The sequence below is a fragment of the Streptomyces sp. NPDC059851 genome (assembly GCF_042732005.1).
GTDB lineage: Bacteria > Actinomycetota > Actinomycetes > Streptomycetales > Streptomycetaceae > Streptomyces.
Genome location: NZ_JBHWJJ010000040.1, coordinates 1 through 56,068 on the forward strand (window position 1 = coordinate 1; position 56,068 = coordinate 56,068).

The window sequence follows — 56,068 nt, forward strand, 5'->3', positions numbered from 1 at the left end:
GTGGTGCGGTGTCGGGGTCAGGCGGTCACGGCCAGGGCCGCGACCAAGGCCGGGGTCACCTGCTCGATCTGCCACGGACGGGCGCCGTAGCCGGCCAGGGCCTCCCCCACGGTGTCCTGGCCGATCCGCTTGGGCGGCTCCCAGCACAACCGCCGGACGGTGTCCGGGGTGATCAGGTTCTCCTGCGGCAGGGCCAGCTGCTCGGCGAGCGCGGACACCGCCGAGCGGGCCGCCGACAACCGGGCCGCGGCGGCCGGGTCCTTGTCGGCCCACGCGCGGGGCGGCGGCGGGCCCGCCGGGCTGGCCCCCGGCTGCGGCAGTGCGCCCTCGGGCAGGGCCTTCGCCCGGTCCACGGCGGCCATCCACTGCTCCAGCTGGCGCCGGCCCATCCGCTGCCCGTACCCGGGCAGTGCAGCCAGCGCGTGCACGTTCCCCGGCAGGGCGAGCGCGGCCTCGACGATCGCGGCGTCGCTCAGCACCTTGCCCGGCGAGACGTCGCGCCGCTGCGCGATGCGGTCGCGCGACTCCCACAGCTCGCGCACGACGGCCATCTGCCGGCGACGGCGCACCTTGTGCATGCCGGAGGTGCGGCGCCAGGGGTCCTTGCGGGGCGGGGCGGGCGGGGCGGCGGCGATGGCGTCGAACTCCTGCCGGGCCCACTCCAGCTTGCCCTGCCGGTCCAGTTCCTTCTCCAGCGCGTCGCGCAGGTCCCCCAGCAGCTCGACGTCGAGCGCCGCGTAGCGCAGCCACGGCTCGGGGAGCGGGCGGGTCGACCAGTCGACGGCGGAGTGCCCCTTCTCCAGGGCGTAGCCGAGGACGCTCTCGACCATCGCGCCCAGTCCCACGCGGGGGAAGCCGGCGAGCCGGCCGGCGAGCTCGGTGTCGAAGAGGGAGGTCGGGACCATGCCTATTTCGCGCAGGCACGGCAGGTCCTGGGTGGCGGCGTGCAGGATCCATTCGGTACCGGACAGGGCCTCGCCCAGTGCGGACAGATCGGGGCATCCCACGGGGTCGATCAGCGCGGATCCCGCGCCCTCGCGGCGCAGCTGCACCAGGTAGGCGCGCTGGCCGTAGCGGTATCCGGAGGCGCGCTCGGCGTCGACCGCCACGGGTCCGGTGCCCGCGGCGAAGGCCGCGACCACCCCGGCGAGTGCTTCCCCGTCGGCGATCACCGGGGGGATCCCCTCGCGGGGTGCGAGCAGGGGAATCGGCGCCTTGTCGACGTCGTCCGGGGGGCCGCCCCCGGTGGTGGTGCGCAGGTCTGCTGCGGTCTCTTGGGCGTCGGTCACCGCTCAAGGGTATCCGCGGATGGGACGCGCCCGTCGCCGGAACGTTCCGTCGACGGGCGCGGTGGGGAGGAGCGGAGGTTTCCCCGGGGTTCTCCCGGAGGAAACCCCGGTGCCGGCGGTTCGTGGGGAAGCGGTAGCCGGAGGTCCGCTCGGGGCTGTCGGCTGGACGGGCGGGTCGGGCGGCTGTGGGGGCCGGAAGCGGGGGAGGGCGGCTGGGCGGGCTGTACGGGCTGTGCGGGCGGGTCGGGTGGCTGCGGGCCGGACGGGCGGGTCGGGTGGCAGGGGGTCGGAAGGGTGCGTCAGTGGATGATGCCGGTCCGCAGGGCGACGGCGACCATTCCCGCCCGGTCACCGGTGCCCAGCTTGCGGGCGATGCGGGCGAGGTGGGACTTGACGGTCAGGGCGGACAGGCCCATCGAAACGCCGATGGCCTTGTTGGACTGGCCCTCGGCGACGAGGCGCAGGACCTCGACCTCGCGGCCGGAGAGCTCGCGGTAGCCGCCCGGGTGGCTCGGGGCACCCGGGGGGCGGCGGTGCATGCGGGCCGCGGCGCCGATGGGGGCGGCGCCCGGTCGGGTGGGGAGCCCGATGTTGGTGCGGGTGCCGGTGACGACGTAGCCCTTGACCCCGCCCGCGAGGGCGTTGCGCACGGCGCCGATGTCGTCGGCGGCGGACAGGGCCAGGCCGTTCGGCCAGCCCGCCGCGCGGGTCTCGGAGAGCAGGGTCAGACCGGAGCCGTCCGGCAGGTGCACGTCGGCCACGCAGATGTCGCGCGGGCTGCCGATCCGGGGGCGGGCCTCCGCGATGGACGACGCCTCGATGACATCACGTACTCCGAGGGCCCACAGATGGCGGGTCACGGTGGAACGGACGCGCGGGTCGGCCACGACGACCATGGCCGTCGGCTTGTTCGGGCGGTAGGCGACCAGGCTTGCGGGCTGCTCGAGAAGAACGGACACCTAGGCCTCCTGGGGGAGTGGCGGGACGGCCGGCTCGGGGAAGGGAAGCCGGTGCGAACCGTGCGGATGGTCACTGACTCCTCCTTCGGCACGTCACCCGCCCGGCTTTAGGGAATGATCACGATTTGGTGAGTAACAATTCGGGCAATTCGGACGCACGATCGATCATCCTGTGATCAGAAGCCCGCACCGTGCGCCGTGTTCCGGCACTCCCCCGCCGTCTTTCGATCAGTCGTTCCACGAACGGCCGCACCCGGGGGCGACCCGGCGCCGCCGTACGGGCCCACCGCTACGGGTGGTGCGGACCGCGCCTCTGTGGCAGCGAGACCACACCCGGCCCCGCCTCCCCCGGACCGAGCGGCGGCAGCCCCGCCACCTGGCAGAGCAGCTCGCACCAGGCCGCCAGGTGGCCGGACGTGTCCGGCACCCCGCCCACGCCCTCGCGCGGAGTCCACGAGGCCCTGATCTCGATCTGCGTGGCCGGCCGCCGCCCGGCGAGCCCGCCGAAGTAGTGCGAGCCCGCCATCGTGACGGTGCCGCTCGCTTCCTCGTACGACAGCCCCCGCGCCTCCAGGGCCCCGGTCAGCCAGGACCAGCACACCTCCGGCAGCAGCGGGTCCGCGGCCATCTCCGGCTCCAGCTCCGCCCGGACCAGCGTCACCAGGCGGAACGTTCCGCGCCAGGCCTCGTGCCCGGCCGGGTCGTGCAGCAGGATCAGCCGGCCGTCGGCCAGGTCCTCCTCGCCCTCCACGACCGCCGCCTCCAGGGCGTGGGCGTACGGGGCCAGCCGCTGCGGGGGTCTCGCGGGGTCGATCTCGATCCCCGCTCGCAGGCGCGCCTTCGCCAGCCCCTCGACCGCCCGCCGGAACGGGAGCGGGACGGAGCTCTCCTTCCCGCTGTCCATACCGTCGGCGCCATCTGAAAATCGTCCCTGAGCCGCAGCCATGCCCGGAAGACTAGGCGGAACGAGGGCCCGTGCGCCGCAGGGACACCCGCGCCGGGTGGGGCTCTTCGCCGTACGTGCGAAGATTTGCGGCGTGAGCGCCAACGACCGCCCGACGGGCCAGCCGAGTCAGACGTACGATTCCGCCTTCCTGAAGGCGTGCCGCCGTGAGCCGGTGCCGCACACCCCGGTGTGGTTCATGCGTCAGGCCGGCCGCTCCCTGCCGGAGTACCGCCAGGTGCGCGAGGGCACCGCGATGCTCGAATCGTGCATGCGCCCCGACCTGGTCACCGAGATCACCCTGCAGCCGGTGCGCCGCCACAAGGTCGACGCGGCGATCTTCTTCTCCGACATCGTCGTGCCCCTCAAGGCCATCGGCATCGACCTCGACATCAAGCCGGGCGTCGGCCCGGTCGTCGCCCAGCCGATCCGGCGCCGCGAGGACCTCGCACAGCTGCGCGACCTGACCCCCGAGGACGTCCCGTACGTCACCGAGGCGATCGGCATGCTCACGGGTGAACTGGGCTCCACGCCGTTGATCGGTTTCGCCGGCGCGCCTTTCACCCTCGCGAGCTACCTCGTCGAGGGCGGCCCGTCCCGCAACCACGAGCACACCAAGGCCCTCATGTACGGGGACCCGCAGCTGTGGGCGGACCTCCTCGACCGCCTGGCCGAGATCACGTCCGCCTTCCTGAAGGTCCAGATCGAGGCCGGCGCCTCGGCGGTCCAGCTCTTCGACTCCTGGGTGGGCGCCCTCGCGCCGGCGGACTACCGGCGCTCGGTGATGCCCGCCTCGGCGAAGGTCTTCGACTCCGTCGCTTCCTACGGCATCCCGCGGATCCACTTCGGCGTGGGCACCGGCGAACTGCTCGGCCTCATGGGCGAGGCCGGCGCGGACGTCGTCGGCGTCGACTGGCGGGTCCCGCTGGACGAGGCGGCCCGCCGCGTCGGCCCCGGCAAGGCGCTCCAGGGCAACCTCGACCCCGCCGTGCTCTTCTCCACCACCGAGGCCGTCGAGGCCAAGACGGACGAGGTCCTGGCGGCCGCCGCCGGGCTGGAGGGCCACGTGTTCAACCTGGGCCACGGCGTCCTGCCGACCACCGACCCGGAGGCCCTGACGCGCCTGGTGGACTACGTCCACACCAGGACGCAGCGCTAGCCGCGGGCCGGGCCGGGGGACGGGGGAGGCCGCCCGCTCGGCTCACGCCCCCGCCGCGCGGACCGCGGAGACCGCCTTGCGGGCGGCCACCAGGACGGGGTCCCACACCGGGGAGAACGGCGGGGCGTAGCCCAGGTCCAGGGCGACGACCTGTTCCACCGTCATGCCGGCGGTGAGGGCGACGGCCGCGATGTCCACCCGCTTCGCGGACCCGGCCCCGCCGACGATCTGCACGCCCAGCAGCCGGCCCGTGCGGCGCTCGGCCAGCATCTTGACCGTCATGTCGGCGGCCGTCGGGTAGTAGCCCGCCGTGGTGGTGGATTTGATCGTCGCCGTCACGAAGCGCAGGCCGGCGTCGAGCGCGTCCCGCTCCCGCAGCCCCGTGCGGGCGATCTCCAGGTCGCAGACCTTGCTCACGGCCGTGCCGACCACGCCGGGGAACGTGGCGTAGCCGCCGCCGACGCCGGAGCCGATCACCTGCCCGTGCTTGTTGGCGTGCGTGCCGAGGGGGACGTGCCGGTGGCGGCCGGCCACCAGGTCCAGGACCTCCACGCAATCGCCGCCGGCCCAGACGTCGTCGTGGCCGCGGACCCGCATCGACAGGTCCGTCAGCAGGCCGCCCGAGGTGCCGAGCGGCAGTCCGGCCGCCCGGGCCAGGGCCGTGCGGGGCTCGACGCCGATGCCGAGGACCACCACGTCCGCCGGGTACTCGTCGCCGGCCGCCGTGGCCACCGCCCGGGCCCGCCCCTCCTCGTCGGTGAGGACCTCCACCACCTCGGCGCCCGCGACCGTGGTGATGCCCATGCGGTTCATGGCGCTGTGCACCAGGCCCCCCATGTCCGGGTCCAGGGTGGCCATGGGTTGGGCGCCGCGGTGCAGGACCGTGACCTCGTAGCCCCGGTGGACCAGGGCCTCCGCCATCTCCACGCCGATGTAGCCCGCACCGACGACGACCGCCCGACGGCCCGGTGTGCGTTGCAGGGTGTCCAGCAGCCGCTGTCCGTCGTCCAGGGTCTGTACGCCGTGCACGCCGTGCGCCCCGATCCCGGGCAGCCGGGGCCGGACCGGGCGGGCGCCCGTGGCCAGGACGAGCTTGTCGTAGCCCGTCCAGGACTCGGCCCCCGAGTCGAGGTCGCGGGCCCGGACCCGGCGCCCGGCCAGGTCGAGCTCGACGACCTCCGTCCGGGTGCGCAGGTCGATGTCCCGGGCGCGGTGCTCCTCGGGCGTCCGGGCGATCAGGTGGTCCCGCTCGGGGACCCGGCCGCCGATCCAGTACGGGATCCCGCACGCGGAGTACGAGGTGAAGTGCCCGCGCTCGAAGGCGACGATCTCCAGCTCCGCCGGGCCCTTCAGCCGCCGCGCCTGGGACGCGGCGGACATGCCCGCCGCGTCACCGCCGACCACCACGAGTCGTTCCGCTGCCATCATCCGCACCGTCCTCCACTACCGTTCCTGGGGAACACGCTACGGGCGTACGGGCTTTCAGTCCGGAACCGGGGGCCGTTCCGTCGGGTCCGGGACCGTGCGCGCCAGCGGGCGCCGGGGCAACCGACTCGACGCCCTGAGCGTCGTCGGGGCGGCAGCCCACGGCCCCGGACGGCGTCCTCAGCCCCGGTCCTGGTCCGGGCTCGGGGCCGGGGCCGGGTCCGGGTGCGGGTGCGGGGCCGGGTCCGGGTGCGGGGCGGGGTCCGACGGTCGCGGGGGCGCCGGGACCGTGCGGGCGGGCCTCGGCGGGAGCTCCGTCTTCGGCTTCGACGGGCGGAGCCGCCGGTACAGCCGGAACGCCAGCGCCCCCAGCGCCGCCGTCACCGCGAACGGCAGCACCACGGCCACCGCCAGCACCACGTACCGCAGGACCGTCGTGAAGGCGTTCCAACCGCCCGCCAGGGCGCCCATGACGGACGGCGGTGCATCCTTCTTCTCGCGCTCCGACCCGTCGGCCGCCGGCTCCGCGACCTCCACCGTGATCGTGCCCATCGAGGTCTGGTCCCGCAGCGCGGTCTGCTGGGCCAGCAGCGACTCCAGGTCCGACTGGCGCTTGCTGAGCTCGCCCTCCAGCATGACCACGTCGCCGAGCGCGGTGGCCTTCTCCATCATCTCCCGCACCCGCGCGACGCTCGCCTGCTGCGACTTGACCCGGCTGTCGACGTCGGCGACCTTCTCGGTGACGTCCTGCGCCTCCACCTTCCGGTGGAGCAGCTTGCCGCTGCCCTCCAGGGCACCGATCACGGAGTCGAACCGGTCCGCGGGCACCCGCAGGGTCAGCGTCGACTCGATCCGGCCGCTCCCGCCGCGCCGGGTCGACTCGTTGCCCACGTATCCGCCCGCGCCCTCCGCCGCCGTACGGGCCGCCGCCAGCACCTTCCGGGCGTCCGGCGTCTCGATGCCGAGGTTCGCGGTCCGGATGACGTGCGGGCGGACCGCCGCCGGCGCCTTCTGGCTCCCGGCCGCGCCGTCCGCCGGTGCGGGAGCGGCCGCTCCGGCCCCGGCCTTGCCGTCCCGGGCGGGGGCCTGCGGGGCCCCCGCCGCCTTCTCCGCCGAGGCCGCGCCCGCGCCCTCGCTCTCGGCGCCGCATCCGGTGAGCGCGAGCGCGCACGCCAGGCCGAGGCCGGCCAACGCCGCGGCGCCGCGCCGCCCGCGCGAACGACCTCCGGTGCGAAGGCTGTCGGGGTGGCCGGGGTTGTCGGGGTTGCCGGGGTTGCCGGGGTTGTTCCGAGTCTGCACTGCTGTCCCCCCAAGGGTCGGCTGATCGGCTGACGCCGTGCCGTTTCGACGTCCACCGTCGCCCCGTCGGTTTCGCTCCCGCGGTCCCGGGACGGTCCCGATGCGGTCACGGTCAGGCCTCGGTGATCGCCCGGTGATCGGTCTGAGACGATGTGTCCATGCACGGAGCGGACATGCGTACGGACGCGGCGCACGGAACGGACCGGACGGAGCCGGCGACCCCCCGGACCCGCCACGCCGTCGTCATCGGCGGCGGCATCGCCGGCCTCGCGGCGGCCCACCGGCTGCTCGGGGCGGGCGTCCGCGTCACGCTGCTGGAGGCGGGGCCCCGCCTCGGCGGCAAGCTGTACGCCGGCGAGCTCGCCGGCGCCCGCGTCGACCTGGGCGCGGAGTCCGTCCTGGCCCGCCGCCCCGAGGCCGTGGAGCTGGCCCGGGCCGTCGGCCTCGGCGGGGCGCTGCAGCCGCCGGCCACCACCACCGCCCACCTGTGGACCCGCGGGGCGCTGCGGCCCATGCCGCGCGGACACGTCATGGGCGTCCCCGGGGACCTGGCGCCGCTGGCCGCTTCCGGGGTGCTCTCCCCCGAGGGCCTGGCCCGGATCGAGGCCGAACGCGACCTGCCGCCCGCCGAGGTCGGCGAGGACGTCGCCGTCGGCGCGTTCGTCGCCGCCCGCTTCGGCCGCGAGGTCGTCGACCGCCTCGTCGAGCCCCTCCTCGGCGGGGTCTACGCCGGTGACGCCTACCGCCTGTCCCTGCGCGCCGCCGTGCCCCAGCTGTTCGAGGCCGCCCGGTCGCACGCCTCGCTCGGCGAGGCCGTACGCGACCTCCAGCGCCGGGCCGCGGAGCAACCGCAGCAGGCCGGCCCCGTGTTCTCCGGCATCGAAGGCGGCGTCGGGCGGCTCCCGCAGGCCGTCGCCGACGCCTGCCGGGCCGCGGGCGCCCGGATCAGCACCGACACCCCCGTGCGCGGGCTCCGGCGTTCCCCCGGGGGCTGGCAGGCCGTCACCGACACCGGAACCGTGGCCGCCGACGCCGTCGTGCTGGCCGTCCCGGCGGAACCCGCCGCCCGGCTCCTCGCCGACCTCGCCCCGGCCGCGGCGGCCGAGCTGCGCACCGTCGAGTACGCGTCGATGGCCCTGGTCACCATGGCGTTCCGGCGCTCCGACCTGCCCGCTGCGATCACCGACGGCCGCGCCAGCGGTTTCCTCGTACCGCCCGTCGACGGCCGGACCATCAAGGCGTCCACCTTCTCCAGCAGCAAGTGGTCCTGGGCCGGCGCCGACCCCGACCTCTTCCTGCTGCGCACCTCCGTCGGCCGCTACGCCGACGAGGCCGACCTGGGCCGCGAGGACTCCGAGCTGGTCGACGTCTCGCTGCGTGACCTCGGCGAGGCGGTCGGCCTCGCCGCCCGCCCGGTGGCCTCCACCGTCACCCGCTGGGACGGCGGCCTGCCCCAGTACCCGGTCGGCCACCTCGCCCGGGTGGACCGGATCCGCACCGCCGTCGCCGCCCTGCCGGGCCTCGCCGTGTGCGGCGCCCTGTACGAGGGCGTCGGCATCCCGGCGTGCATCGCGAGTGCCGGGAAGGCCGCCGACGTGGTCATCGCCACGTTGGGGACCCCTGGCGCCGACCACTGATCAGCGCACGGGACAATGGACACATGACTGCACCAGAGAAGATTCCCAACGCGGGGAAGAAGGCGAAGGACCTCAACGAGGTCATCCGCTACACCCTGTGGTCCGTCTTCAAGCTGAAGGACGTGCTCCCCGAGGACCGGTCCGGCTTCGCCGACGAGGTCCAGGAGCTCTTCGACCAGCTCGCCGCCAAGGACATCACCGTGCGCGGCACCTATGACGTCTCCGGTCTGCGCGCGGACGCGGACGTCATGATCTGGTGGCACGCGGAGACGGCCGACGAGCTGCAGACCGCGTACAACCTGTTCCGCCGCACCAAGCTGGGCCGTGCGCTGGAGCCGGTGTGGTCGAACATGGCCCTGCACCGCCCGGCCGAGTTCAACAAGTCGCACATCCCGGCCTTCCTGGCCGACGAGGTCGCCCGCGACTACGTCAGCGTCTACCCCTTCGTGCGCAGCTACGACTGGTACCTGCTGCCCGACGAGGACCGCCGCCGCATGCTCGCCGACCACGGCAAGATGGCCCGCGGCTTCCCGGACGTCCGCGCCAACACGGTCGCCTCCTTCTCGCTGGGCGACTACGAGTGGCTGCTGGCCTTCGAGGCCGACGAGCTGTACCGCATCGTGGACCTCATGCGCCACCTGCGCGCCTCCGAGGCCCGTATGCACGTCCGGGAAGAGGTTCCCTTCTTCACCGGGCGCCGCAAGTCCGTCGCCGATCTGGTGGCCGGGCTCGCCTGAAACCTCCCCAGGGGGGAACGGCCGGGGGACTGACCTCCTCCGGCGGATCGGGAGGCCCTGCCCCCGAAACGACGCAGCCGGAGATCCCGCCCCGGAAGTTCAGACGGCCGGTGGCAGCAGAGCCCTGGGTACCTTCCCGGATCCTGCTGCCCCGTCGTCCAGCGACACCGGTGCGGGCTCCGGATGCGGCGCACACGTGACGCGCCACCCCGGAGTGGCGCCCGTCAGCAGGTACCGCTCCACGTGCCCGTCCACGCACGCATTGCGCCCGCCGACCACCCCGTGGGTGCCGGCCCCCGCCTCCGTGACCAGCGAGGACCGTCGGCCGAGCCGCCGCTGGAGCTCCAGCGCCCCCGGGTACGGGGTCGCCCCGTCGCGCTCCGCCGCGACCACCAGCGTGCCGGGGAGTGCGGCTCCCTGCTCGCCCACCGCCACCGGCTGCTGCCGCTCGCGGACCGGCCAGTACGCGCACGGCAGGTTCAGGAAGGCGTTCGCCCACGTTTCGAACGGTGCCCGGCGCGCCAGTTCCGTGTTGTCGCGGTCCCAGACCGCCCAGTTGGCCGGCCAGGGCGCGTCGTTGCACAACACCGCCGTGTAGACGGCCCGGGAGTTCTCCCGGTCGGCCGCCGCCCCCGGGGACGGGTCCGGCCGGGCCTGCTCGGTCAGTGGCGCGGGATTGCCGGCCAGGAAGGCCGACAGCGCCGCGGCCCGCTCCGGCCACACCTCGTCGTAGTACGCGGCCTGGAGGAACGCCGACTGCAGCTCCCCGGTGCCGACGACCCCGCCCGCCGGGGCGCGTTCGACCGCGCCCCGCACCTTCTCGTAGCTCGCCCGCACGGCCTCCGGGGTGCTGCCGAGCCCGTACACCGTGTGGTGGCGGGCCGTCCAGGCCCGGAAGTCGTGCCAGCGGCGCTCGAAGCCGGCCGCCTGGTCGAGGTTGTTGAGGTACCAGATGCGGCGCGGGTCGGGGTTCACGGCGGAGTCGAGGACCATCCGGCGGACGTGCCCCGGGTGTCGGGTGGCGTACACGGCGCCCAGGTAGGTGCCGTACGAGGCCCCCATGAAGGTCAGCTTCGACTCGCCGAGCGCGGCCCGCAGCACGTGCAGGTCGCGCGCGTTGTCCAGGGTCGAGTAGTACGGCAGCGCGGCCCCGGCCCGCTCCGCGCAGCCGCGGGCGTAGGCACGGGCGGCGGAGGTACGGGCGTGTTTGTCCGCGGCGGAGGGGGCGGCCGGGAGCCGGGTGGGGCCCGCCAGTGCCGGGGCCGCCGGATCCTCGCAGGACAGCGGGGCCGGGCCGCCGACGCCGCGCGGGGCGTAGCCGACGAGGTCGTAGGCGGCGCCGATGCGCTCCCACTCGGGTAGGCCCGCGACGAGGGGGAAGAACAGCCCGGAAGCGCCGGGTCCGCCGGGGTTGTAGACGAGTGCGCCCTGGCGGGCGACGCCGCCGCGGCCGGTGGCCGGGACCCGGCTGACGGTGAGCCGGATCCGCGGGCCGTCGGGGCGGGCGTAGTCGAGGGGAACGGTGAGGGCCGCGCACCGGACGGGGGAGGGCAGCTCCTCGTCCGCCGGGCAGGGCCCGAAGGCCAGCCCGCCGCCGTCCCGCGACCGCCCGGCCAGCCGGCGGGCCACCAGCTCGGCCCCGGCGTCCGCGGCTGCGGCCCGTCGGGCGGCGTTCCCGGCGGCGGGCGACGCGCCGGCGGGGACGGCGGCGGCGGGGACGGCGGCGGGGACGGCGCCGGCCGTCGTGGTCGGGGCACAGGGGGCGAGGCAGCAGAGCAGGGCCGCCGCGGCGGCCCTGCGGCGGTCGAGCAGGGTCCTCATGACAGGCCGCCCTTCATCTCCTCGGATGATCCGATGAGATGTGCCGGGCGGGGAGTTGTACAGGACCCCCGCCGGGCGTCGGCCGACTGTCGCCCGCTTGAGGGAGCGTCAGGAGCTGCTGCTACTACTGCAACTGGACCCGGAGGAACTGCTACAGCTGGAACCGCTGGAACCACTGGAGCAACTCGACCCGCTGCTGCCGGAGCTGGACCCACTGCCACCGGCGCAACTGGACCCGCTGCTGCCGCAGCCCGAACCGGATCCGGCCCCGCCGGTGTCGCTGGCCGCGCACCACACGACGACCGGCACTGCGTCCAGGACGGAGAACCCGCCCGCGTCCTGCGCGTCGGAGCGGCGGGGGTTGCCGGAGGCGCCGGAGCCGGCGAGCCGGGACCGGTGCTGGGCCGCGGCCAGCCGGGTGTCCCGGGCCGCAGGGACCAGCAGGGACCGCAGGTACGGGTCCTGCAGGCCGAGCAGCCCGAACAGGGCGGTCCGCACCTGCGGGCCGCCGTCGCCCCCGTACAGGGCGCGCATCCCGCGCAGGGCCTGCCGCCCGTCCGGGGTGACGCGCCGTTTGGCCCGCGACGCGCACACGGCGCCCACGACGAAGCCGCCGATCAGGACCGGGTACACACCGAGGAAGGCCGACACCTCGGAGCGGGAGCTCACCGAGGCCAGCAAGGCGACCATCGGCAGTGACAGGACCAGCAGGACCGCGCACACCGTCGCCTGGACGGCGCCCCAGCGCCGCCACGTGCGCCCCCAGCCGGGCGGGGCGAGCAGCCCCCGGTGGGCGAGCCCGTCCCCGATCTCCTGGACCGAGGGATCGATCATGGCGGCGTACCGCACCTGGTACAGCCAGCCGGAAGGAGCCTGCGCGTACGCCTGGAGGACGGCGCGCTCGGCCGGGTCGGCGGCCCGGGCCCCGGGTCGGACCTGGACGATGCCGGGCCCGCCGGCGGCCATCCGGCCGTCGGAGAGGAGCGAGACGAGCGCGGTGTCCACGACCCCGCCCGGCCCGCCCGTGAGGAACGCGGCCTCGGACAGGTCGTGCAACTGCGGAGCCGGGTGCCCCGTACGGGGCCGGGCGCGCCGCAGCCCGACCCCGAGCAGCAGCGAGGAGACGACGACGCCGATCCAGAGGTCGAGGACGAAGAAGTTCATGCCGCCCTCCCCAGGGAAGTGCGGGCCAGCGGGGTGCGGGCCAGCAGGGCGTGGGCCCAGCGCACGAGGCGCCCCGGCGGCCTCGCCCCGGCCCGGTCCATCCACCAGGCGGTGAGCCGGCGCCGGGCGGCGGGGTCGGCGGGCAGGTCCCGGATCAGCAGGTCCTCGGCGAAGTCGAGGGCGTCGCGGCGGTATCCGCCGGTCATGGGGCGGGAGCGGGCGTACGCGAGGAAGGCCTCGAGGAACGGCGCCCGCCCGCCCAGGATCCCGGGCAGCTCGGGGGCGATCTTCGCGACGACGTCGGCCCGCTTCGCGGCCAGGGCGCGCGCCTGGACCCGTACGCGCTGCCGGTCGAAGCCCTCGGGCACGGGCGTGCCGGCGACGAGAGCGGACAACAGCGCGGCCTGCTCCAGCCCGACCCGGGTCCGCGCCGCCGCGACCCCGTCCGCCGCGGGGGCGCCCACGGCGGTGACGGGCAGGGACGGCTGCGGCGCCGCGGTCCCCACCGCCGCACGAACGGCGTCCAACTCCCCGGCCAGCTCCTCCTCCGCCGGGAAGTCGTCGTCGCGCTCCAGCAGCACCCCGGCCGGGGCCGTCCGCCGGCCCAGCTCCGCCAGGATCTCCAGCACGGCGGGAGGCACCGGGTGCGCGTGCGTGTCGTGCCACACCCCGTCCCGCTCCACGCCCCCGGCGACGTGCACGTACGCCAGCGCCTCCAGCGGGATCCCGTCCAACACCGCGGCCGGGTCCTCGCCGCGGTTGATCCGGTTGGTGTGCAGGTTCGCGACGTCGATCAGCAGCCGGACCCCGGTCCGCTCCACCAGCTCCGTCAGGAACTGTGCCTCCGTCAGCTCCTCGCCGGGCCACCGGATCAGCGCGGCGATGTTCTCCAGCGCGAGTGGCACCGGCAGGGCGTCCTGCGCGATCCGGACGTTCTCGCACAGCACGTCGAGGGCCTCCCGGGTCCGCTGCACCGGCAGCAGATGGCCGGCCTCCAGCACCGGCGAGGAGGTCCGTACGAACGCGATGTGCTCGGTGACCAGAGGCGCCCCCAGGGCCACCGCCCGCTCGGCGAGCGCGGCCAGCTTCTGCGGGTCGGGCCGGTCGGCCCCGCCCAGCCCCAGCGAAACCCCGTGCGGCACGACGCGCACGCCGCGGTCGAGCAGCCGCCGCAGCGGGTCGGGCAGATGGCCGGGGCAGATGTTCTCGGCCACCACCTCGACCCAGTCCAGGCCCGGCAGCCGCTCGATCACCTCGGCGATCTCCGGCCGCCAGCCGATGCCGACCCCCAGTCGTTCCATGGGCTTCATGTCCCCTTGCCCCCTCTCAGCGGTCCGCGTACGGGCCCGTGTGCCGATGTCATGACCCCGCTGGACCAGGGCCAATCCGGGGGAGGGGACGTTCAGAGCAACATTTGAGGTTCCACACGGCCGGCGCCGGGAGGTCGCGCCCGTAGGGCGGAAGGAGCTCGCCCCCTCCGCCCGTCACCGTGGTGGGGCCCGGGCCGATGCCCGTGACCCCGGGGAAACCCCGTGCACCGGCAGGTACGAGATCCGGGGGACGACCAGCCCATACGGGCCCGGCGGGCCCGCTCGGTCACCGGGCACCCGCCCTGATCGGGCGGCACGCCGGGTCGCCGCGGCGGTGGGCGTGCTGGTCCGGACGGGCGCCGCTCGCCGAGTCGACGGTGATCGTCGCGAAGTGCGCGGCCGCGATTCGGCCGCTGGCAGCGGGCGCAGATCCGGACCGCGGTCACCGGTCGGCTCCAGGCGGCGGGCCCGCCCACCCGTTGACGGTCATGGGATACGGGCCCGTCCTGGCCCGCGACCAGGCCGGCGAACACGGCGTCGTCGCCCAACCGCCCGCCGCAGGCGACGCAGTCCCGGCCGCGGGCCCGGTCGGCGGTGAGCTGCTCGTACGACGGCAGCGGCGCCCCACCACAGGCCACGCTCTGCGCCATCACGGCGCCAACCGCATCTGCGCGGCGGGGACGACGCACTCACGAGCGTCTGCGCCGCGAACGTACGCGGCGTCGTAGCGGCGGCCGAACCGGTCCTCTTCGACGCAGACGTCCCTCAGGGTTCCGACCCTGCCGCTGAGCAAGTCCCGCACGCCCAGCCCGAGCCAGGCATGCGGTACCGAGGACCCCACGGGCCCAGGAGAACGCGATCACGCCGCCCTCGCCGGACGACATCCGCCGGTGGTGCGCGGCATGCGGCGTGCCGGAGCAGGCGGCCGACATCGTGGCCCCGTCACGGACGGCCGAGTCGCTCTCCGTCGAGTGGCGACGCCGCGTTCCCACCGGCCTGCGCCAGCTGCAGCAGAGCTACGTACCCCTGTTCCGGTCGACGCGGCTCTTCCGCGTCCACTCGGCGACCCTCCTGCCCGGGCTCCTGCGAGCCGAGGGCTACGCCACGGGGCTCCTCCGTGCCATCTCCGCATTCCGCGAGATTCCCGACGACGTGGCGGACGCCGTCGCCGCGCGCATGGAGCGGAACCTGATCACGCGGGAGCCGGGCCGCCGGTTCGTCATGGTCATCGAGGGTTCCGCCCTCCGGTACCAGCTCGCCGACCCCGAGGCCATGGCCGCCCAACCCGGCACGTCCTGGCGGCGTCCGCCCTGCCGGCCGTCTCGGTCGGCGTCATCCCCGTGGCGAGGCGGGAACGGCTGCAGTGGCCGCTGGAGACCTTCCACATGTACGACGACACGCTCGTGTCCGTGGAACTGCTGGCCGCCCGCGTCACGGTGACCCACTCCAGCGACATCGCCTTGTACGAGCGGGCGTTCTCAGCGCTGCAGCGGATGGCCGTGTACGGACCGGAAGCGCGCGCCCTGATCGTCGCGGCCATCGACGTCCTCCACGAGCAGGCCGTGCGCAAGGAGCGTCCTCGCCGCCCGTCAGCGGTGCGTGAGGCGGGACCGCAGGGCGGGGTGGTCGGCGATGACCGTGGCCGAGCCGGAGGGGATCTCCGTGAAGCCCGCGTCGCGGACCAGGGGGAGGCCGCTGGTGGTCAGGGTCGGCCAGGTGGTGCGGTCGGCCGTGCGGACCTGGAGGGGGAAGCCCGACTGCTGCCAGGCCGTGCGTTCTGCGGCGGTCAGTTCCCACCAGGCGAGCTGGGCCGCGTGACCGGCCTGGGCCATCGCCTTGCCGGCGGACATGTCCAGGTCCGGGTTGAGCCAGAGGACGGGGACCTCGGGGGTGGGCGGGGCGAGCGGGGCCGGGTCGTCCAGGTCCGTGCCCGACACCTGGAGCTTGGCCAGCTCCTTGGGCCAGCCGTCCAGCGGGATCGGCGGGAAGACCCGGACCTCCGCCGCTTCGCCGTGCACCGTGATGCCGGGGAGGGTGTCGGTCTTGCGCCATTCCGCGCCGCGCGCCCGCCGGACCACCTTGCGGATCCGCGCGTCCTGCCAGTCGCGCACCGCCTGCGCCCACTCGCCCTCGCCGTGCGCGCGCTCGTCCGACAGCAGGACCAGGACGGCGCGGGCGGCCGTCTCCAACGCGTCCGTACGGGCGGGCGGTTCGGCCTTCTCGATCCGTACGACCAGGGGCAGCACGAACTGCGGGGCGTCGTCGCGGGCGATGCGCCCCTGCCGGAACGGGCTGTCGGCCCCCACGGCGGGTACGTCTGAAGTGTGGTGCGTGTCCTGGCTGCTCATCCTGCCAAGGATGCCAGGCTCCGCCTCCAGGAGGATGCCGCGGGGGTGCCGGCCGGGTGAGGATCAGGCTCATGAAGAGCGACCTTTTCTCGTCCGAGAACCTTGCCCAGCCGGCTGCCGCCCCCGGCATGTCCCTGCAGAACGCCAAGTCGGTGAAGTACGCCGTCAACGGTGAGATGCTCGCCCGGCAGGGCTCGATGGTCGCCTTCCGCGGCAACCTGCAGTTCGAGCGCAAGGGCCAGGGCATAGGCGGCATGCTCAAGCGCGCCGTCACCGGCGAGGGGCTGCCGCTGATGGCCGTCCGCGGTCAGGGCGAGGCCTGGTTCGCCCACCAGGCCGGCAACTGCTTCATCGTCGACTTCGAGCCGGGCGACGCCCTGAGCGTCAACGGGCGCAACGTGCTCTGCTTCGACTCCACCCTCGCGTACGAGATCAAGATGGTGAAGGGTGCCGGCATGACGGGCGGCGGCCTCTTCAACAGCGTCTTCACCGGCACCGGCAAGCTCGCCGTGGTCTGCGACGGCAACCCGATCGTCATACCCGTCACCCCGCAGTCCCCGGTGTACGTGGACACGGACGCGGTGGTCGGCTGGAGCGCGCGGCTGGAGACGCACCTGCACCGCTCCCAGTCCGTCGGCTCCATGCTGCGCGGCGGCTCCGGCGAGGCCGTCCAGCTGAAGCTGTCCGGCGACGGCTTCGTCATCGTCCGGCCCAGCGAGGTCACCGAGGCGACGGCGGCCGCCCACTGAAGCTGACCGGTGTCGGACGCCGCCACGGGCCCCGGCGGCCCTGGGTGCTGCGGGGCGTCTCCCTGGAGCTGGCGCCGGGGACGCTCGTGCGCATCGAGGGCCGCAACGGCGGCGGCAAGTCGACGCTGATGCGGATCATCGCCGGGATCGACGCCCCGACGGAGGGGCGCGTGAGGGGGCGCCCGCGTCGCACCGCCTTCGTGCCCGAACGCTTCCCGGCGGCCCTTCCTCTCACCGCGGCGGCCTACCTCAGCCACATGGGCCGGGTGCACGGGCTGCCGCGGGCCGAGGCCGAGCGTCGGGCGGCGTACTGGCTGGAGCGGTTCGGGGCCGGCGCTCACGCCCGCACCCCGCTCGCCGAACTGTCCAAGGGCAGCAGCCAGAAGGTCGCCGTCGCCCAGGCCCTGCTCGCCGAGCCCGGCCTGCTCGTCCTCGACGAGGCCTGGACGGGTCTCGACGCGTCGGCCCGTGCCGAACTGGACGGGGCCGTCGCCGAACGGACGGCCGCCGGCGGGGCGGTGGTCTTCGTCGACCACGACCCGGCGCGGCTCGCGGACGCGGCCGACGCCCGCCACCGGGTGGAGGGGACCGGTCTCGTGCCCGTCCCCGAGCCGGAGGGTGGGCGAACAGGGCCCTGGGTACGGATCCGGGCGGCCGGACCGGCAGGTGCGGTGCCGCCGCTCGGCCTGGACACCGCCCCGCTCGCTCCCGACGGCGGCCTGCTGGTCACGGTGCCCGCTGCCCGGTCCGACGCCGTGCTGCGCGCCCTGCTCACGGCGACGCCTCCCTGGCACGTCCGAGGTGTGGAGGAGCTGCCGTGACCGGATTCACCGGGCTGGCCCCGCTCGCCGCGCTGGTGCGCTATCAGAGCGCGCTGCTGCTGCGTTCGCAGCGGTGGATCGGCCCGCTGCTGCTGTACGCCGCCTTCCTGGCCGCCGGGATCCGGCCCGGTGAGCCGGTGCTCGACTCGCTGGGGTGGGCGGCGGCCGGGCTGGTGCCCGTCGCCGCCTGGCTCGTCCGGGTCTGCGTCACCAACGAGCCCGCCGCCGCGCGCGATTGCGCCGCCGCCGCAGCAGGCCCCGTACGCGTGCACGCGGCGGCCCTGCTGACCGCGCTGGGCGGGGCGCTGCTCGCCGGGGCGGTGGCCGCCGCGGTGGTGCTGCTGGTGGGCGGGCGTGCCGTGGTGACGGCCGGGGCGGCTGCGGCAGCGGCGGCACTGGCGGTGCCGGCCTGCGCGCTGGCCGGTGCGGCGGTCGGGGCGGTGTGCAGCCGGCCACTGGTGCGTCCTACGGGTTTCGCGGTCCTGGCCGGCGGCCTCGGCTCCCTGGCGGCCCTGGGCCTGTCCGGGTCCCCGGCCCGCGGTGCGGTGACCGCGCTGGTCGTGGGGTCCCGTACGGGCACGGTGGCGTCGGCCGGGCTGGCGGCAGCCGCCGTGTCGGCGCTGGTGCTGGCCTGCGGGGCGGGGGCGGTGGCCTGCCTGGCTGCCCGTCGGCGCGGCTGAGCGGGCGCCGCTTCCCGTCCGGGGTCTCGGCCGGCCGGGCCGGTCGGGCGCCCGGTCGTTCGGCCTCCCGTCGTTCGGTCGCCCGTCGTTCGGCCTCCCGTCGTTCGGTCGGCCACCCGCCGTCCCGCCCCGCCGTCGGTCGGTCGCCCGTCAGTCGGTCGGGCACCAGCCGTCCCGCCCCGCCGTCCCGCCCCGCCCGGCATGCGCGGGCTGCGGGGGTCGGGCCCGGAGCCGGCCCGGGGCGGCCGCGCCTACTTTCCGATGAGCTCGGACACCTTCACGAACCGGTAGCCGCGGTTGCGGAGCTCCGGGACGATCTTGCGGATGGCCTCCTCGGTGACGGGGGCGGCGCTGCGCGTGCAGTGCATCACCACCACCGAGCCCGGCTTCACCCCGGCGATCACCTGCTGGGCCACCGCGTTCGGGTCCTTGGCGAAGGCGTCCCCGCTGACCACGTCCCACTGCACCGCGGTGACCTTGGCCGTGGACAGGGCCCGCAGCGCCTGGTCGTCGTAGCAGCCGCCGGGGAAGCGGAAGTAGGGGACGGTGTTGACGGCGCCGGCCGTGCGGAACGCGGCGAAGGCCCGGTCCACGTCGGCCCGGGCGGCCGCGGCGTCGAGGGCGGGGAGCCCGTAGCAGGGGGACTTGAAGGCGTGGTGGCTGTAGGAGTGGTTCGCGATCTCGAAGTTCGGGTCGGTGCCGATCGCCTTCACCTGGTCGGGGTACTCCTCGGCCCAGCGGCCCGTCATGAAGATCGTGGACGGCACCTTGAGGGACCGCAGCGTGGAGATCAGCTGGGGGTTGTCGAAGTGCTCCCCGCCGGCGGCGCGCGGCCCCTGGTCCGAGGTCATGTCGGCGTCGAAGGTCAGGGCGACGGTCTTCTCGGTCTGCTGCTTCGCCCGTTCGAAGACCGGGGTCAGGCCGTTCGGGCCGGGCGGCAGGGTCGGGACCTTGCCGGGTCCGGGGGCGGCGGCCGGGGCGGACGGGGGGGCGTGGGGGGAGGACGCCGCCGGCGCGGGGGCGGCGGGGGTGCCCAGACGGGCCTGCCCGCCCGCACCGGAGGAGGCGGGGGTACTGCCGCCTCCGCATCCGGCGAGGGCGGTGCAGAGCGCGGCACCGAGGGCGGCCGTGGCCACCGCATTGCGCACAGAAAGGGTCACGCACGCAAAATATATGACGATCTGATTGACCGATGTTCACGGCGCGGGGGTGGGTGCGCCAATCCCCCGTCCGCGCGCCGGGGACGCAGGAGCCGGCTCAGTGCCAGGGGCCGGTCACGGCGAAGGTGGTGCCGGGCGCGTAGGCGTTGACGTACAGGGTCCGCCCGTCCGGAGAGAAGGTCACCCCGGCGAACTCGCCGAACTCGGGGGCTCCGGGCGTGCCGATGTCGTCGGCGTTGCGGGCCACCGGATAGACCTCACCGGCCGGCGTGACCCCGAAGACGTACTGGGCGCCGCCGCCGTCCTCGCACACCATCAGGCCGCCGTCGGGGGCGAGGCAGATGTTGTCGGGGGCGTCTCCCGGCAGCTGGACGTCGGTGGCCGGCCCGAAGACCACGTCCAGCCGGACCGTGCGCCGCGCCGGGTCGTGGAACCACACTTGGCCGTGGTGGTCGGCTGCGGCCCCCTCGGCGCTGCGGGCGTAGCTGGAGACGAAGTGGACGCCGCCGTTGCCGCCCCAGTAGCAGCCTTCCAGCTTCTGGGCGTGGGTGATGCCGCCCGGCCCGAAGTCCTGGAACCGGATCGGGGTGCCGGCCGCCGAGGGGTCGGGTACGGGCACCCACTCGGCCGGGAACTCGGCACCGGGCTCGGTGACGACGGACAGGTCCGGCACCCCCGGCACGCGCAGCGCCTCAAGGCGCCCGCCGGCCCGCAGCGAGCCGGTGCCGCCGAGCGGCCGCGCGGGCAGGAAGCGGAAGAAGAGCCCGAAGGGTTCGACGAAGGCGTCCTCGGTCTCGTAGACGGTGCCGCGGTCCGGGTCCACGGCGACGGCCTCGTGGGCGAAGCGGCCCAGGGCGGTCAGCGGGACGGCACCGGAGCGGTGCGGGTCGGCGGGGTCGACCTCGAACACGTAGCCGTGGTCGCGGGTGTAGCCGGAGGTGCCCGCCCGGTCCTCGGTCTCTTCGCAGCTCAGCCACGTGTTCCAGGGGGTGCGGCCGCCCGCGCAGTTGACGGCGGTGCCGGCGAGGGCGACGCGCTCGGAGGTGACCCGGCCCATCGGGTCGAGGTCGAGGAGGGTGCAACCGCCGAGGGCGGCGGGGTCGTACGTCAGGCCGTCGACGGCCGGGACGCGGACGGTCGCCGTGGTCCGGTTCTCGTGGTTGCGGACGAGCCGGACCCCGCCGTCGGCGCCGGCCGCGAAGGCGGCCATGCCGTCGCAGTTGGCGGGTACGGTGCCCTCGCCGGAGCGCAGCGGGTCGCCGGCCCGGGACAGCACGCGGTAGGTGAACCCGGCGGGCAGGTCGAGCAGCCCGTCCGGGTCGGGCAGGAGGGGCCCGTACCCGGCCCGGGCCCGGGCGGCGGCCCGCGGGTCGGCGGCGTGGAGTGCGCCGAGGCTCCCGACGAGGGTGATGCCGGCGGCGAGCAGACTGCGGCGGGAGAGGGACATGGCGGTTCCCCGGGGCGAGGGCGGCAGTTGACCGGCCCGTGGTACCACGTCCGCCGTCGCGCCCCCGGACACCCCGCCCGCTCCCTCACCCCACCGGCCGCCCGGAACGCCCCGGCCGATCCGGGCGGGCCGGGGCGTCTGCGGTGGTGCCGGCCCCGGGGCGGCGGCGCGGGCGCCCCGGCTCCCGGGGCGGATCCGCGGGACGGGGCCCGTCAGGGCGTCAGGCGAGCGTGGCGCTGAGGGTGATGGTGGTGCCCGTCAGGGCCTGGCTGACCGGGCAGTTCTTCTTGGCGTCCTCGGCCGCGGCCTGGAAGCCCGCCTCGTCCAGCCCGGGGACCGTGCCCTCCACGGTCAGGTGGATGCCGGTGATGCCCTCGCCCGGCTGGAAGGTGACGTCCGCCTTGGTCTCCAGGCGGGTCGGCGGGGTGCCCTTGCCGGTCAGGCCGTGGGACAGGGCCATCGAGAAGCAGCTGGAGTGCGCGGCCGCGATCAGCTCCTCCGGGCTGGTCTTGCCGTTCGCGGCCTCCGCACGGGAGGGCCAGGAGACGTCGTACGAACCGATGCCCGAGGAATCGAGGGTGACGACACCCTTGCCCTCCAGCAGGTTGCCTTCCCAGACGGTGTGTGCGTGACGGGTGGTGGCCATGGTCGCTGGTATCCCTTCGCAGGAAAGTGGAGAACGGCCGGTCCGCCCGAAAAGCGGCCCGGCGCCCCCAAACCTACTGGGACACCAGGGGTTTCGCGTCGCGCGCCAGGGCCGTGAGCCGGGATATGGCGCGGAAGTACTTCTTGCGGTAGCCGCCGTTCAGCATGTCGTCGCTGAACAGCCTGTCGAACGGGACACCCGAGGCGAGCACCGGTATCTCGCGGTCGTACAGCCGGTCCGCGAGCACGACGAGCCGCAGCGCGGTCGACTGGTCCGGCACCGGGACCACGTCGGTGAGGCAGACCGCGGACACGCCCTCGGTGAGGGCGCCGTACCGGCTGGGGTGCACCTTGGCCAGGTGGTCGAGGAGGCCGGGGAAGTCGTCCAGGCTCGCGCCCCCGGTCGCGTACGCGGCCTTCGTCACCTGCTCGTCCGAGAACGGTGCCGGTGCCTCCGGCAACCCGCGGTGGCGGTAGTCCTGGCCGTCGATGCGCAGCGGCCGGAAGTGCGCGGAGAGCCCCTGGATCTCGCGCAGGAAGTCCACTGCGGCGAACCTGCCCTCGCCGAGCTTGCCGGGCAGCGTGTTGGAGGTGGCGGCCAGCGCCACGCCCCGCTCGACCAGCCGGCTGAGCAGGGAGGACACGAGCACGGTGTCGCCCGGGTCGTCGAGCTCGAACTCGTCGATGCACAGCAGCCGGTGCCCGCCCAGGGTCTCCACCGTCTGCTGGAAGCCGAGGGCGCCGACCAGGTTGGTCAGCTCCACGAAGGTGCCGAAGGCCTTCAGTGCGGGCTCGGCCGGGGTCGCGTGCCACAGGGAGGCCAGCAGGTGGGTCTTGCCGACGCCGTAGCCGCCGTCGAGGTACACCCCGCGCGGGGCGGCGGGGGCCGCGGCCTTCGGGGCGCGGGAGAACCAGCGCCGCTTGCCGGAGCCGCTGGCGTGCGCGCCGCCCAGCCCGGCGGCGAAGCCGCTGAGGGTGGAGACGGCCTCGGCCTGGCTGGGCTGGGTGGGGTCCGGCACGTACGTGTCGAAGCGCACCGAGTCGAACCGCGGCGGGGGCACCATCTCGGCCACCAGCCGCTCGGCGGGCACCCGGGGCTCGCGGGCGCAGAGGGACTGCGGGCCCGCGTCGGCTATCGGGGATCGCCCGTGGGTGGAACCGGAGGCGGAGAGTGATGTTGGCACAGCTCCTCACTGTACGCGGCGTGGCACACTGCACCGATGCGACGCCTGTTCCCTGTGACCGATCAGACACCCCGCCCCGAGGGCCCCCGTCCCGAGGGCGGCTCCCGTCCCCGGGGCGGTGGTCCCGCGGACCGGCCCGGTGGGCACCCCGCGGCCTTCGAGGACCGCGAGTGGTCGCTGGACGAGCTGGCCGAGGCCTACGCGTACCCCGAGATCGGGCCGGACGGCCACTGGCTGCGGGCGAACATGGTGTCGACCCTGGACGGCGCCGCCCAGCACGAGGGTCGCTCGCAGCCGATCTCCAGTGACACCGACATGCGGGTCTTCGGCACCCTGCGGGCGCTGGCCGATGTGGTCATCGCCGGCGCGGAAACGGTTCGCCAGGAGGGGTACCGCCCGGCCCGGGCGCGGGAGGCCTTCGCGGCCCGCCGCGCGGCCGCCGGGCAGGGGCCCGCGCCCGCCATCGCGGTGGTCACGGCCGGGGCGGACCTGGACTACTCGCTGCCCCTGTTCACCTCCCCCCTGGTGCCGACGCTCCTCGTCACCGGCGCCGGCGCCCCGGCCGACAAGGTGGCCGAGGCGTCCCGGGCCGGGGCCGAGATCGTGGTGGCCGGGGACGGGGCCGCCGTGGACCCGGTCCGCGCGGTACGGGAGCTCGCCGCCCGCGGGCTGCGCCGTCAGCTGACCGAGGGCGGGCCCCGGTTGCTGGGCCAGTTCGTGGCCGCCGACGTGCTCGACGAGCTGTGCCTGACGATCTCCCCGATGCTCACGGCCGGTGACGCCCAGCGCATCGCCGGAGGGCCCGCGGTGGCCGTGCCGCACCGGCTCGCACCGGCCTCCGTGCTGGAGGAGGCCGGGTTCCTCTTCACGAGCTACCGTCGGATCTGACAAAAGCGGAATTCCTCGTTCCGCTTGGCTTCCGCTGGGCACATATATCTGCGCACGCCCCGTGCGAGAGCGGGGCAGGATGGTTTCCGCAGGGCTGCGGCCGCCTGACCGCGGCCAATGGAGGAGAGGGCGTCCGTGTTCACGAGCGTTTTGATGATCGAGCAGCCGCTGACCGCCGTCGACGCGGACTTCGTGACCAGCCTGCACGGGGACGACCCGGTCTCCTTCATCGTGCTCATGCAGCCCCGGGGCGACCAGGACCGGCTGCTGCGCGCCATCGACGACGTCGCCCTCGGCGAGCTGCCCGAGGCCCTGCACGAGGCCGACATCCCCGAGGGCGAGGCCGCGCTCGGCCCCGCCGAGCAGGCCCTCGCCCACTCCCTGGAGGCCCTGCGCAGGAGAGGCGCCCAGGCCGTGGGGGAGATCGTCCAGCACCATCCGCTCGACAAACTGCGCGAGGTCGTCGAGGCCTCGAAGGCCGACGAGGTGATCGTTCTGACCGCCCCGCACTTCGTCGAGGAGTTCTTCCACCGGGACTGGGCCTCCCGCGCCCGCCACAAGGTCGGGGTTCCGGTGCTCAAGCTCTTCGCCCACAACGAATAGGCTGGCGTCCGACACACCCGTCGAGCCGACCGGCCGACACCCGTCGAGCCCACCGGGCCGGCCCGCACGGCGGGCCGACCGGCGGACCCGCTCGGCACGCACCGCCGTACCGCCCGAACCGCCCGACCCGCACCTTGGGGAGCCCCGATATGACGCCGCCGCCCGGCCTGCCGAACGCCATGGAACGCCCGCACTTCATCGGCATCGGCGGCGCCGGAATGTCCGGCATCGCGAAGATCCTCGCCCAGCGCGGCGCCCGGGTCGCCGGCAGTGACGCCCGCGACTCCGACACCGCCCAGGCGCTGCGCGCCCACGGCGCCACCGTCCACATCGGGCACGCCGCCGGGCACCTCGCCGACGACGCCACCTGCGTGGTCGTCTCCAGCGCGATCCGCGCCGACAACCCCGAGCTCGCCCGCGCCGCCGAGCTCGGCATCCCCGTCGTGCACCGCTCCGACGCCCTCGCCGCCCTGATGGACGGCCTGCGGCCGATCGCCGTCGCCGGCACCCACGGCAAGACCACCACCACCTCGATGCTGGCGGTCTCCCTGTCGGCGCTCGGCCTGGACCCCTCGTACGCCATCGGCGGCGACCTCGACGCCCCGGGCTCCAACGCCCACCACGGGACCGGCGACATCTTCGTGGCCGAGGCGGACGAGAGCGACCGCAGCTTCCACAAGTACACCCCGCAGGTCGCGATCATCCTGAACGCGGAGCTCGACCACCACGCGAACTACGCGTCGATGGACGAGATCTACGAGTCCTTCGAGACCTTCGTCGGCAAGATCGTGCCCGGCGGCACCCTGGTCGTCGCCCACGGCCAGGCCGGCGCGGCCGAGATCGCCGCCCGCGTCAGCGGCAACCCCCAGCTGATGATCACCACGTACGGTGAGGACCAGGCCGCCGACGTCTGGATCCGGAAGATCACCCCCCGCGGCCTGACCAGCGAGGTCTCCGTCGTGATCGACGGCTGCGAGATCGTCTTCACCGTCTCCGTGCCCGGCCGCCACTACGCGCACAACGCCGTCGCCGCCCTCGCCGCCGGCGTGGCCCTCGGCATCCCCGCCGACGACCTGGCCTCCGCCCTCGGCAAGTACACCGGCGTCAAGCGCCGCCTCCAGCTCAAGGGCGAGGCCGCCGGCGTACAGGTCATCGACTCCTACGCCCACCACCCCACCGAGATGACCGCCGACCTGGAGGCCATCCGCGGGGCGGCCGGGGACTCCCGGATCCTGGTCGTCTTCCAGCCGCACCTGTTCTCGCGCACCCAGGAGCTGGGCAAGGAGATGGGCCAGTCCCTCGCCCTCGCCGACTCCGCCGTGGTCCTGGACATCTACCCGGCCCGCGAGGACCCGATCCCGGGGGTCACCAGCGAGATCATCATCGCGGCCGCGCGTGCGGCCGGCGCCGACGTCACCGCCGAGCACGACAAGGCCGCCGTCGCCGACGTCATCGCGGGAATGGCGAAGCCGGGTGATCTCGTTCTGACGATGGGCGCGGGAGACGTCACGGACCTCGGTCCGGCGATCCTGGCCCGCCTGTCCGGCTGACCTACGGGTCGACGGGCCGGACGAGAAGACACAGGGAGAGGGAGCGGAAGAGCCATGGCGTACGAGGTCGAGAAGACGGACGAGCAGTGGCAGGCGGAGCTGACGCCGTCCGAGTACCAGGTACTGCGGCTGGCGGGCACCGAGCCGGCGTTCCGAGGCGAGTACACGGACACCAAGACGCCCGGCATCTACAGCTGCCGCGGCTGCGGCGCCGAGCTCTTCCGCTCCACCGAGAAGTTCGAGTCGCACTGCGGCTGGCCGTCCTTCTACGACCCGAAGGACTCGGACGCGGTCGAACTGCGGGCCGACACCTCGCACGGCATGGTCCGCACCGAGGTCCTCTGCGCCCGCTGCGGCTCCCACCTGGGCCACGTCTTCGAGGGCGAGGGCTACCCGACCCCCACGGACCAGCGCTACTGCATCAACTCGATCTCCCTCCGCCTGGCTCCGGACGAGGGCTGAGACCAACTGACCCGGCCCCTGCCCTCCCGGCGCGGTCGGGTCAGGCCGTGTCGGGCGGCGCAGGCGGCGTCGCCTCCGTCGGCGAACCGGGACGAGGCGCTCCGGTCGAGGAACCGCCGTCCCGCCCCGGCCAAGGGGCCGGCGGGGAAAGGCGGTTCGTCACGGAGGCGAAGGCTTTGGCCATGGCCGGCTCGTAGACTGGCCGGCGCCGGGGCGCACGGGTCCCGGGCCGTGCGGCACCCGGGCGCGCGCTGTGCGGCGGCATGACGCGCCACGAGGTGAACGAGCCATCCTGTACTTGATCATTGCCTGCGACTTACTCTTCTGGGTCCTCCTCGCGGCCGGACTCGCCGCCCGCTACGCGAAGGGATGGAGACGCCTCGGCGGCGCGCTCCTGCTGTGCGTCCCCCTCCTCGACGTCGTGCTGCTGGCGGCCACCGTCCTCAGTCTGCGGGACGGGGCCGAGCCGAGCATCTGGCACGGGCTCTCCGCGGCCTACCTCGGCTTCACCGCGGCCTTCGGGCACGACACCCTGCGCTGGGCCGACGCCAAGTTCGCCCGCCGCTTCGGCGCCGCCACCGAGCAGCCGCGGCCCGTCCCGTACGGCCGGGCCCGCATCCGCCAGGAGTGGCGCTCCTGGTTCCGCTTCCTGCTGGCGTACGCCGTCAGCTGCGCGCTGCTGCTCGGCATGGTGTGGCTCGTCGGCGGCCCGGAGCGCGGATCCCTCCTCCTCGTCTGGCTGAACCCGCTCACCAAGATCCTGCTGTACAGCCTCGTCTGGCCGGTCATCGTGACGTTCAGGCCCGGCCGCGCCCCGGCCTGACCCCGTCCGCCGGCTCCACCAGAACCGCCACTTCGCCGCCGGGGCCACCGGTGCCCGGCGGGGCCAGGGTCGCCAGGTAGGCGTCCAGGGTGTGGTGCGGGGTCCAGCCCTGGGAGTGGGCGCGGGTCAGGTCCAGGACCACGGAGTGGGCCAGCTGGTCCACCGCGTACCGGCTCAGGAGCGGTTCGCCGCCGCGCGCCAGGGCTTCCGCGGCGCGGGCGGCCGTACGGGCCAGGGCCGGCGGGAGGTGGCGGACGCGGGCCGTGATGCCGTGGGCGTGCAGCACCCGGCGTACGGTCTCGTCCCGCGGGTACGGCTGGGCGTCGGCCACGTTGTACGCACCAGGCGCCCATCTGGCCGCCGCGAGCGCCGCGTCGGCCAGGTTCTCCACCGCCGTCAGGCTGAGCAGGACGTCCGGGCCCGGGAGGAACAGCGTCCCCGCCCGCACCCGGGACACGATGCGGGGCAGCAAGGTCGTGTCCCCCGGCCCGTAGACGGCCCGCGGCCGGAGCACCACCGCCCCCGCGGCGAGGGCGAGCGCCTCGCCCTCCGCCTTGGTCCGCCCGTACGCGTTCAGCTGGCCGGCGCGCGGATGGTCCTCGCCGACCAGGCTGCGGTCCGGGCGCGGGTCGTACACGCTCGCACTGCTCACCCACACCACCGGCCTGCCGCCCGCGGCCCGCAGCAGCCGGTCGGTGCCGCCGACGTTGACCGCGTGCATCTCCGCCTCGGCCGGCGAACCGGGCGCCGGATCGCCGACCGCCGCCGCGCAGTGCACGACGAGGTCCACCCCCGCCAGGTCCGGAAGGTCACGGGCCGCGTCCCAGAACCGGTGCTGCCCGACGGGACCGGGCCTGCGGCCCACGCACACCACCTCCGCCCCGCGGGCGGCGGCCGCCCGGGCCACGTGCCCCCCGCAGAAGCCGCTCGCCCCCGTCACCGCGATCCGACGGCTCATGCGCCAGCCGCCTTCACCGTGAGGACCCGCCAGCCGGGCAGGGCCGCCCGCCGGTCCACGCGGGCGCGGACGACCTGTGGCCGGTACGGGGCCAGCGCCGCCAGGACGTCGGCCAGCTGGGCCCGGGCCAGCCGGGCACCGGGGCAGGCGTGCGGGCCTGCGCCGAACACCAAGTGGGCGTCGGCCGGCGCGGCCGGATCCAGGGCGTCGGGGTCGCGCCGGTGCGCCGCGGCGGCGTGCCGGGCGACCAGCAACAGCCGGTCGCCGCCCCGCACCGGGCAGCCGCCGACGCTCCCCTCCGCGGCCGCGACCCGCGGAAGCACCGGCGAAGCCGCGGTCACCCGCAGCAACTCGTCGGCCAGCCGGGGCAGCAGCGCCGGGTCGGCGGCCTGCTCCCACAGCCCTGCATCGGCACACCAGGCCACGGCACGCGGCAGCGCAGCCACGCTGGTGTTGACGGCGGCCACCGCCACCATCGCCCCCAACGCCCCCTCCACCGCACGCGCCTCCGAGACCGTGCCCGTGCCCGTGCCCTTGACCGTGGCGCTGCCGTTCGGCTCCGGGCGAGCGTCCGGGCCCGGGCCGGAGTTCGCGGCGGTGGCGCGGGGTGCGTTCCACGCGGCGGTGGTGGACGCGTGTCCGCCACCGGCCGTCGCCGCAGTCCCGGTCAGCAGGGACTGCAGGGTGCGGGCCGTCCGGGCGGCAGCGGACGCCGCGCCGGGACGGGGGAGGCCCGGCAGGTGGTCGCGGACCGAGGCGGCCGCCGCGTCGGCGGCCGCGCGGGCCACCGCCAGCGGTTCCGCGTCCGTGCCGAGGAGATCGCAGACCACCGATCCGGACAGCTCCCGGGTCAGGGCCACCAGGTCCACCTCGCCTCCCGCGGCGAGCGGCGCGAGCCGCTGCTCCAGCAACGGCCGCCACCGCTCCCGCAGTTGCTCCACCCCGGCCGCGCCGAGCCCGTCGGCGAGCGAGCGCCGGTCCGACCGGTGCCCGCTGCCCTCCTGGTCGAACAGCACGCCACCGCCGGGGGATCCCGCCCCCGCCAGCGCCTCGCGCGCCGCGGCCCCCGTGGTGCCGGCGGCCGTACGGTCGAGCGGGAGCCGGGTCAGCGCCTCCCGGTAGGCGGCCGCGTCGTGGACCAGCAGGGTCCGCCCGAGCCGGCGCACACCGCGCCCGCCCCGCGTCGCGGCGAGCAGCGCGAACAGCAGCGGGTGGCTCCGCAGGTACACCCGCCGGTCCCGGCGGCGGGCCCGCCGGGCAGCCCTTGCGTCCCTTGCCGTCGTCGTACCGGGCCGCGCCGGCGCCGGGCCGGCCTCCGGCCTCTCGGGCACCGCGCCCGTGCCGCCCGTCACCGGGCAGGCCGCGGCCACGGCTGCGCCTGCCGGCCCGGGCCCGGTCCCGTCGGCGGGAGCCGGGGTCGGGGTCGGAGCTGCGGTGGGCCGGGCCGCGTCGGGCCGTCCTTGCGCGGCGGGTGCCGGCCGTGCGGCCGTCCCGACCCGCGGTGTCACGGGCTCGGCCGGGGCCGGGGCGGCCGTGGTCCGACGGGCTGCTGTGGGCCGTCCTTGCGCGGCGGGTGCCGGCCGTGCGGCCGTCCCGACCCGCGGTGTCACGGGCTCGGCCGGGGCCACCGGGGCGGCCGTGGTCCGACGGGCTGCCGCGGGCCGTCCTTCCGCGGCGGGTGCCGGCCGTGCGGCCCCGGCCGGGCCCGGTGCTGCGGGCCGGCCCGGGGCGGTTGTCGCGGGAGCTGTCGCCGCGGGGGTTGCCGGCCGCGGGGCGGTCGTTCCGGCGGGCGGTGTTGCACGACGACCCGTGCCCCCGGCGGCCGTCGTGGCCCCGGCCGCAGTGGTCTGCGCCGTCGCTGCCCCCACGGTCGGTCGCAGGGTCGTTCCGTCGGTCGGGCGGGTCGTGGGGGCGGTCATCGGGCGCCCCCGAGGCGGGAGGCCGCCAGGGCCGCGGCTGCCGTGCGGTCCGGTTTGCGGGACCGCCCGGACAGCGGGACGTCCGCGAACAGCACCGCGTCGGGCCGGGCGGAGCCCATCCGCCGCAGCGGATCCGCGAGCGCGGCCCGCAGCTCCGGCGCGGCGACCCCGCGCCGCGGCTGTACGACGGCCACCAGCCGCTCGTCGCCCGCCGTCTCCGCGGTCCCGCCGGCCGGGACGCCGACGAGCACGGCCAGCTCCACCCCCGGCACGTGCAGGGAGGGCTCGTACAGCCCCGGGTAGATGTTCTCGGCGCGGCGCAGCACCATGTCCTTCGTCCTTCCCTCCAGCACGATCCGGCCCGTCCCGTCCAGTCGGGCGCGGTCCCCCGTCCGCACCCACGGGTCGGGCTCCTCGCCCAGGTAGCGGTGCCGGGCCGCCGGCCCGGCCAGCAGCAGATGCCCGTCCTCGTCCGTCTTCGCCGTCACCCCCGGCAGCGGGGCGCCCACCAGGTCGCCGGGGCCGTCGTACGCGGCCTTCTCCGCCGCTTCCACGGCGGCGGCCGGGAAGAGCTCGGTCAGCGCGTACACCCCCCAGGCCCGTTCCGCGCCCGCCTCCCGTACGCGGCCCAGCAGTTCGGCGCCCGCCGGGGCGGAGCCCGTCCACACGCGCCCGTGGAACCTGGCGCCCGCGCCCAGCGCGTCACGAAGTTGAGGGGGCGTCATGTACGTGTCCACCGGCTGCAGGCGGTGCAGCTGACGGGCCAGGACCCGCGGGGAGCGGGCGGGGAGGGCGACCGGGGCGCCGCGGGTGAGGGCCGGTACGAGCACGAAGAACGTGCCCCCGAGCACAGGTCGGTCGTCGTGACGGAGGTTCCCGGACTCCTCGGCCCCCGCGAACAGGGCGCTCACCGTTTCCATCCCGGCGGCCAGGCTCGCCCGCGTGTGCACCACGGCCCGCGGCTTCGAGGTGGTCCCCGAGGTGAAGACGATCACCGCGTCGGCGTCTGCCGGAACGGAGGCTCCGCGGCCCGCCGCCCCGGTCGGGCGCGGCGCCCGCAGGTCCAGCGCCGGCGCGCACCCCGGAAGCCGCGGCCCGGCGGTGGCCACGGGCGCGCCGAGCCCGGCCAGGTCCGGCAGTGCCAGCCGGGCCCTGCGGGCCAGCGGCCGTGCCCACCCGGCGACGGCCTGCGCGGCCGCGTCGGCCACCACCAGCGAGGGCCGGGCCAGCGCGAGCCGGGCGCGCAGCACGTCGGGTCCTGCGCCGGGGTCGAGGACGGCCCCGCGCAGCCCGAGCCGCCACAGGGCCAGCAGCAGGGCGAGGGCCCGCGGCCCGGGCCGGACGGCGACGCCGACGGTGTCCCCGGCGCGCAGCCCCCGCGCGTGCAGGGCGGCGGCGTACGCGTCGGCCAGGTCGGCGAGTTCGCCGCAGCGGGCGCGCACCCGGGGCGCGCCCGTACGGGAGGCGGTCAGGACGGCCGGCCGCTCGGGGCGGCTGCGCAGCGCGTGGTCGAGTCGGTCGAGCATCAGCGGGGGTCGTCCGTTCCGTGCGGGCCGCTGCCCTGGTCGAGGTACCAGCGGGCGGTGCCGAGGATCCCGTACGCCCGCAGCCGACGCGTGGAGTTCTCCACGACCATGGACCGGCAGCGGCTGATGCGGTCGGTGTGCCGGCGTACGGCGTTCAGGAAGAGCCGGTCGGTGGGCGACGGGCGCCGCGGCATGCCGCCGACCGCCAGGTACAGCTCGGCGGTGATGGCCATGTTGTTCCCGGCGTGCATCCGGTACGGGGCCCGGAACTCGCCCCGCCGTACGTGCTGCGGCCGCAGCCGCCCGAACAGCGCCGCGAGGGAGACCAGGGCGGCGAACCCGGCCCGGCCGACCGGCCCGTGCTCGTCCCGCCGGGCGGTGATCCGCCCGCACACCAGGCCCGGCCGGGCCGTCAGCGCCGCCCGCGCGGCCCCCGCCCAGCCGGGGCGGGGGATGCAGTCGCCGTCCGTGCGGGCCAGCAGGGTCGCCCCCTGCCCGATCGCGTACCGGAAGCCGGTGTCCACGGCGGAGCCGACCCCCTTCTCCGGCTCCTCCAGGACCCGCACGGGGAACGGCGCGGTCTTCGCGAACTCCCGGGCGATGTCCCCGGTCCGGTCCGTGGAGGCGTTGTCGACGACCAGCAACGTGAAGTCCCGGTCCCGCTGCGCGGCGAGTGCGGCGAGCGTGCCGGGCAGCCGGGCCTCCTCCTGGTGGGCGGGCACCACCACCCACAACGCGTGCCCGCCGCTCACGACTTCTCCCAGACCATCGTCATGATGCTGATGCCGCCGCCCAACCCCACGCACAGCACCCGTTCGCCCGGGGCGAGTTCGGCGAACACCCGGTCCAGCTGGACCCCGATGCTCGCGCTCGCGACGTTCCCGAGTTCGGGCACCGTCACCACCAGTTTGCCGGCCGGCACCCCGGTCAGCTCGGCGAACCGCTCCAGGTACGGCACGGTCACCTGGTGCACCAGCACCTTCGCGACACCGTCCCAGTCCAGGCCCGTACGGTGCAGCGTCCGGTCGATGACCGCCGTACCCACCTTCTCGAACACGCCCCGCAGTTCGTGCCCGTCACCGCGGAAATACGTGTACGCGTCCCCGCGCGGGTGCCGGGAGCCGCCGCCCGGGATGCCCCCGACCTCCCAGTGCTCCGAGCGCGTCTCGGTGTCCACGTCGAGGATCCCGCCGCGTTCCACCGCCTCCACGACCACGGCCGCGCCCGCGTCACCGAAGGTGTACCCGGCGAAGCCGTCGCGCAGCTCCGCGAAGCTGCCCGGCTCGTACTGCACGGCCCGGCTCGGGGTCTCCCCGGTGACGACCAGTGCCCGCCGGGCACGCCCGGCCAGGATCATCGCCCGGGCGAGGTCGATGCCGTTGATGAAGCTGTTGCAGGCGTTGGTGACGTCCACGGCGTGGGCCCGCGTCCCGAGCTCGGCCTGCACGATGTGCGCGGTGGCCGGTTCGACCATGTCGCGGGACGCGGACGCGAAGAGCAGCAGGTCGACGTCGGGCGCGGTGAGCCCGGCCGCCGCCAGCGCCCGGCGGGCCGCGCCCGCGGCGAGCGTCGACGCGTACACGCCGGGGCCGGCGATCCGGCGGGTGCGGATCCCGGTGGCCTGCGTCAGCAGCCTCGGGGGCAGCGCGAGACCGCTGCGCCGCGCCACCTCCTGCTGGAGGGAGTCCGAGGACAGGACCTCCTCGGGCAGCACGCTGCCGACGGCGGTGATGCCGGCGGCGCGGGGCTGCGGTTCGTACGACTGAAGGAACATGCCCTCACGATGGCAAGGCGGCCGTGACCCGGGCCTGAGTACGGATGCTCAGATCGCACGCGCGTGCGCACGTTCCCACCTGAGTACCCGGGCCCGCTGATCACGCCCAACGGGGGGACAGGCACGGCCGGTTTTCGTAGGGTGAGGTGCAGACCACGGGAGGGCCGCATGGTGCAGACGGCAATACGCCAGTTACCGGAACTGGCGCAGTACCGGACCGACGCGGTGACGCGCCACCTGTGCGCGGGCGCCCACCTCGACGAGGGCTTCGCCCGCGAGGTCGACATCGAGCTCACCGAGGACCGGCTGGGCGCCATCGGCCTCACCCTCGGCATCGACCTGATCGCCCTCGCCCGCCACGCCCGCGCCGCGGTCCGCCGGATCGACGTCCGGGACCGGTTCCTGAGCTGGATCTGCGTCGTCTGCGTCTGGGTGGCCGTACCGGCCCTGCTGTACGCGGCCGTCGCCGGCCCTGCGGGGCTCGGCTACACGGCCGTCGCGGCGATCGTCCTCGGGTCCGGGAGCGCCTGGTGGCTCGTCCACCGCGCCGAGAGCGAGGCCCGCAGGGCGGCGCTCACCGTGGAGCACGGCTCCGAGCGGCCCGCGGACCTGGCCCCGGCGGTCGAACCGGAGGCGGAGCAGCGGCTCCGCGACCAGAGGAAGGCCAACGTCGTCCCGTACACGGCGAGCGCCGAGCGCACCAACCCCTTCGTCGGCAGCGGCTCGAAGCTCAAGGAGATGGTGTGGCAGCCCATCGACGTGAGCCGGCCCGCCGACGACCCCGCGGGCGGCGGCAAGCTCACCATCAAGCCGTTCGACGCGATCGACCTGCACACCTTCGTCGCCCGTGAGATGGAGAACATCGCCGGCCTCAAGGGCCTGCGCGCCCGCAACCGGCTGTACGTGATCGGCAACCACGTCCCGTACGTCAACGAACTCCTCCCGGACCGGCTGCGCATGCCCCGCTCCCAGATCCCCAAGCAGCTCGTCCAGGCGGGCCTGGTCCAGTCGGGCGCCGGCATGCGCACCTACCTCAGCCTGGAGCGGGCCGGTGAGGGCGGCCGCGCCATCGTCTCCATGCACCTGCGGGCCCGCCTCCAGCACCCGAGCCTCACCTGGGAGGTGTCGGCATACGGGATCCCCCCGCTGCAGGCCCGCTTCGACCGGGTGAACCAGCTGCCGGTGGACGGGTTCGAGCGCTGGTGGAGCCTGGTCTCGTACGCGACCGGCGCCACCCCGTCCCTGCTGCTCGGCGCTCCCCGCCGGGTTTCGCGCCTAGCCTCGGAGCGGCGCCGGCGGGCCCGCACCCTGGAGAAGTGGCGCCGCGAGATCGACAAGCGGCACCTGCTGTACGACTACGGGGCCGCCGACAGCATCCGCGAACGGGTCTCCGACTGGAAGCAGCTGGGCTTCTCCGAGCGCACCGACTCCCAGGACTTCCTCCAGCGCCTGCAGCAGGGCGTGCTGATAGCGACCGAGCGGTTCCTGAAGGACCACAACGTCGACACCAGCTCCTACGACCAGGCGCAGCAGGTCATCAACACCCACACCTACAACTTCCAGGGCGACATCCACGGCCCGGGCAACTACGGCCCCGGCGGCACCATCAACGGCCACGGGGCGGGCCCGGGCACGCCCCCGCCGGGCGGCGGCCAGGGCCCGTCGCACCCCTGAGCCCCCACATCCGCAGCGCGAGGAGGAACGACGCATGGGCGGCAACTACACCTTCAACGGCAACATCAACGGCCCCGCCAACTTCGGGGACAACGGCGTCATCAACGTCGGGCGGCAGGACACCGCCGCCCAGACCCTGCAGCTGGCCACGCAGCTCGCCCAGTGGCTCCGCGACCAGGGCGCCGCCCCGGCCCGCATCGAGGCGGCGGAGGTCCTGCGCGGCGAACTGGACCGCGCCGTCCAGGAGCGCCGCCCCGCCGAACCGGGCCTGATCCGCCGCTCCCTGGAGACCATCACCCTCGGCCTGGGTGCGGGCAGCAGCGGTTTCACCCTCGCACAGGAGATCGGCCGCCTCGTCAACGGCGGCTGACCCCGCCCCGGCCCGTCCGATTCCGCACCTTGACGGCGACGCCCTCGCCGGGACGATCGACGGACGGGATCCGGGCCATGAAACACGCACTGAAGACGCTCCAGCAGGAGCCGTGGCAGGTGTGGCCGTGCCGGCTGGACGGGGAGGCCAGCGCGGACAACCGGGCCATGGTCGGGGCGAAGGTCCTGCTGCTGGCACCCGACCGCACCCCGGTCGCCGCGTTCCGCGGGGCGATGTCCTCCGATCACTGGCTGTCGGTGCGGGACGGGCGCGGAGTGGTCTGGTTCTGCGGCGACCTGCGGGGCGGCGGCTGGATCGCGCTGCCCACCCGTCCGGCCGCATCCCTGTTCCGGGCCGTCCCGGCGCCGGACCTCCTCGGTACCCGGACGCCGACGACCGGTGCACTGGCCGGACTGGAGGAGGCCGCCGTCGAGGTGGCCACCAGCGAGACCGTGTGGACGTGGATCAGCGAGCAGTAGCAGCCCGGAGGGCCGGGGCCCAGGCCCCGGTGACGCCCGGCTACTTGGTGCGGACGACGGCGCGGGCTCCGCCGAAGTCGAGTTCCAGGCCCGAGCGGAGCGGGACCGTCTGGCCCGGGTCGATGCGCTGGGTGGTGCCGTCCGCCCGGGTGCCCGTCCACGCCGTGGCCGAACGGTTCGCGAGGCCGAACCGACCCGGCTTCTGCGGGTGTTCGGTCAGCTGCGCGACCAGCGTGGTGTCGCCGTAGTCGTGCCGGGCCGGCTCGGGGGCCAGGTGGTGCGCCTGCACCCGCGAGGACCGGTGCAGCAGGATGTGGTGCTCGGTGCGCGGCGGGGGAGTGGTCAGCACCAGCCGGGGCGGCAGCACCAGCACGTTCCCGCAGCCCCAGCAGGTCCCCGGGGCGGCGGACCGCGGCTCGGTCATGTTCTGCCGACCGCAGTGCGCGCACTCCACCACCGCGTCGTACACGGCCCGCAGGGTGTCCCGCCACTGGCCCTCCCGGACCCGGGCGGCCGGGGCGTGCAGGCCCGTGGTGAAGTTCTTCGTGAACAGGTCCCGCAGCGAGCCCGGGGCCGCCGCCCAGGTGGCCAGCACCGTCTGCTGCTCGGCCGGGTCGGGGGCGTTGGACCGGTCCTGCGGATCGAAGACGAACAGCGGCTGCCTCCCGTACAGCTTGCGCTCGGCGGCCTCGTCCAGGCAGTGGATCGCCAGCTCCCGCCGCCCCTTGAGGGGGTGGTGGTTCATCAGCAGCATGAACAGCAGCACCGACAGGGAGTGCAGGTCGCTCTGCGTGCCGGGAGTGGCCCCCGGGTCGCCCCGCACCAGTTCGGGCGCCATGAACTCCATGGTCCCCGAGATGCCGGTGCTGTCGCCCTCCACCACCGCGTTGTCGTTGTCGCAGACCAGCACGTCCCCGGTGGCCGGGTCGAAGAAGATGTTCCCCCAGGAGATGTCCCGGTACGCGATCCCGCGCGAGTGCAGCGCCTGGTAGGCCTCGACCGTGTACAGGCAGGCCTTCAACAGGGCCCGCGTCGAGGTGCGCAGCTGCCGTCGGAACAGCAGGGGCAGCCCCTTGAACCGGTCCGGCCGGATGTCCATCAGGTACCCGAAGCCCCCGCGCCCGTCGGCCACGAAGTCCAGGGGCCACAGGAAGCGGTCGTCGTCGAAGCCGCGGCCCACCAGCTGGCGCACGATGGCCTCCTGCGCGGGTGTCGCGCACGCCGGGTAGTACCACTTGAGGGCCTGGTCCCCGGCCGGGGTCCGGACCCGGTAGACCTCCCCCTGGCCACCGGCGCCGAGCAGGTTGAAGACGTCCACGGCCATGCCGCTGTCGGTCGTCAGCCGGGTACCGCTGTCGAGCATGCCGCTCATGATCCACTCCTGTGCGGGTCTTCTGTCGTCGTGTCGGTGCCGGCGTCCGGGGGGCCGGCGTCCGCGGTGCCGGCGTCCGCCACTCCTCCGGCGGCCCCCTCCGAGGCGCCGGCGGCCGGCCCGAGGGCCGGCGGCACCGGTTCCGGCGCGCCGGCCGACGCCGAAGCCGCCGTGTTCCAGGCGGCGACCAGCGTGGTGTCGTCGCCCGAGTGCTGCGAGGCCTTGCCCAGCCAGCCGGGTAGCACGGCGCGGACGGTGGCCGCGCCCTCCGCCGACAGCCGGTCGTCCAGCCCGGCCATGAACTGCAGGAACCCCCGGTCCGAGGCGAAGCTCTTGGACAGCCCGTCGGTGGAGACCGAGACCAGCCGGGGCGTCCGCGAGGGGGCCGTGACCGGCGCCCAGTGGGTCCGTACGCGCAGCCACGCCTCCGGGGTGCACAGCGACTCCGTCTCGTCGCCCAGGTCGGCCTCCGCGGGGGCCAGCGGCATGCTCACCCGCCCGTCGTCCCCCACCACGGTCAGCTCGCCGTCGCCCAGTTGCCAGGCCGCGAAGACGCGGGGCGTGAGCACGGCGCCGACGAGGGTGCTGCCGTACAGCAGCAGCTTGTCCTCGTCGGTCATGCCCGGCTCCTCGTGGGAGCTGGTCCGCGCCCAGTTGCCGAGGACCCGTTCCCGCCAGGCGCTGACCAGCTGACGCGGGAAGGTGTGCTCGGCGTAGTGCATCAGCCAGGCCAGGCTCGGCGGCCGCTCGTCGCCCCGCGGCCGGGCGAGCGCCGCGAACTGCCGTGCCTCCTCCACGAACAGGTCCACCGCGAACCGGGATCCCAGGTGGCTGCGGGCGTGCACCGCCGAGCCGTGGCCGTCGGCCACGGCCAGGATCAGCGGCTCTTCGTCGGTCCCGAGTCCCACGGCCTCGCAGTAGTCCTGGTTGCGGGTCTTGTTGACGCCCTGCACGCTCTGGCGGAGCGTCTCCCACAGCGGCCCGGACCCCGTCGACCCCGGAACGCCGGGCGGCCCCGGAGGGCCGGAAGGGCCGGGCGGCCCCGGCGGTAGGGGTGGGACGGGTGGGACGGGTGGTGGCAGGGGTGACACGGGGCCGCTCACCACACGTCGTCATCGTCGTCGTCGAGCACGGGCGGGGCGTACGGCGGCTGCTTGACCATGCCGTCCCCGGAGCCCGCCACCGGCTGGGAGGCCGCCTTGACCGCCGCCGTCGACGCCCACCGGATCGCCGCCGCCAGCTGCTTGGGGCTGTTCGCGTCGAGCGGCTGGAGCTCCGGGTTGCCGAGGAACTCCTGGAGCACGGTGCGGTCCGCGTCCGCGCCGATCGCGATGGCCACCCGTACGGCCTTGCGCCCCCACGGGGTCGCGTCCACCGCCCGCAGCCCGGCCTTCCAGTCGTCGGTCGGCACCCCGTCGGAGACGAGGGCGAGGACCGGCTTGAGCGCGCGCTGCGGCATCGGCGGGGTGTCCAGCTCCCGCGCCACCAACTGGAGCGCCTCGCCCAGGTTGGTCATGCCGTCGACCTGGACGTCCTGCCAGGTGAAGTTCTCCACCGGCACCGGGTCCTGGTGGTGCCAGCGCGCGGTCGTGGAGAACGTCATCGTCCGCAGCAGCAACTGGGCCGCCGGATTGTCCTGCGCCACCGAGCGCATCTCCGGAACGGCCTCTCTGATCGCGTAGTTGAGCTGGCCGATCTTCTCGCCCTGCATCGAGTACGAGCAGTCGAGCAGCCAGATGAAGTGGACCGGCCGGTTCGCCATCGGCCCGCCGGGGATGTCACTCACTGCTGATCTCCTTCAGCTCCCAAAGCCATTGGGGTACGTACTGCACGAGTGCCGCCAGCCCGGCGGTCGCCGTCATCGCGACCGCCACCACGAGCAGGGTCAGCATCAGCCGCCGCCCCCGCGCGATCTGCGGTGTCACCATGGGGTGTTGCTCCTTCCAGCGACCCTAGCCAGTCGCCCCGGCCCTCGTCACAGGCTTGATCGATCCGGTGTGCCGCGGCTGGCGGAACCGCGTCGCGGCCGGGGCAGCCGCGCGATCTGCTTCAGCCCCGGCGGCCGGCCGCTTCCCGCGGGGCCGCCGGGGCTGCCGGCCGGCCCGCCGACCCGCAGGCCCGTTCGGCCCAGCAGCCACAGCACCGGCTCGGCCGCCCGGAGTTGCTCCGACTCCAAGGCTCCCGCCCCGGTGGCGGCGCGGGCACTGACCGCCCAGAAACGGGCCGCGGCGAAGTCGTGGCCCAGCGACCGCACCAGCTCGCCCAGCCCGATGTGCTCCAGCCAGGCGTCCACCGGCCCGTCCCCGGGCCGGGGCAACGAGTCCAGCCGGTCCAGCACGTCCCGCTTGGTCACCACCGCCGCCACGCCCAGCCGCCGGCGCCGGCCGCCCAGGCCCTGCAGTTCGCCGGTGAAGCCCGCGTACGTCTCCACCGGGCCCTGGTCGGCCGGCCGGGCGGCCACCGCCAGCTCCCCGTCGCCCGCGCGCAGGGAGCGGCGTACGACGGGCGAGGCCAGCACGTCCGCGACGAGCAGCACCCCGTCGGCGTGTGCCAGGTACTGCTGGCGGCGGGTGGTGTCCGCGTCCCGCAGGGACTCGCCCATCGGGTCGTACACGTACAGCAGCCGCTGCCGCCGCAGCCACCGGCGGCCCTTGCCCACCAGCAGCATCAGCGCACGCGGCTGCCCGCCCTGGGTCTTCAGCGCCCAGCCCGTGGTGTCCACCTGCCGGCCGAGGGTGGTGGCCTCGTTCCGGTCGGCGGGGGAGGCGTACTCCACGGTCAGCCCGGCCGTGCGGGACCAGGCACCCAGCCCGTCCAGCACGGCCGCGAGCAGCATCGTCTTCCCCGCGGAGGTACCCCCGACCAGCGGCAGGTGCACCACCCGTGTCGTACCGACGGCCTTCGGCAAGCCTTGGTCGCAGTGCGGGCAGCGCGCGGTGAGCCCGCTCCGCCCGGCCAGCGCGGTCGTGGGCAGGGCCCGCCCGCAGTGGCAGACGTGCCGCACGATCCCGTACCGGCCGGCCCGCAGCTCGCGGTGGGCGGCGCCACAGCCCGGGCACAGGTACACGGCCAGCGGGAACGGCCGGTAGCAGCCCGGGTACGGGCACTTCATCCGGATGCCCCGGACCAGCTTCCACAGCCGGTCCACGCCGCGCCCCGCCAGCACCCCGGCCAGCACGACCGCCGTCACCAGCACCAGCTGCGCGGCGAACGCGACCGTGATCCCGACCAGCAGCAGCCACGTCAGCAGCGCCGACAGCACCGCGGCCAGCGCCATGGCGGGCGCGATGAGCCGCAGCACCAGGCGGCCGATCCAGTGCTCGGCCTCCTCCCCGGTGTAGCCGCTGCGGCCGCGCAGCAGCCTGCCCCGGACCATTTCGTCCAGCCAGTGCCGGGTCAGCAGGTACCACACCATCTCGACGGCGGCCAGCCCGGCGCCCGCCGTGTCGACCCACATCTGCAGGGCCCAGTAGGCCAGTTTCGCCGGCTCCGCCCCGGGGTGCGGAGCAGTGATCCGCGGGTCCGGGGTGCCGGGGGTGCGGGGTCCGAACGCGGTCCCGGCGGCCTGCAGCGCCAAGGCCAGGAACCGCCACAGCCCGTACCCGAGGCAGACCACCACCCCGATGACCCCGGTGGCGTACAGGACGATCCGCAGGCCCAGTTCGGGACTCATGGCAGCTGCCCGTCCTTCCCGTCGCCGCCGGTGCCGCCCCGGCCGGCCGGCGGGGGCGGGAAGGCCGGGCTGCCGGGGACGACGGGCCCGCCGCCCCCGCCGCGGGGCGGCGGATCGGCGGGGACACCGCCCCGGCCACCGCCCTTGGCGGCCCGCCGCGCCCCCCGGCCCGCCCCGGTGAAGCGGTCCCGCAGCCGTCCGAAGGCGCCCGGCCGCTGCCAGCCGCGGAACTCCTGCGCCCAGCGCCCGCCCAGCCGGCCCAGCGCCTCCTCCAGGGCCGCCAGCCCGTCCGGCGGCAGGCCCCGCACGACGGGACGCATCACCCCGTCCAGGAGATCCGTACGGGCCTCCTGCCACACGGGGCCCGCCTGCGGCTGCGAGGACCAGGTCGCGAAGCACTCGGCCGCGTAGCGGGCGTCGAGGCGGAGCCGGTCCACGACCCGCGGCTCGCGGGCGGTCTGCCGGTACGCGGCCAGCAGCGCCGCGTCGTTGCTCTCGATCAGGGCCCGCAGCTCGCTTTCGGGCCGGTCCTCGGCCGCCAGCAGCCGCGCCGCCACCGCCCCGTAGGCGTGGTCCCGGGCGGAGGGCGACGGGTTCAGCGTCCCCAGGTCCAGGGCCTGCCGCACCCAGCCGGGGCCGGCCGCACCCGCGCGCAGGTTCCGGGCGAGCTCCAGCATCAGCAGCGACGGCCGTAGCGCGGAGGGGAGTTCTGCCGTGAAGTGCCGCAGCAGCTCCGGGGCCAGCTCCTCCGCCGCCCGGTCCGCGGCCGGGGCGTCCACCGCCGCCCGCGCGAGCAGCTCCCAGGTGCCGGCCTCCCGGTGGGGCCCGGGTCCCGTGGACGTGAGGACCAGCCAGGCCTCGTGTGCGCCCGGCGCCCCTTCGGGCCACACCAGCCGCATCGCGGTCCGCAGCACCAGCGGCTCCGCCTCCAGCGGGACCCCGGCCGCCTGCACCAGGTGGGTCAGGGCCCGCACCCGGTCCCCGCCCGGTTCCGGTCCCCGTGCGCAGATCCGCAGGTGCGGCAGGGCGTCGGCCGCCGTCAGCCGCAGCGGGGTCCGGGCGAACACCCGGGCCGCCGCGGCCGGATCGCCCGCCGCGAGCCCGTCCAGCCGGTCCAGGACCAGGGCCCGCAGCCCCGGCATCCCGTCCAGCGCATCCCGCACCGGCCCGCCGTACGTCCCCTCCGGGTCGGCGATCAGGGCCCGCGCCAGGTGCCGGGCCACCTCCGGCAGGACGTCGGCGCTGTCGATCCCGAGCTCGGCGCCGACCCGCAGCAGGCCCACACGGTCCGCCGGCCCGCGCTGCGGGTCCGTCAGCGCCGCCCGCAGCTCCGGCTCCAGCTCCGCGCCGAGCCGCAGCCGGGCGGACTCGCCCAGCAGCCCGGCCGGCGGGGCGGCGCCGCCGGAGCGCACCGCCCGGGCCAGGGCGAGCGCCGCGAGCGGCTCGGTCACCGCCACGGGGGCCCGTCCGGCCAGGGCCGCCAGCAGCCGCCCGCACGCGGCGGCCTCCGCGGCCGCGGCCTCCTCGTCGTCCCCGACCGGGTACCCGCTCCCGTCCGGGTACCCGCTCCCGTCCGCCGGCAGGCCCAGGGCCGTGGCCAGAGCGTGGAGCCGGCCGTCGTCCAGCGCCTCCCGGTGCCCGGCCGCCCAGTCGGCGGCCGCCGCCCGGCCGGCCGGGTCCAGCGGGATCCCGGCCACCAGGGCGAGCGCGGCCAGCGGCCCGGTCGCGTACGGTTCCGCGGACAGCCGCCGGACCTCCGCGAACAGTTCCTGCCGCCCCGCCCGCCAGATCCGCGCGGCGGTCTGCGCCCACGCGTCGGGGGTGGGGGCGGGGGTCGCCCGGGCGGCGTCGTACACCCGGTAGCGGTGCTCCTGCCCGGCCAGGCCGAGCCCGTCGTCCGGCAGCACGCCGATGATCTGCTGCCGGGCGAGCTGCGGCCGTCGGGTGTAGGTGGTGAAGGTCAGCCACTGGCCCCGCTGGTGCGGCAGCACACTGCACGCCAGCATGATCCAGCGGGCCGCGGCCTCGCTGTCCGGCTCCACCACGACGACCTGCGGAGCCGCGGGATCCTCGCCGAGCCGGCGCACGTCCGCGAAGAACCCGGCGAGCCACGGGCCACGGGCGGCCACGAACGCGCTCAGCGCCTCCCGGTCCAGCGGCCCCGGCGCGGGCACCGCCGCCAGCGGCGGCAGGGGTGCACCGGGCGGCGGACTCTCGTCGGCCCACTGGGGGGAGCCCCAGGACGTGATCGGCAGCGGCCCCTCGGCCGGCCGGTCCGGCCCGGCGGGCTGCGGCAGGTGCACGGCGTGCGCGTGGAAGTTGCCCCAGCGGCCGCTGTAGTCGGCGCCCGTGTACACGGAGCGGGCCAGCAGCCGGCTGCCGTCGGCGAGCACGTTCAGGCTCAACGCCTGTGGAAAGAAGCGGAGTTGCTCCGGACCGGGGCGCGGCGGGGCGTCCCGGGGGGGCTCGTACCCGATCAGCTGCTCGGCCTCCCGCAGCAGCGAGACCGGCACGCCGGGGCTGACCGCCGTGAACCGGAAGCCCGAGCCGTCCGGGCCGGGCGGCGCCGAGGTGTAGTGCAGTTGCGCGAGGTTCACGCGGCTCCTCCCGATCCGGTGCGCCGGTTGCCGGCGCCCGTGGCGCTGCCGGCCGCGGTCCGCCGCAGCAGTCCGTCCAGCCCCAGCAGCCACAGCAGCGGGTCCTCCACGCGCAGCGGCTGCGGACCCGACTTGGGGGCGTCGGACGGGGACTCCGCGGGCGGCGGGGAGCCCAACGCCGAGATCCCGAACAGCGACAGCTGCGCGAAGTCCCGTTCCAGCTGTCGGAACAGCGCCCCCGAGTCCCAGCCGTCGAGCAGGGCGCGCATCTCCTCGTGCACGGCGAGCCGGTCCTCGTCGTCGAGCACCCCGCCCGCGTGGCCGGCGTTGCGCCGCAGCGGGGAGTGCGGGCCGACCAGCGAGAACAGGGAGTCGGTCTTGGTGACGGCGACCGCCACCGGGGTGGTGACCCGGCCCCGGCTGCTGCCCCGGCCGTGGGCGCGCAGCTGCGCGGCGAGGTCGGCCGCGATCTGCTGCGGCGGGGTCTCCACGGTCGGCAGCGGCAGTCCCGCGTCCAGGGGCAGTTGGTCCCGTACGGCCCGCATCTGCAGCGGGTCCACCAGCAGGATGATGCCGTCGGCCGCGGCCAGGTAGTGGGTGTAGCGGTCCATGGCCTCCGCGCTGCCGAGGTCCTCGCCGGCCGCGTCGAAGAACACGAGCGCGGTGTGCCGGCTGCCGTCCCCGAGCAGCCGACGGCGCAGCGGCAGGCTGAGCCGGTACAACAGCGGGTCGTTGAAGCCGAGTGCCGCCGGCCTGGTCGCCTCCGGCAGCCGCAGCCGGTCGTACAGGTCCTCGGCCATCTCCCGGTCCCGGCGCTGGGTCTCGCCGCCCATCGCGGTGATCGACGCGCCGTACGCCCGGCCGACCCGGTTGCGGAGCTCGTTGATCAGCACGGAGACGTAGGTGCTCTTGCCGGACGCCTTCGGGCCGAGCAGGGCGATGATCCGGGTGTCCTGGTCGCAGTAGTCGCTGGGGAAGTCGCTGTGGCAGCGCAGGCAGACCCGGACCGGTGTGGACACCCCGCAGTGCGGGCAGTCCGCGCGGGAGCCGCCGCTGCCGCCGAGGCGGCCGGCGAGCCCGCGCGGCCCGGGGAAGACGGGGCCGCGCAGGGTGAGCGCGGGCGGCACGCTCGGGCCCATGAACTCGGCCCAGACCGAGTCGAGTTCGGCGGTACAGGGTTTGCCCCCGCGTACCCCGGTCGCGGACATCTGGCAGCGGAAGGGCAGCCGGGCGGCGGAGGAGCGGTCGAAGCAGTAGGGGCAGACGACGGAGGTCATGTCAGCGGACCACCAGGGAGGTGAGGGAGGGCTCGTCGAGCCGGACGGAGGCGGCACGGCCGCCGAGGAGGAATCCGCGTACGGCGTACGGGCCGGTGGCGGGTGGGTGGGGGGCGATCTCGCGCTCCACGGTCCCGGCGGCGGCGAGCTCGCTGCCGGTCACGCGACACAACTCGGGTCCGTCGCCGGGCCGGTGGGGGCGTGCGGCGCCGCCGACGGCGCCGCCGACGAGGACGAAGTCGGGCAGGCCCGCCCCCGGGTCGCCGCCGGGCGCGACCAGGGTGACGCGGAGCACGGAGGGCCCGCGGCGCAGCCTCCGCCGCTGCCCGGGCAGCACCCGGTAGGCGATGGCGACGTCGGCGGGCAGCAGGACCTGCCCGGCGTCGCCAGGGGAGGCCACCGTCGCGAGGGAGCTGCGGGGGGCGGCGTACGCGGTGACCCGGACGGCGCCGGGCCCGACCGGCAGCTCCAGCCCCTCGCGCAGGAACACCGCGCGCACGACCGGGTGTTCGACGGGCTCGCCGCCGGCTTCGGGGGCGGTGGTGACGACGACCCGGCCCGTGTCGTCGGGCCAGTCGAAGGAGATGCGGGCGCGGCCGGCGGCGGTCCGGTGGGCGGTGAGCCCGGCCACCGGCTGCGGGGCCTCGACGGTGGTGCTCGGCCCGGCCAGCGCCCGCTCGCCGAGCACGGCCACGGCGCTGACGGTGGCCAGGGTGCCGGGCGGCGGGTCCGCGGCGCCGGCCGCGTCCACCCACGGCACGGCCGGCGGCAGCCCCTCGGCCGCGAGCTCGGCCCCCTGGGCGGGGGCCCCACCGGGCCACTCCACGATCCGTACGTCGCCTCCGGCGCCCCCGGTCCAGTGCAGCCGCAGCCCGCCGTCCTCCCGCGCCCGCGCACCGAGGCCCACCACGGGCTCCGGCCACGCGTGCACGGTGACCTCCCCCCCGGTCCCGGGTGACAGCACCTCGCCCCGGGGCCCCGCGTACCGCGCCCGGACCCGCACGGCGTACCGTCCCACGGCCACTCCGCCGACCCGCACGCCTTCGCCCCCGGACCCGGACGCCTGGCCCAGCCCGACGCCGGGGGCGGCAGCCCCCGTCACGGCTCCCGGACCGTGGCCGTCCCCCGCCCCCGACGGGGCGTCCCCGGCAGCCGGACGTCCGGCGGTGCCGCTCCCGGCCGCGGTGAAGCCGGGGATGACGGGCCCGTGCGGCACGGAGCGGCCGTCGGGCCCGACGACGGTCACCTCGACGCCGACCGCCCCGGCGGGACGTAACCAGGAGGCCTCGACCCGGGCGCGGCCGTCGGCGAGGACCAGCTCCGCCACCTCCGGCGCCACCAGCAGCACCGCACTGATCAACGGCCGCACGTCCTCGGCCGCATCGCGGTCCCCGGCCACCTCGTCCGCCGGGTCCGCCGGCACGCCGTCCCGTCCACCGGCCGGTATCCGCTCGCCGGTTGCGGCTGCGCCCCCCGCTCCGGGCGGTGCGGGGAACGCCCCGTGGGAGGGCGTCCCGGGAGCCGTGGTCGAAGCGGACCGCGCGCCGGCCGCGGCCGCGGGCGCGGTGGTGCCGCGCGGCGCGGCGCCGGTCGGGTCGGCGGCCCGGTCCGTGGCGGCGTCCGGGGCGTCGGTCGTGGCGGAGCCGGGCTCGGCGGGCCGGGGCCGGCGGGGCAGGGCCACGTAGCGGACCTCGCGGCCCAAGGGAGCCGTCGAGTCGGTCACCGGGCCCGTCGCCAGGTCGCCCGGGACCTCCGTCAGCGGCACGGTGAGCGGCTCGCCGCGGGTCAGCCTGACGATCCGCCGGGTAGCCCCGGTCGGGCTGGTCGGGGTGGCGGGGCCGGTCGTCCCGGTCGTCGCCGTCGGGCTGGTCGGGGTGGCGGGGCCGGTCGTCCCGGTCGTCGCCGTCAGGCCGGTCGGGGTGGCGGGGCCGGTCGTCCCGGTTGTCGCCGTCAGGCCGGTCGGGGTGGCGGTCCCGGGCGCCCCGCTACCGCCGGGGAAGAGGCGTAGTACGACGCCCTCCGGCGTGGGGGCGGCTGCCAGGCGGCCCGGCTCCGGGTGTGCGGCTGCGTGGGTGCGGACCAGGCCGCGCACGGCCCGCGGGCAGTCCCAGGCCAGGCCGGCGGCCTGCCCGTAGCGGGCCGCGGCTCCCTCCCGGTCCCCCCTGTCCTCGTGGTCCCGGGCTTCGTCCAGCAGCGCGTCCGCGTCCCGTACCAGCGCGGCGATCGCGGTGAGCCGGTGGGCCAGCAGCCGGTCACCGCCGGCCGGCGGCAGGGCGGCCGCGCACAGGGCGGCGGCCCGCACCCGCCCCTGCGCCCAGGCGTCCTCCAGGCTCTCGGCGGCGGTCCGTCCCGCCGCGTCCAGGCGGGCCCGGCCGGCGGCGGCCCGAGCGAGGGCGGCCGCTTCGGCGGGGTCGATCCCGAGGGCGGCGGCGGTCTCCGGCCGGTCCCCGCGGGGGTGGTCGTGGAGCAGCTGCACCAGTTGGTAGAGCAGGATCCGGCGGAGCGCGGCGGGATCCCGCTCCTGTATCCCGGCGAGCCGTTCGACCAGTGCCGCCGCCCGGGCCCCGGCGCGGGCCGCAACCGGCCCGCGCAGCACCGCCGCGCCCACGTGGCGCCGCCGGCCAGGCCCTTCGACGGCGAAGACCCCGTCCAGTACGCGCAGTCGTCCGCCGGGCGGGACGAATAACTCGCCCACATGGCTGAGACCCAAGTCCTTCTGCGCCGCCACCAGTTCGCCGTAGCGCTCCACCAGCGGAGCGACCGGCAGGCCGGTGAGCGCCCGTGACAGTCCGAGGGCGTGCCCGAAGCCGGTCCGCGTACCCGTCCCCGTCATGCCCCCGTGCCCCCCGTGCCGTGTGACCGGAAGTCATTCCAGCAGATCCGGGCGGCGGCCGGGAGGGCTTTGCGTTCTCCCGACGTACCGCGGGACGTCACGGGCTGCTCTCCGGGCGGTCCCCCGGGCCCGCTGTCCTTGGGGCGCCCCTCGGTTCCCCGTCACCTCCCCGTCCGTTACGACCCGTCCCGTTCCCCTCACCCGCAGAGGTCTTCACCCCCATGGCTGAACTCAACCGCCGCAGGTTCCTCCAGATCGCAGGCGGCACCGCCGCCCTGGCGATGCTGAACGAGAGCATCGCGCGGGCGGCCGCCATCCCGGCGCAGGGCACCACCGGCACCGTCCAGGACATCGAGCACATCGTGGTCCTGATGCAGGAGAACCGTTCCTTCGACCACTACTTCGGCACCATGAAGGGCGTCCGCGGTTTCGGGGACCCGCGCCCCGTCCTCCAGGACAACGGCAAGTCCGTCTTCCACCAGCCCAACGGCACGAAGGACGTCCTCCCCTTCCGCCCGGACGTCGCGGACCTCGGCATGCAGTTCCTGGAGGGCCTGAACCACGACTGGGCCGGCGGCCACCAGGCGTACAACAGCGGCAAGTACGACAGGTGGGTCCCGGCGAAGACCGCCACCACCATGGCGTACATGACCCGGAACGACATCCCGTTCCACTACGCCCTCGCCGACGCGTTCACCGTCTGCGACGCCTACCACTGCTCCTTCATCGGCGCCACCGACCCCAACCGCTACTACATGTGGACCGGCTACACGGGCAACGACGGCACCGGCGGCGGCCCCGTCCTCGGCAACCAGGAGCTCGGCTACGGCTGGCGGACCTACCCCGAGCGCCTGGAGGCCGCCGGGATCTCCTGGAAGGTGTACCAGGACATCGGCGACGGGCTGAACGCGGCGGGCTCCTGGGGTTGGATCAACGACGCCTTCCGCGGGAACTACGGCGACAACTCGCTCCTCTACTTCAACGCCTACCGCAACGCACAGCCCGGCAGCCCCCTCTACGAGAAGGCCCGCACGGGCACCAACGCCAAGGCGGGCGAAGGCTACTTCGACCGGCTGCGCGCGGACGTCGTGAACGGCGCCCTGCCGCAGGTCTCCTGGATCGCGGCCCCCGAGGCGTTCAGCGAGCACTCGAACTGGCCGACGAACTTCGGCGCCTGGTACATCTCGCAGGTCCTGGACGCGCTGACCGCGAACCCGGCGGTGTGGGCGAAGACCGCCCTGTTCCTCACCTACGACGAGAACGACGGCTTCTTCGACCACGTCGTCCCGCCGTACCCGCCCGCGTCCTCCGCCTGGGGCCTTTCCACGGCGGACGTCAAGGGCGACCTGTACGCGGGCGGGGGCGGATACGCGGCCGGCCCGTACGGGCTGGGCCCGCGCGTCCCGATGATCGTGGTCTCCCCCTGGAGCAAGGGCGGCTACGTCTGCTCGGAGACCTTCGACCACACCTCGCTGATCCGGTTCATGGAGAAGCGCTTCGGCGTGCTGGAGCCCAACATCTCCCCGTGGCGCCGCGCCGTGTGCGGTGACCTGACCTCGGCCTTCGACTTCACGCGGGCCGATGCCGCGCCCGCCGCGCTGCCGTCCACGGCCGGGTACGTGCCGCCGGACAAGAACCGCCACCCGTCCTACCACCCGGTCCCGCCGGCGGCCGGCGCCCTGCCGCGTCAGGAGGCCGGGGCCAAGCCGACCCGTGCCCTGGGCTACGTCCCGTACGTGGACGGCCGGGCCACCGTCTCCACCGGCAGGTTCACCCTGACCTTCTCCTCGGGCCCCACCCTCGGCGCCCACTTCCACAGCACCTCGGGCAACCGCACGGACGGGCCGTGGCCCTACACGGTGGAGGCGGGCAAGACCCTGTCCGACACCTGGTCGACGAGCGGCTCCACCGGCAACGCGATCGACCTCACGGTGTGGGGGCCCAACGGGTTCCTGCGGACGTGGAGGGGCCCGGCGAAGAAGGCCGGCCCCGAGGTCACGGCCCGCCACGACGCCGCCACCGGCGACCTGACCCTGACCCTGGCCAACTCCGGTACGACCGCCGTCAACCTCACGGTGACCAACGCCTACGACGGCGCAGCCACCCGGACCCTGCGCGTCGCGTCCGGCGCCACCGTCACCCACACGGTGGACCTGCAGGCCTCGTCCCGCTGGTACGACGTCACGGTCGTCTCCGACCGCGACGCCACGTTCCTGCGCCGCTTCGCGGGGCACGTGGAAACGGGCGCGCCCGGCGTCTCCGACCCGGCGCTCAGGACCGTCTGACGCGGTCGTCCGCGCCCCGCAACAGCCGCCGTTCCAGGACCGGCAGGTCCCCGGGACGGTGGCTGCGGGCGTGCGTCAGCAACAGGTTCCGGGCGGTCTCCGGGACCCGGCGCCGCTTGGGGTGGCGGGTGGTGAAGTGCTCGCCGGCGAAGAACCGTACGGCGCCCTCCAGCCCGGCGCGGTCGGTCTCCCGGACCGCCCAGGCGAGGTCGGCCGTGGGGGCGTCCGCCAGCAGCCGCGAGGGAGCCTGCTCGGCGAGGACGGACGCCGCGTCCCCGGGCTCGTCCCGTGGTGTGCCCAGCCAGCTGAGGACGAGGGCGAGCGGGACCGCGGGGCGGTGGCCGTCCGGGGCCTCGCCCCCGGCCAGGGCCCCGGCGTACTCCCGCAGCGGTGCGGGCGCTTCCCGCACCCAGCGGGCCCGGTGCCGGGCCGGTATCCCGTGGGGACGGGCGGGATCGAGGAGGTGCGCCAGTTCCTCCGAGCGGGTCAGGGGCGTGCTGCGGACGAGCTGCCCGCCCGCTTCGTACAGGACCACGGTGCCGTCGTGGTCGAGGCACGTGCACTCGAAGGGTTCGGGTGCGCGTGCGGCCGGCCACGCGGCCAGCACGTCGGCGATGTCGGCGGGGGCGCGGACCTCGTATGCCGCAGGGTGGTACGGGGGGCCGTGCCCAGCGGTCCGCGACCTGCTGAAATCGACGCGCACGGTGCGGGACATCGGCTTCACGGTGCGATGCTACGCGCCCGCGTGCGCCGGGCCCGAGGACCACGGACGTGCCCCCCGGCAGCGCACGGCGTCTCCGCGGGACCACGGGAACACCGCGCACCACGGGGTGGCGCCGGTGTGGGCGCGGGCCGGGTGGGCAGTACGTACGGCGTCGGTTCCGCCACCTCCGCCACCGAGGGAGAACGCATGGCCATCGCCCACCGCAGGATCGGCACCGGGCCCCTGCGCGCCGTCGTGCTGCACGACTGGTTCGGCACCTCCGCCAACTGGGGCTCCGTGCTGGACCACTTCGACCCGGAGGGCTTCTCGTACGCCTTCCCGGACTACCGCGGCTACGGCGACCGCCGGGACGTCCCCGGTCGCTACGACCTCGCCGAGATCGCCGATGACGTCCTCGCCCTCGCCGACGAGCTCGGCTGGGACACCTTCTCCCTCATCGGCCACTCCATGGGCGGCAAGGCCGTCCAGCAGGTCCTGGCCCGTGCCCCCGAGCGGGTCGAGAAGCTGATCGGCGTCAACCCCGTCCCGGCGGGGCCCTACGAGATGGACGACGACACCCACGCCCTCTTCCGCGGGGCCGCCGACAGCCCGGAGAACCGGCGCGTCATCCTCGACCTGGTCACGGGCCACCGCGCGAGCCGCCACTGGCTGGACCGCATGGTCGCGCACTCCGTCGCCGTCTCCCGCCCCGAGGCCTTCGCCGCCTACCTGTCGAGCTGGCAGTCCCTGGACCTGTCGGCCGCGGTGAAGGGCAGCACCGTCCCCGTGCTGGTCCTCGTGGGGGAGTACGACCTCGCGCTGAGCCCCGATGTGATGCGCGCCACCTGGCCGCCCTCGTACCCGAACTGCCGGGTCCTGCCGCTCCCCGGGGCCGGCCACTATCCGCCGCACGAGACTCCGGTGGCCTTCGTCACAGCGGTCGAGGACTTCCTCCGCTCCGGCAGGGAGGACGGGGAGTAGCGGAAAAGCCCGTAGGGGCACGAGGCGGACCTCGTGCCCCTACGGGACGGAAGGGTGAGTGACGGGACTCGAACCCGCGGCCACCTGGACCACAACCAGGTGCTCTACCAACTGAGCTACACCCACCACGACGGGCAGCGGACCGCCCGTTCGATGTGCACGCACAGCATAGCCGATCAGACGGGTGGTCCTGCGACGCGATATCCGGCCGGGCGGCCGGTGGCCGCCCGGCCGGCGCGGCGGCTACGCGCCCGGCGCGGCGGCTACGCGCCCGGCGCGGCGGAGGCGTGCGCGACGGCCGCGGCCGCGAGCGCCCGCACGATCGGGTGCGGACGGCTCCCGTCCCCGGACAGCTCCGGCTGGAACAGCGTCGCCAGGAAGAACGGGTGGCCCGGCAGTTCCGCGATCCGCGGCTGCCCGTCCTCGTCGTGCCCGGACAGGCGCAGGCCGTGGGCGGTGAGGGCCGGCAGGTGCCGCGGCTCGGGCCCGTAGTTGCAGTGGTACCGCTCGGTGGTCCGCTCCGCGCCGAGCACGGACTCGGCGAGCGAGCCGGGCTCCACCCGTACGACGCCCTCGTGCCCGACGAGCGAACAGGCCAGCGGGGTGATCAGCAGGTCCTCGGCACCGGGGTCGTTCTCGGCGTGCGCGATGCCGGACAGCCCGCAGACCGTGCGGGCGTACTCCAGCAGGGCGTGCTGGAAGCCGCCGCAGGTCCCGAGGAACGGAATGCCCTCCTCCCGTGCCACGCCGATCGCCGCCAGCGCCCCGGCCTCGCTGGCGTACGGGCTGCCGGGCAGTACCCAGACCGCGTCGAAGCGGGCCAGGGCCCCGGAGGCGGCCTCGGCCCCGGCGTCGGTGGTGGGGATCCAGTAGGCGTCCAGGACCAGCCCGTCGCGGGAGGCGAGGGCGTCGAGGAGGAGCGGGATCCGGGTGTGGGACGTCACGTGCGGGGAGCGGTCGCCGACGAGGGCGATCCGGGCGACGGGCGCGCTCGGCCCGTCCTGCGTGCCGACGGTGGTGCCGGTGGTCGTGTGGCTCATGCCGATCATCCTCGGGGCGGCCCCCACTTCAGCGCCAACGATTGTTCCTGCATGATCGATAAGCGATGCTGATGGTCATGGATCCGCACCTCCTGCGCACCTTCGTCACCGTGGCCCGGCTGTCCTCCTTCTCCGCCGCCGCCCGCGAGCTCGGCTACACCCAGTCCGCCGTCTCCCAGCACATCGCCGCCCTGGAGGGCGACCTCCGCACCGAGTTGCTCACCCGCCGCCCCGTCACCCCCACCCCCTCCGGGCTGCGGCTGCTGGAGCACGCCGCACCGTTGCTGCTGCGGCTCGACGCGGCCCGGGCCGACGTGCTCCGGCTGGCCGCGGCCCCGCCCGGCCGGGTCACCCTCGCCGCGTCGCCGCTCGCCGTCGGGCCGCGGCTGCTCGCCGCCCTGCCGGCCACCGGCGTCGAGCTGCGGGTCGTACCGCCCGACCAGGTGCCGGCCGCCGTCGCCACCGGCGGCTGCGACCTCGGGCTCGTCGACGGCCTCGCCGCCGCCAGCGACCCGCTGCGGCTGCCCGACGTGGCCCCGCTGACCGTCACCGGCATCGACGAGGAGCAGCTCGCCGTCCTCCTCCCCACCGGACACCCCTTCGCCGTGCGGACCGCCCTCCGCCTGGACGACCTCGCCGACGCCCGCTGGCTCGACGCCCCGCACGCCGGCCTCGCACCGCCCGCCGCCGTCCGCACCGCCCCCGCCCTGCGGTACGAGGGCACCGACCTGCACGCCCTGTGCGCCCTGGCCGCCGCCGGGCACGGCCTGGTCCTGCTGCCCCGCCGGGTGGCCGCGACCGCCGTGGCGGGGGTGGCCGTCCCCCTGTCCGACCCCCGCCTGGTCCACCGCACGGAGCTCCTCACCCCCCGCACGCCCACGCCAGCGGCCGCCGCCCTGTCCGCCCGGCTCGGCGCCCTAGGCTGACCCGCATGAGCGGAATAGACGTGGTCAACGGTGCGGTGGGCGCCGTGTTCGGGCTCGTCCTCGGGAGCCTCTTCCAGCAGCCCGTCGAGGACGCCTGGTACCGGTTCAGGCAGCGATCCGCGATCCGCGTACGGAGTTTGACGTTCCGCCAGGACGGTGGCCGGGCCACCGCCTGGTCCGCGTTCGCACTCGGCCCGCTGCGCACCTCCGCCCTGATCGTGGAGGGCGACGGACGGCACCCCATCGCCCCTTCGGCCGTCCACATCCAGGTCCTCGACCAAGAGGTCGTCCTGCCCGAGGACATGGCCCCCTGGCGCGACGAGATCGAGGAGCAGGAGGGCGAACGGGACGGCGGCGGCGCCTGGAACGGCCCCCGCTACGCGGTCGACGAGGTGTCCGTATCCCGCAGCCCCCTGGAGGAGCAGCCGGAGGTCCGCCTGCGGCTGCGGCCCACCGACTACTTCACCTTCCTGGCCGCCCAGCAGCTCGACCGCAGGTTGCCCGACGGCACCACACCGCGCGGCCGCTACCTGGACCCCGGCGACCCGTTCGCCGCACCCGCCTTCCTGCAGTGCAGCTTCGGCGTCAACGTCGCCGTGGTCACCGCCGACCACCTCCTGGTCGTCAGCCGCCGGGCCGACGGCGTCAGGACCGGGACCGGCCTGTGGAACTCCTCGGTGAACGAGGGGGTTTCCCGGCACCTCGACTCCGCCGGACGCAACGCCCCCGACCTGCACGAGGTGGCGCGCCGCGGCATGCGCGAGGAACTCTCCCTGGAACCCCACGAGTACACGCTCAGCCTGCTGGCCTTCGTGCTCGACGTGGAGCGGCGGCAGTGGAGCGCCCATTTCCACGCCCGGCTCGACCGGTTGACCGGCGACGGCCTGCAGGAGCGGACGTCCCGCGGAGTCGCCGACCGGTGGGAGCACCAGAGCCTCGACCTGGTCCCGTTCCGCCCCGTCGACGTCGTCCGCTACATGCTCCGGCCGGAGCGGATCCACCACTGGGCGCCCACCGCCCCCGCCCTGTTCCACCTCGCACTGGTCCACGTCCACGGGCGGGGCCCGGTGGAGCGGGCGGAGGACCGGGCCGTACGCCGCCTCGGCGCGCGCTGAGTCCCGGTCCGCCACCGGGTCCTAGGGGGCTCAAGGCGCCAGCAGGACCACCGACTCCGCCGGAACGCGGATGCGGCCCTCCGGGTCCGGGTGGTCGACCGGCTCCCAGGAGGCGACCACCCGGACCCCGTTGCGGCCCAGGGGGATCACCGCCGGCTCGGGGGCGAGGTTGACCACCACCCGTACGTCACCCCGCCGGAAGGTGATCCAGCGCCGCTCCTCGTCGTACGCCACGCGCACCGCCGCCAGGTCCGGGTCCCGCAGGTCCGGATGGCTGCGGCGGAGCCCGACCAGGGTCCGGTACCAGGCCAGCAGCCGTGCGTGCGGGGCGCGTTCCGGCTCCGCCCAGTCCAGGCAGGACCGGCTCCGGGTGGCCGGGTCCTGCGGGTCCGGGACCTCGCCCGCCTGCCAGCCGTGGGCCGCGAACTCCCGGCGCCGGCCGGTGCGGACCGCCTCGGCGAGCTCCGGGTCCGGGTGGTCGGTGAAGTACTGCCACGGCGTGCCGGCGCCCCACTCCTCCCCCATGAACAGCATCGGCACGAACGGCCCGGCCAACACCAGCGCCGCCGCGCACGCCAGCAGCCCCGGGGAGAGGGAGGCGGCGAGCCGGTCGCCCTGCGCCCGGTTGCCGATCTGGTCGTGGGTCTGGCTGTAGCCGAGGAAGCGGTGCGCGGGGGTCCGGCGGCGGTCCACCGGCCGGCCGTGGGTGCGGCCCCGGAAGGCCGACCAGGTCCCGTCGTGGAAGAAGGCCCGCGTCAGGGTCTTCGCCACGGCGGCGAGCGGGGCCCCGGCGAAGTCGGCGTAGTACGCCTGCGACTCGCCGGTCAGCGCACAGTGCAGGGCGTGGTGGAAGTCGTCGTTCCACTGGGCGTGCAGGCCCTGCCCGCCCTCGGCGCGCGGGGTGGTGGTCCGCGGGTCGCACCGGTCGGACTCGGCGATCAGGAACAGCGGCCGGTCCGTCTCCTCGGCCAGTGCGTCCACCGCCGCGGCCAGCTCCTCCAGGAACGTCAGTGCCCGCCCGTCGGCCAGCGCGTGCACCGCGTCCAGGCGCAGGCCGTCGATCCGGTAGTCCCGCAGCCAGGCGAGCGCGCTGCCGGTGAAGTAGGCGCGGACCTCGTCGGAGCCGGGCGCGTCCAGGTTCACCGCCGCACCCCAGGGCGTGTGGTGGCTGTCCGTGAAGTACGGGCCGAAGGCCGTGAGGTGGTTGCCGGAGGGCCCCAGGTGGTTGTGGACCACGTCCAGCACCACCCCGAGGCCGGCCGTGTGCGCCGCGTCCACGAACCGGGCGAGGCCCGCCGGGCCGCCGTACGGTTCGTGCACCGCCCACGGAGCGACCCCGTCGTACCCCCAGCCGTGCCGGCCGGGGAACGGGCAGACCGGCATCAGCTCGACGTGCGTGACCCCGAGCGAGACCAGGTGGCCGAGGCGGGCGGCGGCCGCGTCGAAGGTGCCCTCGGGGGTGA

The 56,068-nt window shown here is 75.5% G+C and carries 47 protein-coding genes, 1 tRNA gene and 2 pseudogenes (1 of these 50 cut by a window edge); 20 read left to right on the forward strand and 30 right to left on the reverse strand.

What is annotated here, in order from left to right; genetic code table 11:
* Window positions 1–17: 17 nt before the first annotated feature.
* The 3 genes from ACFV7Q_RS16430 to ACFV7Q_RS16440 form a co-directional block, all read right to left on the reverse strand.
* On the reverse strand, window positions 18–1,289 hold the full coding sequence (locus ACFV7Q_RS16430; protein ID WP_385428898.1) for an HRDC domain-containing protein: 1,272 nt from the start codon (window positions 1,287–1,289) through the stop codon (window positions 18–20).
* A 299-nt stretch (window positions 1,290–1,588) separates the two neighbouring features.
* Window positions 1,589–2,248, reverse strand: coding sequence for a response regulator transcription factor (locus ACFV7Q_RS16435; protein ID WP_360633383.1), 660 nt, complete (start codon window positions 2,246–2,248; stop codon window positions 1,589–1,591).
* Between the two features lie 289 nt (window positions 2,249–2,537).
* Window positions 2,538–3,194, reverse strand: coding sequence for a DUF3000 domain-containing protein (locus tag ACFV7Q_RS16440; protein WP_385428899.1), 657 nt, complete (start codon window positions 3,192–3,194; stop codon window positions 2,538–2,540).
* 91 nt (window positions 3,195–3,285) lie between these two features.
* Between ACFV7Q_RS16440 and hemE the strand changes: the two genes are divergently transcribed.
* Entirely contained in the window at window positions 3,286–4,350 is a 1,065-nt protein-coding gene (gene hemE, locus ACFV7Q_RS16445; RefSeq protein ID WP_385428900.1) for a uroporphyrinogen decarboxylase, read from the forward strand.
* Between the two features lie 42 nt (window positions 4,351–4,392).
* Here hemE and ACFV7Q_RS16450 read toward each other — a convergent pair whose 3' ends face one another.
* Window positions 4,393–5,775, reverse strand: coding sequence for an FAD-dependent oxidoreductase (locus ACFV7Q_RS16450; RefSeq protein ID WP_385428977.1), 1,383 nt, complete (start codon window positions 5,773–5,775; stop codon window positions 4,393–4,395).
* A gap of 180 nt (window positions 5,776–5,955) precedes the next feature.
* Window positions 5,956–7,074 (reverse strand): DUF4349 domain-containing protein, encoded by a 1,119-nt coding sequence (locus ACFV7Q_RS16455; protein WP_385428902.1) that lies wholly within the window; start codon window positions 7,072–7,074, stop codon window positions 5,956–5,958.
* Window positions 7,075–7,247: 173 nt separating this feature from the next.
* Here ACFV7Q_RS16455 and hemG point away from each other — a divergent pair, with 173 nt between their 5' ends.
* Window positions 7,248–8,711 carry a protoporphyrinogen oxidase gene (gene hemG / locus ACFV7Q_RS16460; protein ID WP_385428978.1) on the forward strand — a complete coding sequence of 488 codons (1,464 nt, stop codon included), beginning with the start codon at window positions 7,248–7,250 and terminating at the stop codon, window positions 8,709–8,711.
* 23 nt (window positions 8,712–8,734) lie between these two features.
* Window positions 8,735–9,448 (forward strand): hydrogen peroxide-dependent heme synthase, encoded by a 714-nt coding sequence (gene hemQ, locus ACFV7Q_RS16465; RefSeq protein ID WP_385428903.1) that lies wholly within the window; start codon window positions 8,735–8,737, stop codon window positions 9,446–9,448.
* Between the two features lie 99 nt (window positions 9,449–9,547).
* Here hemQ and ACFV7Q_RS16470 read toward each other — a convergent pair whose 3' ends face one another.
* From ACFV7Q_RS16470 to ACFV7Q_RS16480, 3 genes are all read right to left on the reverse strand, one after another.
* The gene (locus tag ACFV7Q_RS16470; RefSeq protein ID WP_385428905.1) at window positions 9,548–11,269 is read right to left on the reverse strand and encodes an alpha/beta hydrolase; all 1,722 of its coding nucleotides are present in this window, start codon (window positions 11,267–11,269) and stop codon (window positions 9,548–9,550) included.
* A 108-nt stretch (window positions 11,270–11,377) separates the two neighbouring features.
* Entirely contained in the window at window positions 11,378–12,433 is a 1,056-nt protein-coding gene (locus tag ACFV7Q_RS16475) for a TIGR04222 domain-containing membrane protein (protein ID WP_385428906.1), read from the reverse strand.
* Window positions 12,430–13,734 (reverse strand): DUF692 domain-containing protein, encoded by a 1,305-nt coding sequence (locus ACFV7Q_RS16480; protein WP_385428907.1) that lies wholly within the window; start codon window positions 13,732–13,734, stop codon window positions 12,430–12,432. Before ACFV7Q_RS16480 ends, ACFV7Q_RS16475 begins: the two co-directional genes overlap by 4 nt.
* 942 nt (window positions 13,735–14,676) lie before the next feature.
* Between ACFV7Q_RS16480 and ACFV7Q_RS16485 the strand changes: the two are divergent.
* Window positions 14,677–14,967: pseudogene (locus ACFV7Q_RS16485) on the forward strand (Scr1 family TA system antitoxin-like transcriptional regulator); the annotation flags it as partial.
* A 116-nt stretch (window positions 14,968–15,083) separates the two neighbouring features.
* Window positions 15,084–15,212, forward strand: a pseudogene (locus ACFV7Q_RS16490) (transcriptional regulator); the annotation flags it as partial.
* Window positions 15,213–15,332: 120 nt separating this feature from the next.
* Here ACFV7Q_RS16490 and ACFV7Q_RS16495 read toward each other — a convergent pair.
* Complete coding sequence (locus ACFV7Q_RS16495) at window positions 15,333–16,091, reverse strand: aminoacyl-tRNA hydrolase (protein WP_385428909.1); 759 nt, start codon at window positions 16,089–16,091, stop codon at window positions 15,333–15,335.
* 71 nt (window positions 16,092–16,162) lie between these two features.
* Between ACFV7Q_RS16495 and ACFV7Q_RS16500 the strand changes: the two genes are divergently transcribed.
* The 3 genes from ACFV7Q_RS16500 to ACFV7Q_RS16510 are packed head-to-tail and all read left to right on the forward strand — an operon-like array spanning window position 16,163 to window position 18,341.
* On the forward strand, window positions 16,163–16,840 hold the full coding sequence (locus ACFV7Q_RS16500; protein WP_385428911.1) for an AIM24 family protein: 678 nt from the start codon (window positions 16,163–16,165) through the stop codon (window positions 16,838–16,840).
* A complete protein-coding gene (locus tag ACFV7Q_RS16505; RefSeq protein WP_385428980.1) occupies window positions 16,837–17,661 on the forward strand; it encodes an ATP-binding cassette domain-containing protein in 825 nt (274 codons plus the stop codon). The genes ACFV7Q_RS16500 and ACFV7Q_RS16505 overlap by 4 nt, the downstream gene beginning before the upstream one ends.
* Window positions 17,658–18,341: an ABC transporter gene (locus tag ACFV7Q_RS16510; RefSeq protein WP_385428913.1), complete on the forward strand. Its 684-nt coding sequence runs from the start codon at window positions 17,658–17,660 to the stop codon at window positions 18,339–18,341. Before ACFV7Q_RS16505 ends, ACFV7Q_RS16510 begins: the two co-directional genes overlap by 4 nt.
* A 251-nt stretch (window positions 18,342–18,592) precedes the next feature.
* Here the strand turns inward: ACFV7Q_RS16510 and ACFV7Q_RS16515 are convergent, their stop codons facing one another.
* The 4 genes from ACFV7Q_RS16515 to zapE all read right to left on the reverse strand — a co-directional run bounded on the left by ACFV7Q_RS16515 (window position 18,593) and on the right by zapE (window position 22,777).
* Window positions 18,593–19,501, reverse strand: coding sequence for a polysaccharide deacetylase family protein (locus tag ACFV7Q_RS16515; protein WP_385428915.1), 909 nt, complete (start codon window positions 19,499–19,501; stop codon window positions 18,593–18,595).
* 97 nt (window positions 19,502–19,598) lie between these two features.
* Window positions 19,599–20,948 (reverse strand): alkaline phosphatase PhoX, encoded by a 1,350-nt coding sequence (locus ACFV7Q_RS16520; protein ID WP_385428917.1) that lies wholly within the window; start codon window positions 20,946–20,948, stop codon window positions 19,599–19,601.
* Window positions 20,949–21,168: 220 nt separating this feature from the next.
* Window positions 21,169–21,594: an OsmC family protein gene (locus ACFV7Q_RS16525; protein WP_385428919.1), complete on the reverse strand. Its 426-nt coding sequence runs from the start codon at window positions 21,592–21,594 to the stop codon at window positions 21,169–21,171.
* Window positions 21,595–21,667: 73 nt separating this feature from the next.
* Window positions 21,668–22,777 (reverse strand): cell division protein ZapE, encoded by a 1,110-nt coding sequence (gene zapE, locus ACFV7Q_RS16530; protein WP_385428920.1) that lies wholly within the window; start codon window positions 22,775–22,777, stop codon window positions 21,668–21,670.
* A gap of 36 nt (window positions 22,778–22,813) precedes the next feature.
* Here zapE and ACFV7Q_RS16535 point away from each other — a divergent pair, with 36 nt between their 5' ends.
* From ACFV7Q_RS16535 to ACFV7Q_RS16555, 5 genes are all read left to right on the forward strand, one after another.
* On the forward strand, window positions 22,814–23,665 hold the full coding sequence (locus ACFV7Q_RS16535) for a pyrimidine reductase family protein (RefSeq protein ID WP_385428922.1): 852 nt from the start codon (window positions 22,814–22,816) through the stop codon (window positions 23,663–23,665).
* 135 nt (window positions 23,666–23,800) lie between these two features.
* Complete coding sequence (locus ACFV7Q_RS16540) at window positions 23,801–24,268, forward strand: indole-3-glycerol phosphate synthase (RefSeq protein WP_385428923.1); 468 nt, start codon at window positions 23,801–23,803, stop codon at window positions 24,266–24,268.
* A gap of 149 nt (window positions 24,269–24,417) precedes the next feature.
* Window positions 24,418–25,818, forward strand: a complete 1,401-nt coding sequence (gene murC, locus ACFV7Q_RS16545) for a UDP-N-acetylmuramate--L-alanine ligase (RefSeq protein ID WP_385428925.1) — start codon at window positions 24,418–24,420, stop codon at window positions 25,816–25,818.
* Window positions 25,819–25,872: 54 nt separating this feature from the next.
* Entirely contained in the window at window positions 25,873–26,280 is a 408-nt protein-coding gene (gene msrB / locus ACFV7Q_RS16550) for a peptide-methionine (R)-S-oxide reductase MsrB (protein WP_385428927.1), read from the forward strand.
* A gap of 298 nt (window positions 26,281–26,578) precedes the next feature.
* Window positions 26,579–27,103, forward strand: a complete 525-nt coding sequence (locus ACFV7Q_RS16555; RefSeq protein ID WP_385428929.1) for a hypothetical protein — start codon at window positions 26,579–26,581, stop codon at window positions 27,101–27,103.
* Here the strand turns inward: ACFV7Q_RS16555 and ACFV7Q_RS16560 are convergent.
* From ACFV7Q_RS16560 to ACFV7Q_RS16580, 5 genes are all read right to left on the reverse strand, one after another.
* Window positions 27,078–28,061, reverse strand: coding sequence for an NAD-dependent epimerase/dehydratase family protein (locus ACFV7Q_RS16560; protein ID WP_385428930.1), 984 nt, complete (start codon window positions 28,059–28,061; stop codon window positions 27,078–27,080). The genes ACFV7Q_RS16555 and ACFV7Q_RS16560 overlap by 26 nt on opposite strands.
* Window positions 28,058–29,290, reverse strand: a complete 1,233-nt coding sequence (locus ACFV7Q_RS16565) for a cytochrome P450 (protein ID WP_385428932.1) — start codon at window positions 29,288–29,290, stop codon at window positions 28,058–28,060. The genes ACFV7Q_RS16560 and ACFV7Q_RS16565 overlap by 4 nt, the downstream gene beginning before the upstream one ends.
* Window positions 29,291–29,976: 686 nt before the next feature.
* Entirely contained in the window at window positions 29,977–31,506 is a 1,530-nt protein-coding gene (locus ACFV7Q_RS16570; RefSeq protein ID WP_385428933.1) for an AMP-binding protein, read from the reverse strand.
* A complete protein-coding gene (locus ACFV7Q_RS16575) occupies window positions 31,506–32,258 on the reverse strand; it encodes a glycosyltransferase (protein ID WP_385428934.1) in 753 nt (250 codons plus the stop codon). The genes ACFV7Q_RS16570 and ACFV7Q_RS16575 overlap by 1 nt, the downstream gene beginning before the upstream one ends.
* On the reverse strand, window positions 32,255–33,280 hold the full coding sequence (locus tag ACFV7Q_RS16580; protein WP_385428936.1) for a 3-oxoacyl-ACP synthase III family protein: 1,026 nt from the start codon (window positions 33,278–33,280) through the stop codon (window positions 32,255–32,257). Before ACFV7Q_RS16580 ends, ACFV7Q_RS16575 begins: the two co-directional genes overlap by 4 nt.
* Before the next feature lie 168 nt (window positions 33,281–33,448).
* Here ACFV7Q_RS16580 and ACFV7Q_RS16585 point away from each other — a divergent pair, with 168 nt between their 5' ends.
* The 3 genes from ACFV7Q_RS16585 to ACFV7Q_RS16595 all read left to right on the forward strand — a co-directional run bounded on the left by ACFV7Q_RS16585 (window position 33,449) and on the right by ACFV7Q_RS16595 (window position 35,803).
* Window positions 33,449–34,954, forward strand: a complete 1,506-nt coding sequence (locus tag ACFV7Q_RS16585; protein WP_385428937.1) for a hypothetical protein — start codon at window positions 33,449–33,451, stop codon at window positions 34,952–34,954.
* 34 nt (window positions 34,955–34,988) lie between these two features.
* A complete protein-coding gene (locus ACFV7Q_RS16590) occupies window positions 34,989–35,324 on the forward strand; it encodes a hypothetical protein (protein WP_385428939.1) in 336 nt (111 codons plus the stop codon).
* 77 nt (window positions 35,325–35,401) lie between these two features.
* Window positions 35,402–35,803, forward strand: a complete 402-nt coding sequence (locus ACFV7Q_RS16595) for a hypothetical protein (protein ID WP_385428941.1) — start codon at window positions 35,402–35,404, stop codon at window positions 35,801–35,803.
* A gap of 40 nt (window positions 35,804–35,843) precedes the next feature.
* On the opposite strand, the gene ACFV7Q_RS16600 is transcribed toward ACFV7Q_RS16595, so the two are convergent.
* The 8 genes from ACFV7Q_RS16600 to ACFV7Q_RS16635 form a co-directional block, all read right to left on the reverse strand.
* The gene (locus ACFV7Q_RS16600) at window positions 35,844–37,175 is read right to left on the reverse strand and encodes a protein kinase (RefSeq protein ID WP_385428943.1); all 1,332 of its coding nucleotides are present in this window, start codon (window positions 37,173–37,175) and stop codon (window positions 35,844–35,846) included.
* Window positions 37,172–38,128: a protein phosphatase 2C domain-containing protein gene (locus tag ACFV7Q_RS16605; protein WP_385428945.1), complete on the reverse strand. Its 957-nt coding sequence runs from the start codon at window positions 38,126–38,128 to the stop codon at window positions 37,172–37,174. Before ACFV7Q_RS16605 ends, ACFV7Q_RS16600 begins: the two co-directional genes overlap by 4 nt.
* A 146-nt stretch (window positions 38,129–38,274) precedes the next feature.
* A complete protein-coding gene (locus tag ACFV7Q_RS16610; RefSeq protein ID WP_385428982.1) occupies window positions 38,275–38,937 on the reverse strand; it encodes a VWA domain-containing protein in 663 nt (220 codons plus the stop codon).
* Between the two features lie 16 nt (window positions 38,938–38,953).
* Entirely contained in the window at window positions 38,954–39,103 is a 150-nt protein-coding gene (locus ACFV7Q_RS16615) for a hypothetical protein (protein ID WP_385428947.1), read from the reverse strand.
* 47 nt (window positions 39,104–39,150) lie between these two features.
* Window positions 39,151–40,848 (reverse strand): hypothetical protein, encoded by a 1,698-nt coding sequence (locus ACFV7Q_RS16620; protein ID WP_385428949.1) that lies wholly within the window; start codon window positions 40,846–40,848, stop codon window positions 39,151–39,153.
* Window positions 40,845–43,445 (reverse strand): GTPase-associated protein 1-related protein, encoded by a 2,601-nt coding sequence (locus ACFV7Q_RS16625; RefSeq protein WP_385428950.1) that lies wholly within the window; start codon window positions 43,443–43,445, stop codon window positions 40,845–40,847. The genes ACFV7Q_RS16620 and ACFV7Q_RS16625 overlap by 4 nt, the downstream gene beginning before the upstream one ends.
* Entirely contained in the window at window positions 43,442–44,722 is a 1,281-nt protein-coding gene (locus tag ACFV7Q_RS16630; protein ID WP_385428952.1) for a hypothetical protein, read from the reverse strand. Before ACFV7Q_RS16630 ends, ACFV7Q_RS16625 begins: the two co-directional genes overlap by 4 nt.
* A gap of 1 nt (window position 44,723) precedes the next feature.
* The gene (locus tag ACFV7Q_RS16635) at window positions 44,724–47,555 is read right to left on the reverse strand and encodes a hypothetical protein (protein WP_385428954.1); all 2,832 of its coding nucleotides are present in this window, start codon (window positions 47,553–47,555) and stop codon (window positions 44,724–44,726) included.
* A gap of 221 nt (window positions 47,556–47,776) precedes the next feature.
* Here ACFV7Q_RS16635 and ACFV7Q_RS16640 point away from each other — a divergent pair, with 221 nt between their 5' ends.
* On the forward strand, window positions 47,777–49,840 hold the full coding sequence (locus ACFV7Q_RS16640; protein ID WP_385428956.1) for a phosphocholine-specific phospholipase C: 2,064 nt from the start codon (window positions 47,777–47,779) through the stop codon (window positions 49,838–49,840).
* On the opposite strand, the gene ACFV7Q_RS16645 is transcribed toward ACFV7Q_RS16640, so the two are convergent.
* A complete protein-coding gene (locus tag ACFV7Q_RS16645; protein WP_385428957.1) occupies window positions 49,827–50,564 on the reverse strand; it encodes a hypothetical protein in 738 nt (245 codons plus the stop codon). The two genes, ACFV7Q_RS16640 and ACFV7Q_RS16645, sit on opposite strands and share 14 nt — an antisense overlap.
* Before the next feature lie 186 nt (window positions 50,565–50,750).
* Between ACFV7Q_RS16645 and ACFV7Q_RS16650 the strand changes: the two genes are divergently transcribed.
* Window positions 50,751–51,524: an alpha/beta fold hydrolase gene (locus ACFV7Q_RS16650; RefSeq protein ID WP_385428959.1), complete on the forward strand. Its 774-nt coding sequence runs from the start codon at window positions 50,751–50,753 to the stop codon at window positions 51,522–51,524.
* 53 nt (window positions 51,525–51,577) lie between these two features.
* Here ACFV7Q_RS16650 and ACFV7Q_RS16655 read toward each other — a convergent pair.
* Both ACFV7Q_RS16655 and ACFV7Q_RS16660 read right to left on the reverse strand, forming a co-directional pair.
* Window positions 51,578–51,650: transfer RNA gene (locus ACFV7Q_RS16655), tRNA-His, on the reverse strand.
* Between the two features lie 137 nt (window positions 51,651–51,787).
* Entirely contained in the window at window positions 51,788–52,564 is a 777-nt protein-coding gene (locus tag ACFV7Q_RS16660; RefSeq protein ID WP_385428961.1) for a hypothetical protein, read from the reverse strand.
* Between the two features lie 77 nt (window positions 52,565–52,641).
* Between ACFV7Q_RS16660 and ACFV7Q_RS16665 the strand changes: the two genes are divergently transcribed.
* Together ACFV7Q_RS16665 and ACFV7Q_RS16670 are read left to right on the forward strand one after the other, a co-directional pair.
* A complete protein-coding gene (locus tag ACFV7Q_RS16665; RefSeq protein ID WP_385428963.1) occupies window positions 52,642–53,490 on the forward strand; it encodes a LysR family transcriptional regulator in 849 nt (282 codons plus the stop codon).
* Between the two features lie 5 nt (window positions 53,491–53,495).
* On the forward strand, window positions 53,496–54,605 hold the full coding sequence (locus ACFV7Q_RS16670) for a hypothetical protein (RefSeq protein WP_385428964.1): 1,110 nt from the start codon (window positions 53,496–53,498) through the stop codon (window positions 54,603–54,605).
* A gap of 30 nt (window positions 54,606–54,635) precedes the next feature.
* On the opposite strand, the gene treZ is transcribed toward ACFV7Q_RS16670, so the two are convergent.
* Window positions 54,636–56,068, reverse strand: the 3' portion of a protein-coding gene (treZ, locus tag ACFV7Q_RS16675; protein WP_385428966.1) for a malto-oligosyltrehalose trehalohydrolase. The gene runs 328 nt beyond the window's last position; only the last 1,433 of its 1,761 coding nucleotides appear in the window; the start codon falls outside the window, past its right edge — the gene reads right to left on this strand; its stop codon occupies window positions 54,636–54,638.

What these genes read in the sequence shown, in the direction of transcription:
- ACFV7Q_RS16440 (WP_385428899.1), bottom strand. Translation starts at nt 3,194, where the DNA reads ATGGCTGCGGCTCAGGGACGATTTTCAGATGGCGCCGACGGTATGGAC.
- ACFV7Q_RS16450 (WP_385428977.1), bottom strand. Translation starts at nt 5,775, where the DNA reads ATGGCAGCGGAACGACTCGTGGTGGTCGGCGGTGACGCGGCGGGCATG.
- hemG (WP_385428978.1), top strand. Translation starts at nt 7,248, where the DNA reads ATGCGTACGGACGCGGCGCACGGAACGGACCGGACGGAGCCGGCGACC.
- hemQ (WP_385428903.1), top strand. Translation starts at nt 8,735, where the DNA reads ATGACTGCACCAGAGAAGATTCCCAACGCGGGGAAGAAGGCGAAGGAC.
- ACFV7Q_RS16470 (WP_385428905.1), bottom strand. Translation starts at nt 11,269, where the DNA reads ATGAGGACCCTGCTCGACCGCCGCAGGGCCGCCGCGGCGGCCCTGCTC.
- ACFV7Q_RS16475 (WP_385428906.1), bottom strand. Translation starts at nt 12,433, where the DNA reads ATGAACTTCTTCGTCCTCGACCTCTGGATCGGCGTCGTCGTCTCCTCG.
- ACFV7Q_RS16480 (WP_385428907.1), bottom strand. Translation starts at nt 13,734, where the DNA reads ATGGAACGACTGGGGGTCGGCATCGGCTGGCGGCCGGAGATCGCCGAG.
- ACFV7Q_RS16495 (WP_385428909.1), bottom strand. Translation starts at nt 16,091, where the DNA reads ATGAGCAGCCAGGACACGCACCACACTTCAGACGTACCCGCCGTGGGG.
- ACFV7Q_RS16500 (WP_385428911.1), top strand. Translation starts at nt 16,163, where the DNA reads ATGAAGAGCGACCTTTTCTCGTCCGAGAACCTTGCCCAGCCGGCTGCC.
- ACFV7Q_RS16520 (WP_385428917.1), bottom strand. Translation starts at nt 20,948, where the DNA reads ATGTCCCTCTCCCGCCGCAGTCTGCTCGCCGCCGGCATCACCCTCGTC.
- ACFV7Q_RS16525 (WP_385428919.1), bottom strand. Translation starts at nt 21,594, where the DNA reads ATGGCCACCACCCGTCACGCACACACCGTCTGGGAAGGCAACCTGCTG.
- ACFV7Q_RS16535 (WP_385428922.1), top strand. Translation starts at nt 22,814, where the DNA reads ATGCGACGCCTGTTCCCTGTGACCGATCAGACACCCCGCCCCGAGGGC.
- murC (WP_385428925.1), top strand. Translation starts at nt 24,418, where the DNA reads ATGACGCCGCCGCCCGGCCTGCCGAACGCCATGGAACGCCCGCACTTC.
- msrB (WP_385428927.1), top strand. Translation starts at nt 25,873, where the DNA reads ATGGCGTACGAGGTCGAGAAGACGGACGAGCAGTGGCAGGCGGAGCTG.
- ACFV7Q_RS16560 (WP_385428930.1), bottom strand. Translation starts at nt 28,061, where the DNA reads ATGAGCCGTCGGATCGCGGTGACGGGGGCGAGCGGCTTCTGCGGGGGG.
- ACFV7Q_RS16570 (WP_385428933.1), bottom strand. Translation starts at nt 31,506, where the DNA reads ATGCTCGACCGACTCGACCACGCGCTGCGCAGCCGCCCCGAGCGGCCG.
- ACFV7Q_RS16580 (WP_385428936.1), bottom strand. Translation starts at nt 33,280, where the DNA reads ATGTTCCTTCAGTCGTACGAACCGCAGCCCCGCGCCGCCGGCATCACC.
- ACFV7Q_RS16585 (WP_385428937.1), top strand. Translation starts at nt 33,449, where the DNA reads ATGGTGCAGACGGCAATACGCCAGTTACCGGAACTGGCGCAGTACCGG.
- ACFV7Q_RS16590 (WP_385428939.1), top strand. Translation starts at nt 34,989, where the DNA reads ATGGGCGGCAACTACACCTTCAACGGCAACATCAACGGCCCCGCCAAC.
- ACFV7Q_RS16595 (WP_385428941.1), top strand. Translation starts at nt 35,402, where the DNA reads ATGAAACACGCACTGAAGACGCTCCAGCAGGAGCCGTGGCAGGTGTGG.
- ACFV7Q_RS16600 (WP_385428943.1), bottom strand. Translation starts at nt 37,175, where the DNA reads ATGAGCGGCATGCTCGACAGCGGTACCCGGCTGACGACCGACAGCGGC.
- ACFV7Q_RS16610 (WP_385428982.1), bottom strand. Translation starts at nt 38,937, where the DNA reads ATGGCGAACCGGCCGGTCCACTTCATCTGGCTGCTCGACTGCTCGTAC.
- ACFV7Q_RS16615 (WP_385428947.1), bottom strand. Translation starts at nt 39,103, where the DNA reads ATGGTGACACCGCAGATCGCGCGGGGGCGGCGGCTGATGCTGACCCTG.
- ACFV7Q_RS16620 (WP_385428949.1), bottom strand. Translation starts at nt 40,848, where the DNA reads ATGAGTCCCGAACTGGGCCTGCGGATCGTCCTGTACGCCACCGGGGTC.
- ACFV7Q_RS16630 (WP_385428952.1), bottom strand. Translation starts at nt 44,722, where the DNA reads ATGACCTCCGTCGTCTGCCCCTACTGCTTCGACCGCTCCTCCGCCGCC.
- ACFV7Q_RS16635 (WP_385428954.1), bottom strand. Translation starts at nt 47,555, where the DNA reads ATGACGGGGACGGGTACGCGGACCGGCTTCGGGCACGCCCTCGGACTG.
- ACFV7Q_RS16640 (WP_385428956.1), top strand. Translation starts at nt 47,777, where the DNA reads ATGGCTGAACTCAACCGCCGCAGGTTCCTCCAGATCGCAGGCGGCACC.
- ACFV7Q_RS16650 (WP_385428959.1), top strand. Translation starts at nt 50,751, where the DNA reads ATGGCCATCGCCCACCGCAGGATCGGCACCGGGCCCCTGCGCGCCGTC.
- ACFV7Q_RS16660 (WP_385428961.1), bottom strand. Translation starts at nt 52,564, where the DNA reads ATGAGCCACACGACCACCGGCACCACCGTCGGCACGCAGGACGGGCCG.
- ACFV7Q_RS16665 (WP_385428963.1), top strand. Translation starts at nt 52,642, where the DNA reads ATGGATCCGCACCTCCTGCGCACCTTCGTCACCGTGGCCCGGCTGTCC.
- ACFV7Q_RS16670 (WP_385428964.1), top strand. Translation starts at nt 53,496, where the DNA reads ATGAGCGGAATAGACGTGGTCAACGGTGCGGTGGGCGCCGTGTTCGGG.